This is a genomic window from Alcaligenes sp. SJTW-7 (assembly GCF_047716895.1).
In the GTDB taxonomy this organism is placed as follows: Bacteria; Pseudomonadota; Gammaproteobacteria; order Burkholderiales; family Burkholderiaceae_B; genus Alcaligenes; species Alcaligenes ammonioxydans.
The window spans coordinates 3,033,793-3,091,463 of record NZ_CP136682.1; the positions used below are offsets into that span (position 1 = coordinate 3,033,793).

The window sequence follows — 57,671 nt, forward strand, 5'->3', positions numbered from 1 at the left end:
GGCTCAGTTGCGACAGTGTGCCAGCAGCATCTCTCATCAGCTCGGTTGGCGTGACCCTTTGGACAGACCCTCTTTGTAAGCGCAGACACGCCTGCAAACATTTATACGGGGTGTCCGCACTTCAAGTTTGTTGGCTTTACATGCAAAATAAGCGTTTTATCCGCCCACCTCTTGTGGGTGACACCTCGAGTGCGATGCTGTGCTAGAACAAGAACTGAAATTTTTTGTACCCGAGAGTGCCCGTCCCGGTTTATTGGCCGCTTTTGACGCGGTACGAACGGGTAGCATTACCTTGAACGCCATCTACTTTGATACCCCCGAGCGCGAACTGGCGCTATCGGGTATCGCTCTGCGACTGCGCAAGGAAGGTGAGCAATGGGTTCAAACCGTCAAGCTGCCCGGTCCCGATACCCTGTCCCGAATTGAGATCAATCATCCTCGACCAGGTCCCGAACTGGACCTGAGCCTGTATCAGAACACCCCGGCACAGGCCGCCCTGGCCCGGCACTCCGGGCAGATTCAGGCCCGCTACCAGACGCGGATACAACGTGAGCTGGCCCGAATCAGGCAAGGACAGTCTGAACTGGAGCTGGCCTACGATGTGGGCCATATCGAATCCCAGGGCCTCAAGCTCTTGGTCAACGAACTGGAAATCGAGCTCATCAGCGGTGAAAGCCTTGCCATGTTCGAGCTCGGGCAGCGCTGGCTGTACAAGCACGGCCTGATCCTGGAAATGCGCAGCAAGTCTGAACGAGGCGATGCACTGGCCAGTCTGGTGGATCGGCGCCGAGCCAAATCCGAGAGCCTGGACTTGTCTCCCTCACAAGTGGCCGCTGCCTTGACGCGCAAGGCGTACGACCTGCCCAAACCCCATGTTGTCGACGCCAAGGACCTGGAGCAGTTCTACTGTCTGAGCGCCACCATGAGCCTGGAGCAGGTCATTCGTAATGCGGCCCTGCTGGCAGGCGTGGATGGCATCCGCCCGGACGTCGCCCGCCAGGCTGATTATCTGGCCTTGATGCGTGTGGGCCTGCGCCGTCTGCGCTCCTGCCGCAAGCTGTTCAAGATGTGGCTGTCGGCCAGTGAAGGCTATGCCAACACCCGGTTGACCCATTATTTCGGCTTGTTTGGCAAGGCACGCGATCATGATCTGGTGCATCTGGAGATCACTCCCTTGTTACTGAAAGCAGGCATGCCAGGCCCCGCTCCGCAGCCCCAACCTGCCCACCTGGAACACGACCCCGTTCAACTGGCCAGTGCCGCCGAATTCCAGTCTTTGCTGCTGAGTAATCTGCAAAGTCTGATCTGCGGCCCCACGCTGGAACTCAATGGCGTGCCGGAGCCGCAAAACCTGATCGAGGCACGCATCAGCCGCTGGTTTCAGACGATTCAGTTGCGCAGCCAGCGCTTTGCACAGATCAGCCAGGACAAACAGCATCGCCTGCGTAACCGAATCAAAAGCCTGCGTTATTGCCTGGAGTTTTTACCCAGCGCGGCCGACAAGCAAGGGTTGCACAAGGTCTTGCGCGAGTGTCAGGCCCTGATCGGAGCCGTAACGGATGTCGATGTTGCGCTGGACTGGTATGCACAACATGCTGCCAATCCCGAGCAGGCGCAGTTCGCACGTCAGTGGCTGACCCATGCTCGCCAGGGTCGTGCGGCCCATGCCCAGCATGCCCTCAATGCCTTGGATCAGCATCAGCCGCACACTGAGCTGCTGCGACGCTAAGGGCCCCGTGAGGGAAGAAACAATCCTGCAGCAGTAGCGTGCTGGGTAGCTACACGGTGAGCACGGGCGAATAGCGCAAAAAAAACCGGCGATTCCCTTAAAAGGATATCGCCGGTTTTTTTATCAGGCGTGGACTTAGGCGTTCATACCCAGCAAGGCCGAAGCAAACTCGCGCGCCACAAACGCTTGCAGATCCTGCATACCCTCGCCCACCCCGATCCAGTACACGGGAATGGGTCGAACGCCCTGAGCACAGGCGGCAACCGCCGCCAGCGTCCCGCCTTTGGCCGTGCCGTCCAGCTTGGTGACCACCAGGCCCGTCAGACCCAAGGCGGCATCAAAGGCACGAATCTGGGAGATCGCATTCTGTCCGGTATTGCCGTCCACAACCAGGAGTATTTCGTGTGGCGCCTGGCCGTCCGCCTTGCCGATGACGCGCTTGATCTTTTTGAGCTCTTCCATCAGGTGCAGTTGAGTCGGCAAGCGGCCCGCGGTATCCACCATGACCACCCCCATATCTCGGGCACGGCCCGCGTGTACCGCATCAAACGCCACGGCGGCGGGATCTCCCCCGTCCTGGGCAATCACACTGACGTTATTGCGCGCCCCCCATTCAATCAGTTGCTCACGCGCCGCCGCACGAAAGGTATCGCCCGCCGCCAGCAGGACTTTTGCGCCCTGCTCCTGAAAGGTGTGCGCCAGCTTGCCAATGGACGTGGTTTTACCCGCACCGTTAACACCGGCAATCATGACCACCAGGGGTTTGCCCGAACCGAGTGGAAAGGACTTCTCCAAGGGCTTCAAATGATCGGTCAGGATGTCACACAGAATTTGCTTGACCTGGGCTGCATCGCTGACTTTTTCCTTGCGTACACGCGCACGCAAGGCGGTAATCAGCTTTTCCGTTGCCTCCACGCCGGCATCGGCCATCAATAAGGCATCTTCCAGCTCCTCAAACAAGGTTTCATCAACCTTGGCACCGACAAACAGACTGCTCAGACTTTGACCGGTGCGCGACAAGCCCTGTTTCAACCGGGACATCCAGGAGGTTTTCACCACAGGGGCGGCGGCTTCTGGTTCTGGGGTCGGAGCTGGTTCAGGCTGTGGCGCGGGGGCCGGTGCGGGAACAGGAGCAATCTCTGGCTCTGGTTCTGGCTTTGGCTCCGGTTCAGGGATCGGTTGCACCTCGGGCTCAGGAGTCCGATCTGGCTCCGGCACAGGTTGCACCTCCGGCTCAGGGGTACGAACGGGTTCAGGTACAGGCTGTACTTGCGGTTCGTAGACACGCGCAGGCTCGGGTGTCGGAACACTGGCAGGGGTCGGTTGTGGCACCTCTGGCTGCGTGGGCGTAGACTGCGAGGCAGCGCGATGTTCAGCCTGACTGGCTGCCTGGCGATCCAAAGCCACAGCAGGCGGGACTGCCGGCGTTTGAACTGGCGTGCTTTGCTCCTGCGCTACCGCAGGGGATGCGTCTGCCGCGTCAGCCTCGGGCTGGGCAGGAGAAAGCGGCTCGGTCAGCTCCGTTTGAGTGACTTGTGGCTCTGGCTTGGCCTTCTTTCTTTTAAAAAAACTGAACATACGATTTACACTAGAAAATTCTGTTGAATGACCACATTATCCGATCAAAGCGCTAATGAGAAAACATGCTGTCCGTATTGTAGGTGGGGATTATCGCCGCACACCCATTTCAGTGGTCGACGCCCCCGGTTTGCGGCCCACTCCGGATCGTGTGCGCGAGACGCTATTTAACTGGCTCAACCACTTCTGGGGCGGACAATTCAGCGACAAAAACGTGCTGGACCTGTTCGCCGGCAGTGGCGCCCTGGGGTTTGAAGCCGCCTCGCGCGGTGTCGCCTTTGTGCAAATGGTGGAGCGTCACGGGCCGGCTGTGGCCAATTTACGCGCTTTGCGCACCAAGCTGAAAGCCGAACACGTCCGCATTCATGCCGGTGACGCCCTCCATATTCTGGAGCGCAGTCAGATGCGCTACGATCTGGTCTTTGTGGACCCGCCCTTTGCACGCGACTGGATGGAACGTATCTGGCCCTTGCTGCCCAATGTGCTGGCGCCGGACGCACTGGTTTACATTGAGTCCGAAACCCCTATACAAGCCCCGGCTCAATACGGGATACTACGACAGGATAAGGCAGGGCAGGTACATTATCATTTGCTGCGATTTGCTGCGATGCAAAAAACAGTCAATAATGCCGAATTTTCCGGGACGCCTGCGCCGCTCTCCCCGGACTCCGACCTGCCAACTTGAACCCCTTACGCGGATGCACCATGATCACAGCTGTTTACCCCGGCACCTTCGACCCCCTGACCCGAGGCCATGAAGACTTGGTCAGGCGAGCCGCCAACCTTTTCGATCACGTCGTGGTCGGTGTGGCCTCCAGCCAGAACAAACGCCCCTTCTTCACGGTAGAAGAGCGTGTGGAAATTGCCTCCGAAGTGCTCAGCCACTACCCGAACGTGGAAGTAAAAAGCTTTTCGGGCCTGCTCAAGGATTTTGTGCGTGAACAAAATGGTCGCGTCATCGTACGTGGACTGCGCGCCGTCTCCGACTTTGAATACGAATTTCAAATGGCGGGCATGAACCGCCACCTGCTGCCCGAAGTCGAGACCATGTTCATGACCCCTTCGGACCAATACCAGTTCATCTCCGGTACCATTGTGCGCGAAATTGCCATCTTGGGCGGCGACGTAGGTAAATTTGTGTTCCCGTCCGTAGAGCGTTGGCTGCAAACCAAAGCCAAAGAACGCAATCAGCAAGCGGTTTCGGCGACCTGAACTCGCCCTGCACAGCGGTCCGTACTACACTGTAGGGTGACCGACGGGTCAATTCCAAAGACCACGCTTATCAGGACACTGCGCTATGGCACTGCACATTACAGAAGAATGCATCAACTGCGACGTATGTGAGCCGCAGTGCCCCAATCTGGCCATTTACATGGGCGAGGAGATCTACGAGATCAATCCCAACCTATGTACCGAGTGTGTCGGCCACTTTGATGAACCGCAGTGCGTGGTGGTGTGTCCGGTCGAATGCATTGAGGTTCACCCTCAGCACCAGGAAAGCCAGGAAACCCTGCTCGCCCGCTACCATCGACTGCAAGCCGAGTCCACTTCCTGATGGAACAGCCATAAAAAAAACCTGCTTCTGGCAGGGTTTTTTTTGACTGAACGCCGCCACAGGGGGCATTTACGGGGAGGTAGCCAGACGCTTTAACAAACGTACTGGCTGGCCGATATAACGACTGAACCACTGCGCCGGCAAATCGCCCTCGTCGATCAATTGCACTGGCTGGCCGTTTTCCTGCCACATGGAAAACGAGTCAGGATCGTCTTCAATGACGTCTACCGCTATATCCAGACGCAACATGCCGGGAGCACGCAGCACCAACTGCCCAAAGCGCAGCTCCATGCTCAGTTCAGCGAGGACAGACAAGGCCTGCGCGCCCAGAACCTGCCCCTGTTCATCGCCCAGAACCCAACGCTCCTGGCATGCCAGCGCCTTGCTATCGCTGAGCGCTGGCCCCCCTTGCAAAAGACAGACCGTGTCCAGTGGCTGGCCCGCATTCAGGCTGGTGTCCTGACTCATTGCTTGAACCATTGCTTCATGGCCTCACCCAGAGTTGGGGGCACTTTGGCTGCCAACTCGTCCTGAATGGCCTGTTTGACCTCAGCCTTCACCTCTGTCGTGGTTTCTGCCTTGGCCTGCGAGGCCTGTTGACTCAACAAGTCCAGCAACCCGTCCTGCAAGGCTTTTTTAATCGTGTCGCTGGCGATGTCCTTCCACTGAATCTGGTAGGACAATGCAGCCCAAGGCCCGGAGATGTGAATGGGGATCGACACATTACGCAGATCCTGCAAAGACTTGCGTTCATCAGCGGACAGACTGTTAGGGTTGAGGCGTGCCTGCAACGTCACCTCAGCCTGCTGAGTCACTAAGTCCAGCTTGGACCCCTTGGCGGCCGTGACATTCAAGAGGGGGGTCACGGCCCGGAAATTGCGGAACGTGGCCTGCCCTTTCTTGATATCCAAGCTGCCTTGCAGGCGTTTTAACACCGTACGACGCAAGAGATCGGACTCGGGCAGCAACAAGGGAATCTGGCCGCTGAAGGCATTACGCACCGCCTCGTTGATATCCCGTACGCTTTGATCCAGATCGACACTACGCCAGCTGCCGTCGAGCAGATCCAGGCTCAGGCTCCCTTCCAGCGCATTCAGGCGCTCTTGCTGCGTGGCCCCCTGGGTCTTCAGATTCAGATCGACATTGCCTTTGCCGGCCAGATAATCATTGCCGAAAGCGTCCAGCAGCAGCGAGCCCAGTTGCATTTGCTGCAACTTCAGACCCAACTCCAGGCGTTTGCCCGGCTCTACCTTGGCCTTGGCCTGGAGCTGTCCTTCGTAGGCTTGCGCGGTGAACTGCGACAGATTAATCAGTTGTCCCTGATTCTTGACTTGAGCCTTGACCTGATCCATGACCATGCCCAGGCTGCGAAGCTTCTCAATTTCAACACGCAGATCGAAACTCATGGCATCCAGCCAGGCATAGGAAGCGGGTTGCGCATCCTCCTGTTCGGCCGCTACTGGCGGTTGGGCGGGGTCCGCGGGCTGTTCCTGCCCGGCTTCCTGCTCCTCGGCCTGTCCGGTCGCTGGCTCTGACTCATCAACCGCCTCCGCGGGGGGGACCACCTCTGGGGCGGTTAGCCAGAAAATCGAGCGCAGCTCATCCAGATCGAGCTTGTCTGCCTTTAGCACAGCGGCCAGCAAGGGGCCTTTGCCTTTATCCTGAACACTGATATCCAGCTTGCCTTGAGCCTGCTCGATGTTGCTGCTTAGCTGCGCCTGGTATTGCTGCTTGCCTTTGTTCAGATCCGCCTGTCCGCTCAACGGCATCTCGAAACGGCTGCCCGCATCGGCCTCGTCCTCGACGCGAATGCTAGCCTGAATTTCGGGCAGACGCAGCCATTCATTCGACGGCTGCCATTGCATGGGCGAACTGGCCTTTAGTTGAGCGACACGACTGCCTTGCTTGACCGCTCCATCGAGCTTGGCCTGCTCAAACAAAAGCGCCTGGCTGTTGCCGGACAAGCCCTGCAGCGTCAAGCCCAGGCCCCAGACCTTGGGACCGCTTACTTTCAGGCTGGCCACCACGGGTGCGCCTTCGGCCTGGGCAGGCGAGACCTGAATGCGGGGAACGTCCAAGGCCAGATCCAGGTTCTGATCCTCGTTTTTGCCGCGGATACGCAAGGCCAGTTTCTCGAACGACACCAGATCACTGTCGCTGTCGATCTGCATCTTGGGCGTGTTCAAGGACGCATTCAGATCGCTGACCGGATACGAGCCCAACCATTGGCCTTGCAGTTGAGTATCCAGATTGGTGGCGTTGAACTGACGCTGCCCAGCCTTGTACGCCACATTGCCTTTGAGTGTCAGGCTTTGCGCCCGCAACTCGTCCAGATCGCCTACAAAGCTCAGGTTCAGCTTCTGCGCTGCGTATGATTGCGAGGCGGGGTCCAAACTGAGCTGGCCCTGCCCCTCCAGCGACCCTTCGGCCACTGGATAGTCGCCCGACAGCCGGCTTTTGAAGGCCACATCAAAAGGCTGGCCGAACGTCATGCGCCCCGTATTTACTTCCAGCTGCAGCAAGCGACCAATCACATTGCTGCGCTTGCTGAAGTAGTGAATTTCGCCCCCTTTCAAGCTCAGACCCGCAATGTCGATCTGAAAATCCGTCTCGCTGCCCGAACGCTTGGCAATCAGCTCGGGCACTGGCGAGGACTCGGGGGACGGCTCAACAGATTTGTCCTGTGGAGCCTCGGCCGCCTGCGCAGCAGGCAATAAGGACACCCCAGCACGGGCAACGGGCAGTTGAGGACCGACGGGCGGCGCTTGCAACAGGTCATCAAAGTTGAATGCACCCTGCTCATCACGCACAATCCAGGCCTTAAAGCCCGTAACAGCGACGTGGTCCACAACCAGACGGTTGTTGATCAAAGGCCAGAGGGCGACCGCAAACCGGGCACTTTCAAAGGACGCGAAGGGATCTTCCGAATTACGGTCGGACAGGGACAGGCCCTGCACGGACAGGCCAATGCGGGGAAATAAAGAAAGTTCGATGTCACCGTCAATCTTAAGCGTACGCTGATACTTTTGCTGGACGATGTCGGCCAGCTTCTGTTTGTACGAATTGGGATTGAAGGTCAGCAGGAAAATTGCCCCGCCAACCACTGTGACAATAGCCAAAACGACGAGGCTGAATAAGCCCCGCTTAAACCATACTTTCATGTAAGCCTCTAGGACCTCGGGGAAGGATGCAACATGCCATCTGCCCGGATACGAAATGCTACCCTATGTCGGGGCATTGCGAAGTAACGAAAATAAGAAATATCCACCTGCTCTTTAAAAAGCGGTGTCGTCTGTCAGCAATCCCTTATTATTACCTTAAGAAATAAAGGCATAGTATTAATGTCTTCGCCCTTAGATGCATTTGCGCACATACAAGGGTTATGCTTGCTCTGTCTTATATAAGCCACTTGATAATCAATTCCAGAATAAGCCATGAAACTAGAGACTCTTGCCATTCATGCTGGCTACCAGCCAGACCCGACCACAAAAGCTGTTGCTGTCCCGATTTATCAGACCACTTCCTACGCTTTCGACAATACGCAACACGGCGCGGATCTGTTTGACCTGAAGGTTCCCGGCAATATCTACACCCGCATCATGAACCCGACCAATGCCGTGCTCGAAGAGCGTGTAGCGGCACTGGAAGGCGGGATTGCAGGTTTGGCAGTCGCCTCTGGCATGGCAGCCATCACGTATGCTATCCAAACGATTGCCGAGGCCGGCGACAACATTGTGTCCGTCAGTAAACTGTATGGTGGCACCTACAACCTGTTCGCACACTCCTTCCCGCGTCAGGGCATTACGGTCAAGTTTGCCCCGCCCAATGACATCGAAGCGCTGGAAGCCCTGATTGATGATCGCACCCGTGCCGTTTTCTGCGAAACCATCGGCAACCCGGCCGGCAATATCATCGATATCCGCGCCCTGGCCGATGCTGCGCACCGCCATGGCGTGCCACTGATTGTAGACAACACCGTCGCGTCTCCTGCACTGTGCCGCCCTATCGAACACGGCGCTGACATTGTGGTGCATTCGCTGACCAAATACATGGGTGGTCACGGCACCACCATCGCTGGCATGGTGGTGGATTCGGGCAAGTTTCCCTGGGCCGAACATAAAGACCGCTTTGCCATTCTCAATACCCCCGACCCTTCCTACCATGGCGTGGTCTACACCGAGGCCTTCGGTCCGGCTGCCTTCATTGGCCGTTGCCGCGTGGCTCCGCTGCGCAACACTGGCGCAGCCCTGGCTCCCTTGAGCGCCTTCCAGATTCTGCAAGGCATCGAAACGCTGCCTTTGCGGATGGAACGCCACACGGAAAATGCCCTGAAAGTGGCCGAGTACCTGAACAAGCACCCTCAAGTGTCCTGGGTCAAGTATGCAGGTCTGCCCGACCATCCCGACCACGAGCTAGCCAAGCGCTACATGGGCGGCAAACCCGCTGCCATTCTGTCCTTTGGCATCAAGGGCGGCATTGAAGCGGGCACTCGCTTTATCGACGCGCTGAATCTGGTGCTGCGCCTGGTCAATATTGGCGATGCCAAATCCCTGGCCTGCCACCCGGCCAGCACCACACACCGTCAGCTCAATGCGCAAGAACTGGCGGCAGTGGGAGTCAGCGAAGATATGGTGCGTCTGTCCATTGGTCTTGAGCACATCGACGACATTCTGGCCGATCTGGAACAAGCGCTGGCTGCTGCAGCACGCGGCTAAGACAAAAAAAATCGGTACTGGCCGTCGCGCTCATACCGATTTGTCTGGCTCACATCAAAAAGCCTGGAATCGGTACGACACCCATTCCAGGCTTTTTCATTTTTTTCCTTCCACGGCCCGCGGCGGGCCGCGCTCACGGCATCAATTCTCAGGGTTTGCGAAACAACTGCGTCAAGCCACCCAGCAAACTGCTGGCATCGGTAATATGGGATGGGTCAAACTGGCCATTGGGACTGGCCTGATTGATCAGGGAAGGCAACATGATTCTCAGGTTCTCCAACACGCTTTGCTGGGTCAAGCCCGACAAGTTCACCAACTGCGTAATCGCGGGCTGCCCCATCACTCCCAACAGGTCTTGCTGAGCAATGTCCTGGTTGCTGCCCTGCGAAATCCAGGATGACACCACTTCCCCAAAACCACCGGCGCGAAAACGCTCAATCAGACCACTCAGGCCCCCCGGATAGCTGCTGATTACTTGAATCAGGGCAGGCAAGAGCGCGCCCTGCTCCTTGGATTTGGCATCTGCCGACGACAAGGCCGACACAACAGAATTAAGCAAACTCATTATTTTTCTCCCCAATGCACGGCACCATGCGGGCCGGTGCTGATATCAGGCCTCATTATGCCGTGCTCACCCTGCAGGCGGGGCGGATTAATTGTCAAGGTGGGTCAATGGCCGCGTAACGCCCCAAGCCTATTGCCCTGGGCAACGCCTACGCTACACTGGTTTACCGATAGCCTGGCACGGTGTCTTGGCCAACAGACCGACTCAATGGAGATTCTGGAATGATGCAAGCTTCCTATACCATCCTGTCCGCTCAAGAAACTGCTCGCGCTTTGCCCTATCCAGAGCTGGTCGCCCAGCTTGGCATCGCCGTAGCCCAATCTGCCGCCGGCACTATCGTCGCCCCCGCCCGCCAGGTGCTTGACTATCCTCAAACCGGGCGAATGCTGTCCATGCCCGCGGTTTCGCACGATATAGGCGTGCACAAACTGGCCAATGTCATGCCGGACAATCCGCAGCAGGGCCGGGGCACCATCCAGGGTCTGGTCACTGTGTACGATGCCCACAATGGTCTGCCCCTCTTGATTCTGGATGCGCCCACCCTGTCCGAGCGTCGCACCGCCGCTGTGTCCATGCTGGGCATCCAGGCGCTCTGGCCCCAAGGGCCCGAACACATCACCCTGCTGGGTTACGGCCAACAGGCACGGGCTCATTGCGAGGCCATCATGACGCTTTACCCCAAAGCCGAGGTCACCCTGACAGGCCGCAGTCTGGAGCGTGCCCGCGCCGTCACCGCCTCTTTGCAGACCCGTTTCGGAGCAAGGGTCCAGGCAGCGGCAAGCGTGCCGGAAAAGACCGATGTGCTGATCAGTCTGACCTCCAGCCTGACACCGGTCTATCACGAACCAGCCCGACTTGAGCGCCTGTTGATCGGCGTAGGGGCCTTTACACCTGAAATGGCCGAGTTCGAAGCCCACACCGTCCTGGCCAGCCGCCTGTATGTAGACGATCTGACAGGCGCCCGAAAAGAAGCGGGAGACCTGCTTCAGGCTGACGTAAATTGGGATCAGGTTCAGGGCATACACCAGGTTTTGCGCAGCCCGGCGCCCAAAGACAAACCCGTGTTCTTCAAATCCGTCGGCTCCGCTGCCTGGGATTTGGCGGCCGCTCGTTGTGCCTTGCATCAGCGCCAGCAGATCTGAAACCCCAGGCCTCAATACTTAAGGGGCAAATCAACGGACCGGGCACACTAAATCGCGTCCAGAGTGTTACTCTGGCGCGTACAATCCCTTACAGTCACTTACCGATCTCTTTTTGCCGCTCTGCCATGACCTCTTCGCTCCCCCCTCTTGAAGACGATCCATTTCAAATCCAATCGAAGTTTGAAATCCTGCGTGTTTTACGGGCTATTGAAAAAGGCGGCCTGCTGTTGCACATGGAAGCCAACCACGGCAATGACCGGATTGTGACCACCATTTTGGATATCGATCTGGACAATAATGTGGTGGTGATCGACACCGCTAACAAAGAAGAAAAAACCCGAAATCTGCTGCAGTCCGAACACACCAGCTTTGAGACCTCTGTCGACAAGATCAAAGTAACCTTCCAGGGGCCCAAGCCCGAAGTGGTGACCTATGAAGGACAACCGGCCTTGGCCATCCCGATCCCCGAATCCATTCGCCGTTTGCAGCGACGCGAATTTTTCCGCGTGAGCGTACCGGTCAGCGAACCGGCCATGGTGATCCTGCGTCTGAATAACGAGGCAAAGAGTTTCATGCTGCACGATATCAGCGGCGGGGGCTTGTCGTTGGTCGACGAATCCCAAAGTCTGGCAGAGGTCATTGGTGCACATAAAACAGAGTCCCTGCTGGAGCTTCCTCAGGCAGGCTCTTTTGTCGTGGCGCTACAAGTGACACGAACCGAAACGCAACAACTGCCCAATGGCAAACAGATTCAACGCCTGGGCTGTACGTTTATTGACTTGTCTGCCTCCACGCAAATGGCCATCCAACACTATATTGGTCGCCTGGAGCGCCAGCAGATCGCCAAACAGCGCGGACACGGTTAATTCGAGTCAGGGGACATTCCCAGATCACTGGGAATGTCCACATCACGCAAGATCCCCTCATCCACCAAGGGCAGGAACAGGGTCTGACCCCTGTTGGCTTGCAACAAGCCACGCGCGCCTTGCTCATCGGGCAGTGTCAAAAGCGCCTGCTGCCAGGCCAGACCAAAGCCAATCGGATTGCCCGTCTGCGCGTTCACAACCGGACGTACTATCCCAGCGCCATCCTGCACGGCCTGAGCGACCGCCGCTACTGTACTGGGCCGTACCCAAGGCATATCCGCCAACAAGACGACATAGCCATAAGAAGGCCGACTCGCCTGTATCCCGGCTTTCAAACTGACCCCCATGCCGCGCGTCGCGTCTGGCGCCGGTACAAAAACGAGCGGTAAATCGCCCAGCTCACGCCGCAGAAGCGGCTCATGAACATCGCAGACCAGTAGCACTTCATCCAGCACGGACAGCGCAGTCTCACAGACACGGCGCACCACCGTTTTGCCATCATCCATCCGGGCCAGCAGTTTCAGGCACTGACCTGAGGGATCGAACCGACGACCCACACCGGCGGCCAGAATAATGCCCGTCACCCCCGAGACCCGCTGCTGTCCAACCATTCAATCTCCTTTACACTTCTGCGTTAGCCTACTGCGGCTCATTGTCTTTCACGATCAGCCTGAACAATACAAGTGATCGAGGCCAACAAGGCTCCCACAAACCGGGCTTCCAGTACATCGTTAAAAAAAACGGCAAATCCCTTGGTACTGTATCAAGGCCACAAGATCAAAGCATCGGACCCAGCAGGGAGATGGACTCAAAGAAACACCAAGAAGGATTAAGCCCGCAGGACGTCCTCCAAGAGCAGGTCGAGAACTGACTCTGAGAGAGCCAGCCGGGTAAGGCAAGCTCCCATTCAAACCTTAAGCACCCCAGCCCAGTCCCCGTTTAAAAGCACTGCCCGCCTATTTAAAACAATAAGTGTCCATTTAAAACAATCTGCTATATTTTCCCCGCACTGGCTCAACGTCATCTTCTCGTGCAAGGCTCTCCTTGCCAACCTGAATGCCTCAGGCTCAACAAACTGCTTCCTCCACTTCAGGGGCTCCTCCGTGCAGACACTATTTCGCGCCTTGAATACCCGACCCGCCATGACACCCAACAGGCTATGGGCAGCACTGACACTGGCTATTGCCCCCCTGTCCGCTCACGCTCTGGAAGACAGAACCGTGGAGAACGCTGCCGGGCGCAGCGTATTCATCGCCCGGTTTTTCGACATTGGCGACGGCTCCTTTGACAATGACAACACCTCATTCTGGAGCTGGGAAGGCCATCAGGCCTACAAAAACGAGATCGTCGACGGCCTGGGCTATTGGGCGGAAATAATTCAGCCTCAGGGCAACAAGCCCGCCACCATCGTGAACATCGGCACGGTCGACATGCCGGGCAACGCCTACGGTGGCTCCCCCGTGGCCCAAGGGGGGCACAGCGCTTTGACGCAAATGCAACAAAACATCTTTGGTCTGTCACCCTCAACCGGCACCCTGCCCTTGGGCGGCCACGGCTTTTTTGGACTGGGCCAGGATGACTACGCACTCAATCCCGCTCTGACCCAAACGCCTCTTAGCGGCAAAGACAGCGTCCTGCTGACGGCCATACACGAAATTGCCCACGGTCTGGGCGTGTTAAGCAGCGTTGAAGACAAAGGCAATCTAGACGAATTCAAGCCTTATTTTGAAAGTGATTTGAGCAGCTGGACACAACTGCTCCGGGACGACAACGGCAATCCGGCACGCGCAAACCAAAAAATTGTCTGCAGTGCTTGCAACAACACCTACGACCCCGATGCGTTTGATCTACGCCAGGACAAAGGCTATCTGACCGGGACTCACATCGAACAGGTGCTGGCCGGTGGCCTGCGCGGTGTCCCTGTCAAGATACTCGGTGAGGAGGGAGGCGTAGACGATAACTTCATGAGCCATATCGAACTTCGCAACAGCGTCATGAGCCACCAGAGCTACCGCAACTATTCGGGCTTCATGGAGGCTGAACTGGCCGTCATGCAGGATCTGGGGTACACCATCGACCGGACCAATTTCTTTGGGCGCTCCATCTACGGCGATGGCCTTGATCTGGTCAACACACAGGGCTTCTTTGAGCGCAATGCGGCGGGCACACAGTACCTGACTGGCCGCTACAACCTGTCGACGCTGGGTCTGGGCCTGCACATTTATGGCAGCAACAACCAGATCCGGCAAGCGGCAGACCTGCTGAGCGCAGGATCGGGTGGCGCAGGCATACGGGTTGATGGCGAAAACAACACCGTCATTATTGAGCCCGGCGTCAAAATCCACGCCAATGGCCTGAATGGACAAGGCATTCAGTTTGCCTACGGTCGCGGACACACACTGGTTCATCGCGGCGATATCCAGGCCAGCGGACCGCAAGGCGTCGGTCTGCGTTTTGATTTCGGCACCAATTCACTGGGCAACCATACCGAGCGACGGGGCTCCTACCTACGCAGCAGCGAGGGGGCCGATCTACCCCTGCTCCCTGAACTGAACGGCCCTCTGGTCCAACAAGCCGATATCAGCGGGAGGGTAGCCGGCCAAGAGGCCGCCATTCTGATTTCTGACAATGCCTACGTGGGACGGATCAACCTGATGCAGGGCGCCCAACTGGAAGGCGATATTATTTCGCGTTATGCGCAACGCGACGATACTCAGCAACTGCGCCTGACCACTGTGTCGTTTGGCCAGGCAGCGGACCGCGAAGGCCGCAGTATCAATCAGCCCGATGCGAGCTTTAACTTCAGCTACGCAGGCAATATCACTGGTAAAGACAATCTGACCCTGTCCTTTGACGGCGGAACCAGCCAGTTGGACGGAAACTTGCACGTGCACAGTGCCACCATTCACGAAGGCGCTACCTTCAAGGGCAATGCGAGCTTTGATCTGGCCAGCGGCAACACGCTGTTGAACGCCGGCACTCTGGCGCCTGGACACTCAACCGGACGCATCAGCGTCAAGGGAGACTTCCAGCAAACCGCAACAGGTCAACTGGAAACCGAGTTCGACAGCAACGGTGCCCACGACATACTGGCCATCAGCGGCAAGGCAGAGCTTGCCGGCACCTTGAGCCTGCAGCCCTTGGCCGACTGGTATCAAAACTCGTGGGCAGTTGACACTGCGTCGCTAGTGGAGGCGAACAGCTACAGCGGCAAGTTCGACACCCTTCAGATCCACGCGGTATCCCCCACCTTGTCCTTTAATGCCGACGCCCTGGGCAATGAGCGCTACCGCTTGTCAGCTCACCGAGCCGACTACGCCTACAGTCAGTACGGCCAGAACGACAACCAGCAACAAGCCGGGCAAGCTTTGTTCAAGCTGGCCTTAGCCGGTCCTGCATCCGCCCAGCCCCTGTTCAGGGAGCTGGACTTCTCGGCGAGGAACGGCTCCCTGATCCGCGATGCCCTGGACCAGGTTTCGCCAGCCAGCTACAGTGCAGCGATGGCCGCCTCCCTGACACACGAGCGCGAAATCATGCAAACCGCCCGCCAGGGTTTTAGCCAAAGCATGGCGCGCCCCGGCAAAGACTGGCAAGGTTACGCCTTGATATCGGGTTCAAGCGCCGATCAGAGCACACGGGGCTCATTGCTTGGCTACGATGCCAACAGCTATGGCCTGATCCTCGGGGCCGGACGCAGGCTGGAGTCAGCACCTGATCTCGCCGTGGGTGCTCAACTGGATATTTCGGATCTGTCGGTCAAACCCGATGCTCCTTATGGCGGCAAGAGTAAAGCCACTGCGTTCGGGCTTGCGGCGCATCTGCAGTATCGTCCTGCTGCCCGCCACGGTCTTTTTGCGTTCAGCGGGCTGCGTCTGGGCCTGGAGCACGCTGATATGCGTCGGCACATCAGCCTGGGCAACTACCAGGCAAGCCACTCGTCTGACTGGACAGGCCGTCAATTGTCGCTGGATGCGGGCACAGGCTACCTGTGGCCGATCAGTCCGTCTTTGTCGGTCGGCCCTGTGGTCAGCATGAACTATGCCTGGGCATCGCGGCCTTCTGTCGACGAATCGGGCAATGCAGCCACACGCCTCCAGCTGGAGAGCAAACGTGTTGACGCCTTGCGCTCCAGCCTTGGTCTGAGCGCTCTATGGAACCAAGATCTGGATGATGGCAGCAAACTGGCTGTAAATGTCGACCTCGGCTGGAACCACGAATGGTTGGACCGCGACCTGACTCAGGCTGCGCATTTTGCGATTGCCTCCTCGGACACCGCGTTTAACACCCGTAATCATGTGCTCCCTCGCGACACGATGAGCGTGCAAGCCGGGCTGAGCTGGCAGCGTGATGAGCGTCTGTCGATTGGCACAGGCATCCGCTCACAGTTCGGGGGTGGATATTCATCACTGCAGGGACAAGTCAACCTGCGCTGGGCGTTTTAAGTGTTGAGCCTGACAGGAGCTCGCGAGGGCCTGTGTCGTGAGAGACAACGAAGGAACGCACGTGCACGTGCAATGTGGGGGGAAACGAGCGGCGCACGTAGACGCGAGAGAGAAGAAAGGCAGGGGTATGTGGTGCCAGACGTATAAAGACATCGGGGGCACGAAAAACCTTGGGAGCCGGGGAAGGCGCTGACGCGCCTACCCGGTTCTAAACAAGGCGTTTTACAGCCCCATCAATTTCATGGCCTCTTCACGCGTCGCCACCGTGGCGTACTTCTGACGCATATCGAACAGGTTGGCCTCGTGCGGGCCAATTGCCCGATCACCCACGCAGTCCGACACCACCAGGGGGCGGAAACCCAGTTGCATTGCATCGACCACGCTGGAGCGCACGCAACCACTGGTCACCGCACCCGCCACCAGCAGTGTTTGCACGCCACGCTGGGTCAGCCACGCCGCCAGGGGCGTACCAAAAAACGCCGACGGCACGTTCTTGCGAACAATAAATTCACCCGGTGCAGGAGCCAGCTCCGGCACGATGTGGCTGTTGTGCGCATCTTCGGTCAGACCCAGCATGCCGGGGACTTTGATGCTGAAGATATTGTGATCAGCGCCATCGTCGGCATACACGATACGTGTGTGCGCCACCGGCCAGCCCTGCTCACGCGCCGTTGCCAGCAACTTCTGTGTGTTCGCGATCGCCTCAGGAATATTGCCGCCACCAAACACCGCCGGGTCAGCAAAACCATTCACCAGATCAATAATCAACAAGCCGTAGGGAGCTTGAGGCTCCAGCGTCGATCCAAACCCTTGTTGAGCGTACACCGCTCCTTCATTCGTACTCACCAACACCTCCATCCAGTACTTTGCCATCACGCACCACCGCCCGGCCATCCAGGCTGACCGTGCAATGGCGCAAAGGAATATCAATGTGGCAGGCCGTCGTGCGATTGCCGCCCGCCTCGTTGTTTGGGCCCAGAGAGAACAGGAAGTTGCCCTCGAACGCGCGGGCATCCATACCAATGGTGTTCTCGCGCGAGTACAGGCCCAGCGTAGACCAGTGACAACGCGGTTGCAGACCCCAGCCAATGTGGGAGATCGCGTAACCTTCGGGATCGTTGAAGGACTTCATATACTCGTCCAGCAGCTCGGCTTCGACTCCCCCTTCAATCTTGGTGGCGTAGCCGTTTTCCACGGTCAGAATGATCTGTTCGGTCGAGTACTTCTTCTGTGGCAACAGGATGTCACCCTTGTCGATCACGATGGTGCCGTTGGTACCCCGCTCATTGGGCCAGGTCAGCACAAAGCCGCTGGGCCAGTGATCCCACCGACCCGGCTCGTCCACAAAACCGTATTCACGAATCGCCGGGAACTCACCGAGCGGGCAACGCAGATTGGTACCGGCAGGAGAGGTAATGCTCATCTCCTTGGCGGCCTTGATCAAGGCCGCTGCCGCGGTCACGCGCGCACGATCGGCTTCGGTGGGCACCGTGCGAACCAGAATTTCAGGTGGCTCCACGGCCAGCAAAATCTTGGTACCCGACTTCAGAATGTCGATCTGCTCGGGCGAGAACAACAGGGTCATCAGGTCCAGCACCAGATCACTGGCCTTCAAGGCGGCGATCGCCGCCTCATTACCCGTCAAGGGCGTGGTACCCAAGTACGCCAGCGAGTCACGGCTCAAGGCTTTTTCCGCGTTGACCGGCAACAAGTCCAGGCGATTGACAATCGCTCCCATGGACTGGGCGGCAATCTGCGCGCACTGCAGGGTCTGCGGGTGCGTGGTCGAGCTGGTCAGCAAAGTCACCGTTTGACCCGCCTCCAGCTTGGACAGGCGCAGCACTTCTTGCCAGGCCTCGATGAGTTGATAATCACTAACTGCCATCTTGTCTCTCCTTGTGAGAGGCTCCGGCACTGAGGCGGAACCTCTGCATCACAACGGGCCGCCCATGCGGCCCTTTCAACATCACACCAGGCGCTGGCCCAGGAAATCACCGAAGGCTTCGTAAAAGCCTGCTTCGTTATCCCAAGGGATCATGTGACCGGCATTGGGCACGCGTACGTGCTGAACGCCCGGGGCCAACTGCTCAATCTCGGCTACATCTTCATCACGCACCACGTCTCCACGCTCGGCTGTCATCAACAAGGCGGGCACCGTCAAATGCGGGAAGTCCACGTGGATATCGTCGGTGTGGAAACCTTCAAAGCTGGCCAGAATCGCCGGCTCGTGGCAGGTGTGCAGCCACTGGGCGCGCAATTGCAATTGTTCTTCCGTCCAGGTCGGGCAAAAGGCACGCATGTCTTCTGCGGTACACCCTTTGCGGGCCATCGCCATGGAATCCACGTACCAGGGCAGCTTGGCCGGGTAGGCACGACGACCAGGGCCGGAGACGGGCGGGTCCACCATCACCAGACGGTTCAATCCATCGCTGTTCTTGTGAGCGGCACGCAAACCAATACGCGCGCCCATCGAATGACCGACCACGATGTAGTCCTTCAGGCCCAGGGCTTGAGCCAAGGCAATCAGGTCATCGGCCTGCGCATCCAGGCTGTAGTCCATGCCTTCGGCCGCTTCGCTCAAACCGCGGCCACGCACGTCCTGAATGTAGGTGTCAAAGTGCTTGCCGAACTGCTCGCCCACAAAACCCCAGGTCACCGCCGGGCTGGTAATGCCGGGAACAATGATGACCGCAGGACGCTGATCGCGCCCACCGACGGAACCACCGTAACGCAGGTAATGCTGACGAATGCCATTGGCGTGAACATGGCCGCCGTAAAGAAAGGTACTCATTAATCTGTCCTTGGATTGAAACCGTCAGGTCCAAAGCCCGGTACTGCTAAAAGGCCCTGAACCCGATCCCTGAAAATTGCTGCTGCCTACACCGTTTGGGGCGTAGCAGCCAGCGCGGCCCGGACCACATCCGGTGTAAAGGGCACCTGCCGAAAACGTCGGCCAGTTGCATCAAACAAAGCATTGGCAATCGCCGAGGCACAGGGCACGGAGGCAGACTCGCCCGACCCCATCGGCGGTTCAGACTGCCTGTCCATCAAAATCACCTCAATAGGCGGGATGCGCGGGAAATCGATAATCGGGTATGCCCCCCACTCCGCGCTGACCACCCCTTGCGCGTCAAAACGCACCTGTTCATACAGGCTGCGGCTCAAGGATTGAATGACATTGCCGTGAATCTGGTGACGCACTCCCGCAGGATTGACCATCTGGCCCGTGTCCTGACCGACGTAAATCTGCTGAACCTCGATCACTCCCGTATCCTGATGCACTCGCAGGTCCAGCAACCAGGCCGACCAGGCTGCGCCAAAACCGGGAAACTTGCTGTGTATATAACGGGCATACGCCAGGCCACGACCATACAGATAGCCCTGCGCATCGGGCTGCCCGCGCGAACCACGATGTCCAATCTGCCACTGGCCTTTGTCCGCGACTGCCTGCAGCAGCTCCTGGGCGCGCACATCCTGATCCAGATAGCGCAGGCGATAACTCAGCGGGTCTACACCCGCCTCCACCGCCAGCTCGTCCAGAAAGCAGTCATGCGCAAACGAATTGGGCATGGCCGACACGCCGCGCAACCAGGAGGCACGCACAATCGCGGGCATGTCCTGGCACACAATGCGCTGCTTGGGATAGCTGTAAGGCGGCACCGCCGTGCGATCGCCCATCTCCAGTTGCCGGGGCGCCGCCGACTCCCGACCGGTCAGCAACAAAGCCAGATTCGGCGCATCATTGGAGGGGTAATGGGTCACGAACTCGTAGTGACGCAGTTGCCCCTCAACATCCATGGATCCGACCACATCCATCAACTGAGCCGCACCTTTAGGCTCCCAACCGTGCTCCTGTTCACGCGTCAGTTGCACGCGTACCGGCGCCCCCACCGCCTGTGACAGCAAGAGGGCATCGGCACACACGTCGTCAGCGCAATTGCGACCATAACAACCCGCCGCTTCATGACGGATAATCTCCAGATCCGCCTCGTCCTCGCCCAGCAACTGGCTCAAGTGAACGCGCAACATATGCGGGTTCTGTGTGCCCGACCAGATCCGACTATGGCCTGGCTGATAGTGCGCCACTGCGCAAGAAGGGCCTATCGACGCATGCAACTGAAAAGGCCAGACATAAGTACGCTTCAAGCGTTTGCCTTCGGGCGGCAATGCATCAAAGTCCGGCCCTTTATCGACAAGCAAGCGCTCCGTCATGGGCTGACGACGAATCAACTGCTCCAGATTATTCATATCCTCCAAAGGAGGAATCGCTTTCCAGCGCACTTTCAATTCACGGGCGGCACGCATGGCGTGTTCTTCACGAGCCGCGACCACCCCAATAAAGTCGCCAATCACCACGACACGCACATCGTCGGCAATATGACGGATGGATTCCTCGTCCACGGATTCCAGGCTGCAACCGATGAAGTCGCCACTATCACGTCCGGTGTAAGGAGGGCGCACAACACGGCCATGCAACATGCCGGGTACACGCACATCGTGTACATAGACCCACTGCCCCGCGACCTTGCCCGGAATATCGACACGCGCCTGGGCGGTCCCGACAATGCGCAATTGCTCGGCCGGTTTGGTGGGAGTTTCCTTATCCAGATAAGCCCGCAGTTCCTGGCCTTCCAGCAATTGCCAGTACGTCAGGCTACGCCCGTCCGGAGCAATGACTGTGCCGTCATCCACACGCAATTGATCGGCGGGCAGCGTCCAGCGTTGCGCGGCTTGTGCCAGCAGCAATTGACGTGCCTGAGCCGCCGCCTTGCGCAGCGGTACAGCATGAATCTGAATGGACGCGCTGGCGATGGTGGGACCCTGGTTGGGCACTGCATCGGTATGCCCCAGCACCATTTGCACACGGGCCATGGACACATCCAGCTCATCTGCCACAATCTGGCTCAGTGCGGTCTGAATCCCCGTACCCAGATCCACATGTCCATGAAACGCGCGCACCCACCCCTGCTCGGACACCGCGACAAAAACATCGTCGTGCGCCTGCAAATATTCGGACACCACGCCGGGCTGACCGGGCGAAGGCTTGGGAGGCCGTACCGGTGCCGCTAAAATCAGCAAGGTGCCGCACGCCCTGAGCAAATCCTGCTGCTGGTGACGCGGCGCATCGTAAGACATCACTCTCTCCTGGCGGGGCTCTTTATAGAGGGTCTGGCACGGGACAGTCCGGGTTCGGCCCCTGACAATCCACCCGAGCGCTCGACAAACCTTCAATTACTAGCGTACACGCCCTAATAAAACAAACAAACCGCAACAGATCTTATTTTCCACAACTACTATAAAGATAAAATCAAGGGCCCAATAATCAGTGTAAACCCTATAATAAATGAGATTTTGCGGAATTTTTCATGACTTCCCACAAGGCCTTTGATTGATACCTCAAGGGAGTAGTAGAATCTATTTACTCAATAAATTAAAGTGTATACACTTAATTTAAGCATATCAATACCGAACTGATAAAAGCACCGCCCATCCTGTCCGACAACAAGGTGCGATCTACCCAAGGTGAAACCCATGAACCCTTGTACTCGCCCGCACACTTTGCGGGTCAATCAAGAGACCCACATCATCGAGGTGGAACCCGATACCCCGCTGCTTTATGTGCTGCGCAACGATCTGGAGCTCAACGGCCCCAAGTTTGGTTGCGGGCTGGGCGAGTGCGGCGCTTGCACCGTTCTGGTCGACGGCGTGGCCGCCCGCTCCTGTGTAGTGCCCGTCAGCCTGGTGGAGAATCGCCAGATCACCACGCTGGAAGGCCTGACCCACAACGGACAAGCCAATGATGTTCAGCAGGCATTCATTGATTGCCAGGCGGCACAATGCGGCTATTGCCTCAATGGAATGGTCATGACTGTCCAGGCTCTGCTGGACCGTAATCCGCAAGCCACGGAAGCACAGATTCGGGATGAACTGCGCTATAACCTGTGCCGTTGCGGCACCCATGTAGAGATCATGCAGGCCGCCCTGCGTGTTGCAAAGGCCCGGCAATGAGTCATTCAGTACAGGACTTTTCCCGAGCGCTGTGGCCCGAGCTGCCCAGTAACACCCGCTTGCTGCATGGCGTTGTTGTGCGCCCTCCTTACTGGTCCTACGAAAACGGCCAGTATCTGGGTGCGGAATTACAGACCGTCGACAAACAGGCCGCCCTGCACGTGCCCGGTGTCGTGGACTGTGTACATATCGGTAATTACCTGGGCGTGCTGGCTGTTCAAGCCGAGCAGGCCCAACAAGGCGCCGCCTTACTGGATGCTCGCTGGGTCACGCCCGTCGCGGCAAGCCAAGCCGCTCTGCCAGCGGATGACGCCCGCGCGTCCGCGCTTAGTCCCCCCGACCAAGGCTATGAGTGGCAGTCTGCCCTCGAGCACCCGCATACTGCCTGGGCCCGCGCTTGCTATCACAACAAGCAGCTTTTTGTTTGGGCGCACACCCGGCGCCCCGCGGCTCTGCTGATAGAACTGCAAGCCTTGAGCGGCCTGCCCAGTGAGCAGATCCATCTGCACGATACGGCCGACAATCAAGCCGATGCCTACGACTGCGCGATGGATGCAGCGCTCATGGCCTTTGGCCGCCCCCAGGCCGTGCAAGTTCGGGCCAGCCAAAGCGAAACCAGCATTCGCCTGAGCGTCTATCAAGGCGCCACCGAGCCAAACGATCTGACTGCCCACTTGCAGGCGTGCCGTTGGCAATTGAACACCTTGTCCGGTGTGCGTCCTTCCCTGGCCGCCATTCTTTGCGGCCAGCAAGGCTTGCCCAGCAGTGGCCTGGCAGTACAAAGCGACTACTTTTCCGCCCCCCTTCCTAATAGTGATGGCGCTGCCGCCAGCAGTGACCCCGACAGTCTGGCCCAGGCCACCGTCTTTGCCCAAGAGTCACAGTTCGATCAGGCCTGCCACCAGTTGGGACTGGATCCCTTGGAGGCACGACTGGAGCATGTCCGCAGCCCGCAAGGGCGCGAATTGCTGCAACGCGTTGCGCAACAGTCAGATTGGTCCGGACCCCTGCCGGCTCACCAGGGGCCGATACGCAAAGGTCGCGGGCTGGCCTACAGTCATACTGTGGAACACATCCCTGGACAGGCAGCCCGTGAGCAGTGGTCAGCGTGGGCTGTAGACGTGAGCGTCGACACCCGCCAGGGGACGTTAAGCATAGACAGGCTGACCGTTGGACATGACAGTACGGAACAGGACAACCCGGAACGAGTACCGGAATCGGCCCCTGCCCTGGCTGACAGATTGGGGCGGTGGGCGCAGCAACTGCTGAACCAGGATCTGGGCAAAAGCGGTGCTCATAGCGGCAAGCCCCCTGTCACGGAAGCGATAGATAAATCTGCCGGCAAACCTACCGTCCAACTGGTCAAACGAGAAGCGGCCGTCGGCCAGCCCTTGGCCTGGAATCAGGGCGTGGAGCTACCCGCTGCGGCCGCCATTGCCAATGCCATTTTCAATGCCAGTGGCATCCGCCTGACCAGTGCTCCTTTTAACGAACAGTCTCTGGCACTGGCTTATCAGGCCACCACCAGCGCCAGCAGTAAAAAACGCAAAGCCTGGTGGGGAGCCTTAGCCGCGGTGGCAACCGGCACCATCCTGAGCGCCCTGCCCTGGCGGCCCGCCATTGCTCCAGTAGGGCACGTGGATACATCCATCTTTTCGGAGCGCGCCATCGAGCGTGGGCGGCTGGTTGCCATTGCGGGCGACTGCATGGTCTGTCACACGGCTGAAGGCGGCAAGCCCAATGCGGGCGGCCTGGGTCTGGAGACCCCGTTTGGAACGATCTACACCACCAACATCACCCCAGACAAAGAAACCGGCATTGGGAGCTGGAGCTACAAAGCCTTTGAGCGCGCCATGCGCGAGGGCATCCATCAGGATGGCCGTCATCTATACCCGGCCTTTCCTTACACCGCCTTTGCCAAAATCAGCGACGAGGACATGCAGTCGCTCTACGCTTATTTGATGACGCAAGAGCCGGTCAAGGCCAAGCCACCCGAAACCAAACTGCCTTTTCCCATGAATATGCGGCCTTTGGTAGCGGGCTGGAATCTGCTGTTTCATCGAGATCCCAATGCGTATGTGCCCGACCCGACGCAAACCGTGCAATGGAACCGCGGGGCGTACCTGGTCAACAGCAGCGGACACTGTGCCGCCTGCCATAGTCCGCGCAATATGCTGGGCGCAGAAAAAAGCGGTGAAGCGAATTTCCTGGCCGGCAGTTTTGCGGACAACTGGGAGGCACCTGCGCTCAACAGCCTGTCCAAAGCCCCCATCCCCTGGACAGAACAGGAGCTGTACCAATACCTGCGCACCGGCTACTCCCCCCGTCATGGCGTGGCCGCCGGGCCCATGGGCCCGGTAGTCGCAGGACTGGCTGAGCTGCCTGAGTCGGACGTGCGTGCCATGGCCCATTACTTGAGCAGCCTGAACCCGGTCGCTCCTGAACAGGAACAAACCCATGCTGCGCAGGCTGCATTACTGGAGCAGAACAGCCGCAGCAATCAGGAAGTGATGGTGATGCCGGGCGAAAACCTGTTCAACGGCGCTTGTGCAGTTTGCCATGACCCGCGAGGTGGCCCGGTACTATTTGGCGCCCGTCCGTCTCTGGCCCTGAACAGCAATCTGCACAGTGAGCACCCCGACAATACGATTCAGGTACTGATGCACGGCATTACCCGTCCGGCGCAGCCCACCCTGGGTTCCATGCCCGGTTTCAAGAACAGCATGAATGATGAGCAGATGGAAGACCTGCTGAACTATATGCGGGCGCGTTTTGCACCGGACAAACCGGCCTGGACGGGATTAAAAGACAAGATTGCGACCATACGAGAACAGAAAGGTCACTTGTAGACAGGGCGTGTCCGTCGATTGTGTTCAGACACACGGCAGATGAAACAAAGGCGGCTTCAAGCTTTCACTTGGCCGCCTTTGTTTTGGGCTCATTGCCGTCAAACTGGATAAAACCAGGAACTCTCAAGGCAGGCTCTCGACCAGCACGCTGAAGGATTGATCGGGAGCTTGAGTTTACGTAGATATTTGGGTTTGGGTTTGGGTTTGGGTTTGGGTTTGGGTTTGGGTTTGGGTTTGGGTTTGGGTCAAAGCATGGGCCAACAATCGAAACTTGTGTTCCCAGCAAGCCTAAGCTCCAGCGCCAATCACAATCCTGGCTCAGTTCTAGGCCCAGCCCAAATCAGCATCAGGCCCCGAATCCAAACCAAGACCAAGACCAAGACCCCAGCCTAGCCCAGACTCAGCACCCATCAACCCGAAAAACCACCAGTCTCCAGAAACTTTTGTTCTTCCGCTGTCGTAGTACGCCCCAGAATCGAGTTGCGATGCGGAAAGCGGCCAAAGCGCTCCACCACATCCAGATGCTCTTGGGCATGATCCAGCCAGGGACGGCCAATTTCCTGATTCAGGCGCACGGCCTCTTGCTGATCGGCCAGATTCTCGGCATGGGAATACGGCAGGTAGCAAAACACACGACGCTCTGCCGGAATGTGTTTATCCAGCCCCTTGGCCACCATCTCCTTGGCAATCGCCAAACCCTTTTCGTCGGTCGCATACATGCGAGGAGTGTGCCGAAAGGCGTTGCGTGGGAACTGGTCCAGCAAGATCAGCAAGGCGTAGGCCCCTTCTGCGGTCTGCGCCCAATCGTCCAGCTCGCCCTTGGCCGCACGCTCATGCCAGTCCAAAAATCGTTCGCGAAACTCCTGATCGAAGTCATCGGACTTGCGAAACCATTTCTCTGGCCCTGATTCGACCCAGAAGGCTATCACTGCCTGAGGATGGGGACGTGCATCTGCCATGGTGTTCTCCTGGAAACGGTACGCCCTCCTAATCGGAGCGTGACCTTAAACAGACAGGTAAGTGCGCCGCACCTGCTCGTTGGCGCTTAATTCCTGCATCGTGCCACTGTACCGTATTTGCCCTTTTTCCAGCACATAAGCCCGATCCGAAACCAGTTCGGCAAAGTGCAGGTTCTGTTCGGACAACAAGATACTGACACCGGCCTGCTTGAGTTCCAGAATCATGTTCACCATCTGCTCCACAATCACAGGCGCCACCCCTTCAGAAGGTTCGTCCAGCAAGACCAGATACGGATTACCCATCAAGGTCCGAGCCACGGTCAGCATTTGCTGCTCACCCCCGCTCATTTGTCCGCCAGGCCTGTCTTGCATCTGGCCCAGATTGGGAAACAGGCTGTACAAACGTTCGGGCTGCCAGTGAGGAGCTGCCGAGCCATCCGGCCAGCGCCGAGCCGGCTGACGGCCCACCTCCAGGTTCTCCGTGACGCTCAGGTCAGTAAAAATACGTCGATCTTCGGGCACAAAACCCAAGCCGGCACGTGCAATTTCGAAAGGCTGCTTATCGTGGATGACTTGACCCATAAACTCGATATGGCCTTTGGCTCGCTCCATCAAACCCATGATGGACTTCAAGGTCGTGGACTTGCCCGCGCCGTTACGGCCCATCAGCGCAACAACTTCGCCCCGCTGCACGGTCAAGGCAAGGTCAAACAGAATATGCGCCGCGCCATACCAGGCATTCAGGCCCTCAATACGCAGCAGGGCTTGCCCGTTCGCCCCATTTTCGCCAGCCCGTTCAGAACCGGCCCACACAGCCTGCGTCATGCTGACTCCTTGCTCTCGAATGTTTTACCTGTACCAAAATACACTTCCTGCACCTTGGGATGCTGACGGATATAGTCTGCATCCCCTTGTGCCACCAGGCGCCCCCGAGCCAGCACAAGCATGCGGTCCGAGTGCTCGAACACCACGTCCATGCTGTGTTCGGTAAACAGCACGCCCATATTGCGTTCGATCACCAGTTTCTTGGTAAGACGCATCAGCTCATTGCGCTCTTTGGGCGCCATGCCGGCTGTGGGTTCGTCCATCAGCAAAAGACGCGGATCATTGGCCAGCGCAATCGCCAACTCCACCCGCTTCACATCCCCGTAAGCCAGCTCGCTGCAGGGCCGCTCGGCCTGGCTCAGCATGCCCACCTGATTTAACAAGTCCAACGCTCGCGCACGCTCGAACTGAGCCGCCCGACGCCAGAAAGAGAAGAGCTTTTTCTGATGCGCCAGCAAAGCCATCTGCACGTTCTCCACCACGGTCAGGGACGCAAAGGTGGCCGCGATCTGAAACGTGCGACCCACGCCCATGGCCGCGATCTTGCGGGGCGCCAGCCCCACCAGTTCCTGGTCGCCCAGTCGCACTGACCCGGCTGTGGGCGTCAACTGCCCCCCTACCATATTGAACGTCGTCGTCTTGCCTGCGCCATTGGGCCCGATCAAGGCCAGAAACTCGCCGGCCTGCACATCGAACTCGATACCGTCCACGGCCAGATTGCCGCCAAACGCTTTTTTCAGCCCCCGTACTTGCAACAAACTCATGACGATGCCTCCGATGCCACGGGACGATGCGCCCAGCGCTTGAAAAAGCCAGCAATGCCCTGCGGGAAAGCCAGAACCAGCAGCAAAATCACGCCACCGAACAAGGCCCGCCAATACTGCGTGACGCCCAGAAAGAAATCCTGCAACAAGGTAAACACCGCTGCGCCTACCACCGGGCCAACCAGCGTTTGCAAACCGCCCAGCAACACCATGACCAGGCCGTCCACCGACTTGTTCACCGCAATCACCTCGGGCGATACGCTGCCTTTGGAGAAGACGAACAAGGCGCCGGCCAGCCCTGCAAATGTGCCCGCAAGAATAAAGGTCAACCACTGCACCCGCTTGACAGGTATGCCGATCGCCTCGGCCCGCAAGGCCGAATCACGGCTGGCACGCATGGCATAGCCAAAGGGCGAGAACAAAATACGCCGCAGCAGGAAGGCGGCAACCGCCACCAACAACAAAGCGAAGTAATAGTAGCGATCACCCGACAACCACTCTGCCGGCCAGATGCCCACCACGCCGTTGGAGCCGCCCGTAAAACTGTCCCACTGATACACGATTGACCACACAATCTGCGCAAAGGCCAAGGTCAGCATAGCCAGATAGACCCCGGACAGCCGCACGCAGAACCAGCCAAAAACCAGCGCCCCCAGACCCGCAACGGCCGGAGCCAGGATCAGGGACCAGCCCATGGACAAGGCCGCGGCCTTGAAAAGCAGGGCCGCCGCATAGGCACCCAGCCCAAAGTAGGCGGCATGACCAAACGAGTTCATCCCACCTGGCCCCATCATGAAATGCAGGCTCAAGGAGAACAGGGACAAGACCAGAATATCCAGGGCCAGCACAGGCGCGTAGGGGAACCAGTCGCTCAGTAAGGGCAAGGCAGCCATCACGACCAGAACCAGCAACACCATGATCTGGAAGGCCGTGCTCCCGGCCCGCAAAGGAGCTTCAATCGGAGCCGAATTACGGCTGACCGCCTGGGCGCGACCAAACAAGCCCCAGGGCCGGAACACCAGCACCACGGCCATGAAAATAAACTCCACCACCAGCGTCAATTTGGGAAAGGCAAAATCCACGCCAAACATGGTGACTGTACCCAGAGCGATACACAGCGCCTTCAATTCAGCAACGATCAACGCCGCCACGTAAGCACCGGGGATGGAGCCCATGCCTCCGACCACCACAATCACAAAGGCGTCACCGATCACGCTCAAGTCCAGCAACAGATTGGCGGGCTGACGCGGCAACTGCACGGCTCCCCCCAAACCAGCCAGAAAAGCCCCCAGGGCAAAGACGCCGGTAAACAGCCAGGCCTGATTGACACCCAGCGCGCCCAGCATTTGCCTGTCATGCGTGGCAGCACGCACCAGCACGCCCCAGCGGGTACGGGTCAGCAACAACCACAGCAAGCCCAGCACCACCGGGCCGATCACAATCAGCACCAGGTCATAAACCGGAAAGAAGCGTCCTGCAATGGAAATGGAACCGGTCAGGCCCGGGGCCAGTGGCCCGAGCAGATCCTCCGGTCCCCATACGGCAAGAGTCGCATCATTGATGACCAGCACCAACGCAAAGGTAGCCAGCAACTGGAACAACTCGGGCGCTTTATAAATACGCCGCAACAGCACGATTTCCAGTAATGCCCCCAGGGCGCCCACCAGCAGCGCCGCCACAATCAGGCCGGCCCAGAAACCCAGGGCTGAACCGCCCAGAAATTGCACCGTGGAATACGCCAGGTAGATACCCAGCATATACAAGGAGCCATGTGCAAAGTTGACAATGCGTGTCACCCCAAAGATCAGGGATAAACCTGCCGCCACCAGAAACAAAGACGATGCCTCGGCCAGTCCGTTAAGGAACTGCACCCATAAACCCGATAAGGCCATTACTGCCTCGCGTCAGAAGTGGCGCGCCAGACGGCGCGCCGATCTACGAAATACTGCGTTCTTGGAATTATTGATTGGCCGCGGCAGGACGCCACTGGCTGACCTGCTCATCCGTAGGCTGTACATCTTTGCCATCGGCATAACGGATATGGGTCATGATGCCCTTGCCATCTTGCTTGGCCAGCACACCCACATACGCCCCTTGCGTGGACTGATGATCCTGCGTGCGGTAGGTAATGGGGCCAAAAGGCGTCATCACATCCAGACCACGGAAGGCCTTGATCATGGCCTCTGTGTCCGTAGAGCCGGCTTTTTCAATCCCGGCAGCAATCGACACAATGGTGCTGTAGCCAATAATGGTGCCCAGGCGCGGGTGCTCGTTGTATTTGTCCTGATAGGCTTTCAGGAACGCATTGTGCTCAGGGGTGTCGATGGCATACCAGGGGTAGCCTGTCACGATCCAGCCCTCGGGGGTTTCCTCGCCCAATGGGTCAAGGTATTCCGGCTCACCGGTCAACATGCTGACCACGGGCAGGGCCGGGCTGAAAAACTGACGCTGATTGCCCGCCCGTACCAAACGAGCCAGATCGGAGGCAAAAAGCACATTAAAGACGGCATCAGGCTTGGCCTCGGACAAGGCCTGCACCACAGCACCCGCATCCACTTTGCCCAGCGGCGTGGCCTGCTCGGCCACAAACTCGATATCGGGCTGGGCTTCTTTCATCAAGGTCTTGAAGGTGGCAACAGCCGACTGACCGTATTCGTAGTTGGGGTACACAATCGCCCAACGCTTCTTGTTCAGCTTGACCGCCTCGGGCACGAGCATGGCCACCTGCATGTAGGTGGAATTGCGCAGACGGAATGTGTAGCGGTTGCCATCGGCCCAGACGATCTTGTCCGTCAGGGGTTCACTGGCCAGGAAAAAGACTTTCTTGTGCTTGGCAAAGTCCGTAATGGCCAGACCGATATTGGACAGGAAAGTCCCGGTCAGCACATCCACCTTCTCACGCGAGATCAATTCCTCGGCAGCGCGTACTGCATCGCCGGGATTGGAATTGTCATCCTTGATGATCAACTGCAACTGCTTGCCGTGAATCCCCCCGGCCTGATTGATCTGCTCAACCGCCAGCTCCATCCCGTTTCGATACGGCCCCAAAAATGCAGGCTGGGACTTGTAGCTGTTCAGCTCCCCAATCTTGATCACGTCTTGGGCAACAGCGGCGCTCCCCAAGGTTTGCAACATCATCGTTCCTGCCAGTGCTACCCCTGCAAATGTCTTGTTCATTGTCTTCTCCGTGGGCTTGTGAGGCGAAACACGACTCAGCAACTTGTCTTGTTTTAGTGATTTAAAGTGTACACATGGTATTTTTGCGAGTAAATCGGCCAAGACCTAGGGATATACCCTTGAACACTTTAAACATAAAACACAACAAGCCACGCAGAAAGCCGATAAAGCAAGGAAACCGAGAAGAAAATGAGCAGAAAAAGCTGTTTGCCCCAGGCTCGAGAAATTGCCGATATACAGTGACTACACTCAATAAGCCCAAGGATTACAACACTAGCACCCCGCTTCGTTCCTGCACGCGCCGAATCATGGATTTCATAAACTGCTCCATCATATCCGGCAATGGGGCATTAATCGGCTAAAAAACCCGGGATGAGGGGGGCGACCCGACACGTCAGCCACGGTTTGGGCCCGATCTCATCCACTGCGTGTCTCATGCACATTTTGCCCCGCGGAAGGCAAATCATAGAGTTGGGGGGTACGGGTAGGATTGAAGTCCTGCCATTGGCCCTCGCTCCAGGTGCCATCCGCCCATTCGATGGCATAACCACCGCCCTGCTGCATCTGACGCACCAGCGCGGCCTCATCGGCCTGCCCCAGGCGCACCGCCAGCATGACTCCGGAGACTCGGTTCAAAGGTTCTCGGACAGGTTTGCGGCCTCCCAGTTTCACAATTCCCCCCACCATGGCACCCACATACGCCCCCAGCGCCAGAAAGGCAATCAGCACAAACTGTGGCCAGCCCGTCATGCCAAGCAACCACCAACCCACCGCTAAGCCGAGCACGGCCCCCACCACCCCGCCCACCATGGCTCCCAGCCCGCCGCCACGCGCCGCCTTGTCCAGGGTCCTGTCGCCTCCAATCGGGTATTGGGCATGCTGGCCTCCAGGCTTGAGATAGAAAATCTGCCTATCTCGCTCTTCCACACCCTGGGTTCGCAGCATTCCGGCCACTTGCTGGGCTTGCTCAAAAGTATCGAACTGCGCGGCGATAATGCGTTCCATGACTTGGCTCCCTCAGGAAAATAGACACCCGTGACCCAGCAACTTCTGTTCCTGTCCGTCTTCGGATACTGGGGAAATCCTCTATAAAGCTTCAACTGGAAATATCAATACCTAAAGAATTTTGACGTTATATTCTCAGAATATAAAAAAACGTGCGCCTGCAAGGCAGCTCATGAGGAGACCTGATGTTGACTTCCCCCCGTCGCTTCCCATCCCGGCTAGGCCTGGGTCTGCTGACCACCAGCCTGCTACTGGCCGCCTGCGCCACCACGCCTCCTGCGGATCGCAGTGTCACCATCAAACGCGATCACTACGGCACACCGCATATTTATGCGGACAGCACCTACGGCCTGTTTTATGGCTATGCCTATGCAGTGGCCACTGACCGTCTGTACCAGATGGAAATTGCCAAGCGCTCGGGCTGGGGAACGGTAGCCGAAGTGCTGGGACCGGACTTTCTGGAGCTGGACAAAGTCACCCACACAAATATCGACCCGGACTCCATCCGCCAGCAACTGGCCGCCCTGTCCAACGAGGATCGCGCCATGTTTGAAGGCTATGCCGCCGGGTTTACCCAGCGCGTGCGCGAGGTGAAAGCCCAGCCAGATACCTTGATGCCCAAGGAGTTTCTGGATAAGGGCTTTGAGCCGACCGAATGGCAGCCCGAAGACATTGCCATGGTTTGGGTGGGCCTGATTCTGAACCGCTTCTTTGCCGGGACGGCAGAAGTGGCCAATCTGAATCTGCTGGAAACCCTGAAGGCTGATCAGGGTGCGGAGCGTGGCGAACAACTGTACAAGCAATTGCGCTGGCTGAACGACCCCACCGCCCCCACCATCATTCCCCAGCCCGAGGTCAAGACCGCGCTGGCCGATCTGCCCAGGCATTTGCAAGCCCTGTCCTCGCAAGCGGCGCAAGACTATCTGCATAAGCAAGCCCTGGCCCTGGGTCCCACCGTGGCCGCTGGCACGCCTACGGCCAGCAATGCCTGGCTGCTGGGCCCCGCAAAGACGACTCATGGTCATGCCGTGCTGTACAACGGTCCTCAACAAGGCTGGTACACCCCGTCCATTACCTATAGCGTTGGCCTGCACGGAGCCGGTTACGATCTGACAGGCAGCACTGCCGTTGCCCTGCCCGCTATCCTGTTCGGTACCAATGGCCAAATTGCCTGGGGCTCTACCGTCGGTTCGCTCGACACCAACGACGTCTACCAATTGCGCTTGAAAGAAGGCGACCCGCACCGTTACTGGTACAACAACGCCTGGCGTCCCATGGAGCACAAGCAGGTGCGTATCAAAGTGCGCGGGCAAGACGATGTGATGCTGGATGTATACCGTGCGGCTCAAGGCTATGTCAGCAGTTGGGACCAGAAAAACAACACCGCCTACGCCAACCGCCGCAGCTGGGAGGGTCGGGAAATTGAAACCCTGCTGGGCTGGGCTCATGCGGCCAAAGCCAGGAACTGGGAAGAGTTCATGGCCCAGGCTGCCCGCGTCAGCGCCTCCATTACCTGGTTCTATGCGGATACCAAAAACAATATCGGTGCCGCCGCACTGGGTCTTTTACCCCAGCGCCCGGCCAGGCAGGCCATTCAGTTCCCTGCCGCCGGCGATGGCAGCATGGAATGGCAGGGCTTTCTGAGCTTTGACCACAACCCCAAAATCCTGAATCCGCAGCAAGCTTATATTGCCAGCTGGAACAACAAGGCCTATAGCGCCTTGCTGGCAGACAACTCCAACTTTTCCTATGTGGACCGCGTGCAGGAATTGCTGGCTCCTTTGCAAGCCAAACAACGCCTGAGCGACGAAGAGATCTGGGGTATCGATTCCCTGGGCGCTCGCTCTGACCTGAATGCGCGTTACTTTGTGCCCTTCATTCAGGAGGCGGCCCAACTACCCCACGCCAGTGCCTTGGCTCGTCAAGCTGCCGAACAATTGAAAGGCTGGGATTACAAGCTGCACGTGAGCAACGATGGCAAGCACTACGAAGGCAGTGCCCCGGCCATCATGCAAGCCTGGATGCATGCCGCGGTGCCCGTCTTTCTGCAAGGTCGTTTGCCTGACAGCATCTACAAGACCTACACGCAAAACCTGTATCCCGCCATGGATGACCCGCGCAGCGCGCAGCCAGCCGCTGCGGCCAAACTGATCTGGAATGCGATCCAGGGCCCGGCTGCCGGTGTCCCGCAAACAATTGATTTTCTCCAGGGCCGCCCTGCCCCGGAGCTGGTCCTGGAAGCGTTGGAGAAGGCCGTCGTCCATTTGCAAAAGTTGCAAGGCGCACAGCCCGCACAATGGCGTGCCCCGGCAGTTTCCATGTTGTTTGCAGCTCGCAACGCGATCGGGGTGCCGTGGTCTGACCCAGCCTATGAGCATCGTGTGACGCCGTATCTGAACACCGGCAGCGCTCACTTCCAGTACGTAATGGACCCAAGCGGGGTGCGTATGTGCTCGATCATGCCGCCAGGACAAAGCGGCTTTATCAACCCCAAAGGGCAAGCCGATCCGCATTACTCGGATCAGCTGGACATGTTTGCCTCGTTCAAGTGCAAGCGCGATGCCATCAGCGCATCAGACATAGACAGCGCCAGTGAAACCACCCAGACCTTGCACTACTAACACGGCCATGAAAAACGGGACCTGAACCACATCAGGTCCGCTTGTCTTATGAGAAGACGGTAGGGATCGATTCCTGGGTCACCACCTGATTGCGTCCCGCCCGCTTGGCCTGATACAAAAGCTGGTCAGCCCGCATTAAGGCCTCTTCAATGGCCTGCCCAGGCTGACACGGCGCCAAGCCTAGGCTGGCCGTAATCTGAAAAGGCTCACGGTCGTGGTTATAAAAGGTTTGTGCCTGGACCTGCTGCAAAAGAATATGGGCAAAGCTCAAGGCTTGCGCGTCGCTGCGGCCAGCCAGAATCAAGACAAACTCTTCGCCACCATACCGGGCCGCCAGATCATGGGCTCCCAAATGCGCCTTGAACAAAGCCGCAGTGCGCGTCAGGACATCATCCCCTACCGAATGGCCGTGCGTATCGTTGATCTGTTTGAAATGATCCAGGTCCACCATCAATACATGCAAACGCTCCTGTACCGGGCCCTGCCCCAGTTGGCGGCTAACCGCCCCCCGGTTCAGCAAGCCGGTCAAGGTATCGTGCGTGGCTTGTCGATACAGCCGCAATAACAAGCCAAGGTGAAAGTAATTGGCGGTCAGGCCCACCACCAGCAAGGCGCTCAAGAGCCAGAGGTCCTGCAAGCCTTTCGCGCTGAGCCAGGTCCCCGAGCTGACGCTGGCCAGAATCTGCAGGGCAATCAGGGCGCCCCCCACCAAAGCGGATTCAAGCAGCGTAAACGGAAAAATACTTAACGTGGCCACCAGCAAAAAAGGGATAAAGCCATACCCCAGCACGACATAATGCGCGGCCCCTGACAGAGTCAACAACATATATGCATAAAAGGAAGCTGGCAAAATAAACACCAGGCCACTCAATACATAAATACGGGTAATGCGTTGATGGCCGTGGAAGGCCAGCCAGACACACGCGATCAGGCCCGCCAGGCTCAGGATACGGACTGCCATCAGGTGAGCAGGCCAACTGGGCAAAACCAGCCAGTCCATCAAGGTCCACAGCGGGGTGAGCAACGCGAACAGCAAACCGACCAGAACTACCCGGCTGCGCAAATACTCCATACGGGCATGAATGAAGTCACGAGAATGATACTTCCCGCTCAGTGTGTCGCGCACCGAGCTAATACTGATTGCTTGCAAGTTTTTCCAGCCTTTCAGAACTGTTCCCATCAATCAATTCGCCAAGAAGAAACAAAGTAACATAACGGCAATTTTTAGTTACACGGATATAAAAAACAAGCTGTCAATTCTTTCAGGGTCGGCCAGCGCCGACCCCTTTTACATTCACGCTGCTTGCGCCTGTTGACTCATCCAGCTAATCACTTCTTCCAACATCGGTTCGCCCGAATCCTGCGGGCGCCACAACAGGCCCAACTGACCGTGCAAACGCTGATCACTCCAATCCAGTTCCAGGATGCACAGTTCCGGGTAGACCGGCACCATGCTGCGCGTCATCGGGACTAGAAAATCACTGCCTACCGCCACACGTGCATTGGTATGTGCGTAAGCCGATTCAATGGCACAAGTGGGATAAGTCAGACCCTTGGCATCCAGACTCAACTCGAAACTGCGTCGCATAGGGCTATTCCGAGGAGGCAGTATCCAGGGATAGTCCAGCGTTTGCTCCCAGGTAATCTCCTTTTGCTGGGCCAGCGGATGCTCGCGCCAGGCGGCCACGCCCAACGGCACCATGCCTAGCGGCAAATAGGCCATTGCCGGATTGCGCCCGGCCTCATCCACCCGGCCAATCACCAGATCCAGCTCACCCTGTTCCAGATTGCGGCTCAAGACATCCAGGGTGCCCTCCTGAATGCGAATATGGCACTGGGGATCACGCTGGTGCAAATACACCAATAACTGTGGCAAATAAACTGCGGCCACCATCGGTGAAATACCCAGCGTGAACTGCTGACGAAAACCCTGCCGGTATTGTTCCAGCGTGGCATTCATGCGATCGAGGCGATTGAGCACACCCTGCGCCTGGGAAACCAATGCCAAGGCAGCGGGCAACGGTTCAATACCCCGCGCATGGCGCTCAAATAAGGGCATGCCTATATTGTCCTCAAAATCCTTGAGCCATTTGGACAAGGCAGGCTGAGTCATATTGGATTGCCGGGCGACATCGCTCATGCTTTTTTGTTCACACAAACGAATTAAAACCTGCAAATGCTTCAAGCGAATGCGTTCACTCCAGCTCATGACTTACCTATATGAAAGGGGTATAGATACCTGCCAGTTATTCAATTTAACATTATGGCCACAGCTTCCATAATGGGTATACCCAAAGCTACAAAATAGGCAATGCATGTCTCAATCCGTACCCAATTTTTTACTGATCATCGCCGATCAACTCCGCGCGGACCATTTGGCTTGTTATGGCAATAAAGAAATAAAAACACCCAATTTGGATGCATTGGCAGCCCGCGGCTGGCGTGCTGACCGATTTTACGTCGCCACCCCCATTTGCATGCCCAATCGTGCTTCGCTGATGACGGGCCGCATGCCTTCCTTGCATGGGGCCCGTCACAACGGCGTTCCCCTGCCGCTGGAATCCAATACCTTCGTCGATGTATTGCGCCAGGCCGGCTGGGGCACCGCGTTGGTGGGCAAGGCACATCTGCAAAATATAACGGATACTCCGCCCTTGTACCCACGCCCGGAAGATCCCCCTACCCGGGGCGAGGCACGCGCACCTTTAGCGACCAACGATTACGGACAGGAATGCGGGCAATGGTGGCGTGATCGCGCCGATCACGGTGTGCAACTGCCGTTTTACGGCTACGAGCACGTAGATCTGGCTATCGATCACGGCGATCAGGTCTGGGGCGACTATGGACGCTGGCTGCAAAACGAACACCCTGACATCGCCGCCCTATCTGGCCCTGAAAACGCCATCCCGACCCCGGACTATGCGTTAAGCCGCATTGGACAGGCCTGGCGCACCCGCGTGCCAGAAGAGTACAGCACCACGGCCTGGATTGGGGAGCGCACCCGCGCCATGCTGGATCACTATGCACAGGAACAGCAACCTTTCTTCATTCAGTGCTCCTTTCCCGACCCACATCATCCCTTCACCCCCCATGGCCAGTACTGGGATATGTACAAGCCGGAAGACGTCAGCCTGCCCGACTCCTTCCACCTGGGCTCGCACCCCTTGCCGGCCCACCTGCAACTGCTTCATCAATTGCGCGATGAAGGCAAGGCAGTCAAACATACCCCTACGCTGTTTGCCTGCACCGAGCGCGAGGCCCGGGAGGCCATCGCCCTGAATTATGGCTCCATCACTCATATTGATGCCGAGATCGGTCGCATTCTGGACCATCTGGAGCATACGGGACAGGCGGACAACACCATCGTCATGTTCATGAGCGATCATGGTGACTTCATGGGCGATCATCAGTTATTGCTCAAGGGCCCCTTGCACTACCAAAGCATTATTCGCAGTCCCTTTATCTGGTTTGATCCCCGAGCTGCGCAAACGCAAGGCACCAGTGCAGCGGTCTGCTCTACCATTGATATCGCGCCTACCGTGCTGGAGCGTGCAAACCAGTTACCTTACAACGGCATTCAGGGCCGCTCCTTGCTGAAACTCATGCACAATGACGCCCAGACCTGGCGCAGCGGCGTGCTGATCGAAGAGGAAAACCAGCGCAAACTGTTTAATACCCCGATCCGCACCAAACTGCGTTCACTTGTGACGCCACAGCATCGCATCAGCTTGTATGAGGGTGGACAGATCGGCGAGCTGTATGACCTGCACGCCGATCCGCTGGAACAACATAATTTGTGGAATGAACCCGATGCGCAAGCCTTGAAAACCAGGCTTTTGTGTCAATTGATCGATACCATGATGGCTCACAGTGAAACCAGTCCCTTGCCTTTGGCGATAGCGTGAGCTGACTACTCTTAACCATCCTTATCTGGAGACATCTATGCCCACCCTTTCCTTGCTGCGCAACGTAAGCATTTGTGCGCTGATCCTACCTTTGGCTACACCCGTCCAAAGTGCCGAGGTGGCCACCATTGTGGTCAGCTCCGTAGCAGGCGGTCCGCTGGATGTCCTGGGTCGCATGTTGGCCCGCGAGGCCAGCGAAACGACGGGCCAGACAATTGTGGTGGAGAACCGTGCCGGTGCGGCCGGCACCATCGCGGCCGAAGCGGTAGGGCGAGCCAAACCGGATGGCAATACCTTGCTGTTGACGCTCGATACGGTGGCCACGGCCAACCCGCACATTTACGTCAACAGCAAGTTCAAGATTGACGAGTCTCTGGAACTGGTTTCCTTGCTGGGCACTTTTGACCAGGTTCTGGTGGTACCCAGCAAAACCGGCATCAAGTCTCCGGCAGAGTTCCTGGAGCGCGCCCGCGAGAAACCGATGAATTATGGCTCCGCAGGCATGGGGTCGCCCGGTCATTTGATGATGTCTGCCCTGACACAGGACAGCGGCATCAAGCTCGATCACATTCCCTATCGCAGCAATAGCGCGGTGGTCAACGATATGTATGGCGAGCGCCTGGACAGCGGTTTTCTGACGATTGCCGGTGTTTTAGGCCCCATCAAGGAAGGCCTGTTGACGCCCCTGGCAACCTCTGGCGGCAAGCGCAATCCTTTGCTGCCCGAGGTCCCGACCTTGGCCGAAGCCAAATTGCCAGGTTTGGAAAACTTTGACGAGAGCTTCTCGTACCTGGTTTTCACCACCAAGGGTTCGCCCCCAGAGAAGGTCAAGGCCTGGAACGCGCTGCTGAGCGATATCGTCAAGCGTCCTTCTACCGCAGAAACCTTGCGGATGCTGGATATTCAGGCGTACGACTCGTCCAAGGTGTCTGCGGCCCAGTGGGTGCAGCAACGCAGCGCTCGCTGGGAGCAGATCGTGCGCGACAACAATATTCGCTCTGATCAGTAATCATTGAGCTTAGGGCCCCTGATTTCAGGGGCCCTTTTTTATGGGCAGACTAGTGCAAAGACATGACTGAGGGCCTGCTTGCTTCGTTGCCTTGTCTTGAGGTGAAAACACAAGGGATGGTCACGATGCCGCTCATCATCGCTTCCGTCTACACAGCACCACACCACGTTTGAATGGCCTGGGCATGAGCCCTTGGAGGCCGGGTGCGACGTGGCGCCCGACCCAGCACGCTGACCAGGGCAACCATGCGCGGCGTGGGCAAGCGCCCTGCCAAGACACGCCAAGCCCCGGATCAAGCAGCACTCCATCAGTCCAAACTAATCCCAGCCTTAGTGACGATGTCATGCCAGTAATCCGCCTCCGCAGGCAATCCCTTGCGAAACTCCTCGGCAGACACCTTGGACAGCAGATAGCCCTGATCCAATAGCTTTTGACGAATCTCGGGATTTGCCAGCACGTTCTCCAAGGCAGTTTCAATCTTGCCCACAATGTCCGTATCCGTCCCTGCCGGAACAGCCAGGGCCCACCAGTTGCTGATCACCACATCTTTGTAGCCCAGCTCGTCCAAAGTCGGCACATCGGGTAAGACCGGGAGACGCTCTGGCAAGGCCACCGCCAAGGCCTTCAGACGCCCTTCTGGCAAAAAGGCGGCGCCCAGTCCATAGCTGCTGACAAACATCTGCACCTCATTGCTCAGCAAAGCCTGAATACCCGGTGCCGAACCCCGGTAATGAATGCCCAGCATGTCGCCCTCCATCACCTCGGACAGCTTCCAGGCCGACAACTCGGGGGTGGTTCCCGCTCCTGGTGTTCCATAATTCACCTGGCCTTTGCGCTGCTGAACATACTCCCGGAACTCGGCCATGTTGTTGACCGGCAATTGCCCATTCACATAAACCAGCGCCGCCGCATCGGCCACCTTATTGATCACATACAGATCCTTGAAAGGGTCGTAACCCATGTTCTTGTACAAGAACTGATTGATCACAAAGTTATTGGTCGCCGAAAACAACAAGGTGTAGCCGTCCGGCTTGGAGCGGGCCACCATTTGCGTGCCGATATTACCGCCCGCCCCGGTTTTGTAATCCGTAATCACCGTCTGCCCCAACTCGCGGGAGAGTTCGGGCTGCAAAATACGAAAAATAATATCCCCCGCCGCGCCCGGAGGGTAAGGAATCACCACCCGCACAGGGTGATCGGGATAATCCGCCCAGGCCGGCGCCGCCGCCCCCATGCAAAGCGTGGCCATCAGGCCCAAAACTGTTTGTTTGATTACCTGCATTTTGTCTCCCCCGCGTGCCTTTTACAGGTCTATACGCATCAAGTCTGTTGCCAGTCGCAAATCGCCTTTATAGCTCTTGCGAATATCCCGAGCCACCTCGTCCAGACGCTCCGGGCCCATCAGATCAACCGGCAGGTGATTCGCGGCCGCACGTTTAATCACTGGACTGGTAGAGTCGTAATGCCCGAAATGCGTGGCCACTAAACTCTTCACATTGGCACGGCGTGCAATTTCCCCCAATTGCAACGGACTGGTATGGGCAAAGGTGCCCACCCCGGACTCGGCACGATGTTTCAGGAAGGACTCGGGGAAGGTGCATTCGTGAATCAGCAAATCGGCATCCTGCGCCAAACGGATCATGGATTCGCACGGCGCGGTATCGCCACTGAATGCCACCACCTTGCCTTCGGCTTCCATACGAATGCCAAAACAGTCCGTAATTTCGCTGGGGATATGGTCAACCACGTCAATGTAGATCTTGACGTCCTCATCTTCATACATCAGACCTGGCTCCACCTCGAACACCTCTGGGCGCACAGCCTCGATGTTCTTCTGACGAGCCGGGTAAGCCGCACGGGCCTGGATATCCACGCGAAACGCGCCGTTCTCGAAAGAATGATCCACAAAATCCTGGGTGCCTTTCGGGCCGAAGACCTTGAGCTTGCCTTCGCGGTTAAAAACCCAGCTGGACAGCACAAAAAAGGGCAGTCCGCAAACATGGTCATAGTGCAAATGGCTTAAAAATACCCAAGGCACATCCGCCGGATTGATATTGGCCTTGACCATCTGGCGCGTGGAGCCTTCGCCGCAATCGAACAAATAGTTCTTGCCGTTTTCCAGGGTCACCAAAATGGACGACTGGGCACGGTCGGGATCTGGCAGCGCAGCGCCGGTGCCAAGCATGGTTATCTTCACGTCAAACTCCTTCAAACTGATAAAAATATCCGGCACCTGAACCGTGCCTATTCCATAAAGTCATAAAGTTCTATTTTTAGTACTTTATAGGAAAAGTGTACACTCCGCCCTCACGACGAATAACTTGGTGTTTTTACCTAGAAGGCGGACAGACGCGCGCCACGCCTGGATTAAGGAGCGTAAAGTCCGGGGGTCAACTCAGTCTGAATGCTGAGATACTTGGCCGGGTAAAAGACCTGCGCGGCATAGACCAGTTGATTGTCACGATTCACAATCAAACGAATGACCCGCACTACGGGCATGCCTATGTCCATATGCAAATGACGAGCCAGATCCGCATCGGCTACCCGGACCGTCAAGGTCTGACGAACCGTATGGATCTGCTCACGCGCCAGACGGTTGAGCACCAAAAGCACCGGCTCCTGGCTCAAATCAGGCTGCAAGGTCTGAGCCAAGGAATCGAGCACATAGACCGTATTGAGACTATAGGCCACCCCGTCGGTATAGTTAACGCGGCTGGTCCACCAATAATCATCAGGCAGGGACTGGCCAGTAATCTCGATAGGCAAGGGCCCCCGGCCCTGGCCCAGCTCCACCATCACCGAATCCAGACGCGTCAGATGCTCAATCAGGGCCTGCCAGTTGGTTGGCAACATCAGCCAATGATCCTGCGCAACGTCGCCAATCACAAAGGTGCCCTTGCCTCGCGTGCGTTCGATCAGGCCTTCTTGCTCCAGCTCGTCCAGCGCGGCACGGACCGTGGCACGAGAAACGCCATATTCCTCCATCAGCTCTTCCAGCGTGGGAATGCGGGTTCCCACAGGCCACTCCCCCCGTTCCAGGCGCGCCCGCAAGGTATATTTCACTTTCAGAGAAAGAGGCAATTTGGACTGCTTGCGCAGTGAAGAGCGTGTAGGGTCCACCATACAAATAGGCATGCCAGCCCAAGAAAATAATCAGCCCACATCATAGCCTGCGATGTGCGGGGTCGCCGATAGGGCAAAAAAGGTTTAATGCAGGACAGCCAAGGCGTTTATTTTTGCAAAATTTCGTAAACGAAAATTAAACGGATCGGATACATTATCCCAATCATTGCTTAACTCTTGATACGAGCCCGAGCCCATGGATGTTCTGCCCTCCTCTGCCTCGCACTTGGCCCAAATTTACCTACTCGGCACCTACCGATTACGGGTTCAAGGACAATGTCGCGCCAATATTATCAATTACGATAAAGCGCGGATTCTGCTGTCCATGCTCGCATTGGCGCAGGGCAAACCCATCAGCCGCAGCCGTCTTGCGGAAACAATCTGGCACGAAGACCCCATCAGCGTCGGGCGTGCCCGTTTGCGTCATGCACTGCATGCCTTGCGCCGGGCCTTTGAAGGGTGCGATCAGGTCTTGCACATTACCAATGACACCTTGGCACTGGACCCCTGTCACGCCCAGGTAGACGTACTGAGTCTGCTGCAACACCCCAGCCAGCCAGCCTTAAGCGATCTGGAACGCCTGAACCTGTATCAGGGTCCTTTGCTGGGACAGGTCAAACTGCATCATGGCGAGCAATTGCAAGACTGGCTGCAAGAGACGCAACAAACCATTCGCCAAACCCTGTCGCACTGCCGCGACCGGTATATCGAGTCCGGGCTGGACACGCTGCCCCCCGCGCAAGCGATCAGTTATCTCAAACGCTGGCTGCTGATCTGGCCCGAAGAAGAAAAACTGCATCAAGCGCTGATCCGCCTGCTCAAGCAAGAAGGCCAACACGAAGCCGCGTTGCAAGCGTATGAGCAGTGCTCGGTCTTGCTGGCCGATCGCCTGGGGTGCGAACCCAGCGCCCAGACACGCAGTCTGGTCGATCTGCCCGCGCGCTCGGCCCCCCATGCCAAAGCCTTGTCCACCACCGTCCAATTGCGCCTGCGTCCCTTGGCCGCGGTCGGCTTTTGCCTGCGCTTTGAACCCGGCCATCGTCATGCCCGTGAAAAAGGCGGTCAACTGCTCGAGCAAAGCCGCCAGACCCTGCTCCAGTTGATCGAGGATCATGGCGGCTGGGCCAGTGAGGCGGGCCCCAGTCAAGTGCTGGCCTATTTTGGCTACCCGGACCTACTGGAGTCGCCCATCACCCAGGCGGCGACTTTGGCACGGGTTGCGGCCACCGTGCGCATGGATGAACATATCAAGCTGAGCATCGCCATTCATGCAGACCTTGTCATGGACGATCAAAGCCCCTGTCCAGACCCGTGGGGACAATTGGCCCAGGTGGTCTTGCCCTTGAGCTGGGAGGCGGCCCCCGGGGCGCCGCGCGTCACCTTTCAAGCCGCATTGCGACTGGACCCCAAAGATGTACAAGGCCCGGTGGGCCGCCACAATGAAGCGCTCTGGCTCAACCTGAGCCCCTCAGACATTGACGCTGTACGGCTGACCAGCCGTGTCTACGGCCGCTCTCAAGAGTTCGATCATCTGGTGCAGGCCTGGTCGTATATAGGCCCCAACCGGTCCCTGCATCACATTGCCATCCATGGCCGAGCCCATATTGGTAAAAGCCTGCTGGTCCAGTCTCTGGCAGATTATGTACAAAAAACCGCCCATCACTGCATCGTCCTCCATTGCCGCGAAGATAAGCGCCGTGTCGCCTGGCACCCCATCCGTCTTTGGCTGCACGAGCAAATTGCCAATTACATCACCGCACAAACCGGTAAACAGCGCGACCCCTTTTCCATTCAAACCCTGCAAGAAGCGCTTGAACTGAGTCCCAAGCAAGCGCAATCCCTGCATGAGTGGCTAAACAGCGGGCCAAACGAACAGGACTTGAACGAGCCCTCTACGGCGCATACCGACCTTCTTTTCAATCTGCTCAGCGGCCCAGGCAGCGCCCCGCGCCGTCGCCTGCTGATTATCGAAAACGTGCAATGGGCCGACCCGCCCACCCAGCGTCTGATCCGACTGCTCTCGCATACCACGCCCCGTCATCCAACCTTGCTGCTGACCACCAGCCGCAAACCGGGCCACGGCATGGAACGCGCCGAACACCTGAATCTACGGGCACTGGACCGCTCCAGCATCAACAGTCTTCTGAGCGGGCAGCGCGGGCAGCGTCTGGCGCGCGACAAACGCAGCCGGCTGGTCAAGCTCAGTGCCGGCAACCCGGGCCATGCCAATGAACTGCTGCGCTGCCATGAGCTCAATTGCGAATGCAGCCACGCGCTGCGCCTGACTGACCTGATCTGCACGCAATACCACAGCCTGTTGCCCGCGACGCGACACATCCTGACCAGCATTGCCCTGCATGAGCAGGCTATTTGCATCAACGAGCTTGGCCTGATGCTGCGTCTGGACAATACGGCCCTGAGCAGCGGTCTGGATACACTGGCCACGCTGGACCTGATTGATTTAGACGGCAAACACGTATCCTGCCTGCCGCTGATCGCCCAGGCGCTGGAGCGTGTGGCCATGCAGGAGGAGTTGCGTCAGGCTCACTATGCCATTGCCCAACACGGCATACGCCGTCGCCAGGCACCTGCCCATATTGCCCTGCACCTGTGCGAGGCGGAAAGCCCTGAAGCGGCCTTCTGGTGGCAGCGTGCGGCCCGCGAGGCCCTGGCACAAAGCGATCTGCGTCAGGCCAGTCAGTATTTGCAGCGTTCACTCAACCGCAGTGAGCTGATTGAAGACCTGCAGGTGCGTCAAACCCTGCAATTTGAATGTCGCATGTTGCAAGGCGCGATTGAATCGTCCCTGTACGGCCCGGCCTCGGCCTCGACCGCCATGGCCTATGAATTGGGTCATGAGCTTCAGGACGAGCAGGATTCCGACCAGGTCATGATCAGCCTGTGGACGGCCTGGTCGGCATTGCATGCACAAGGCAACTTTGAGCAGGCTTTGCACAAAGCACGCCAACTGCTGGCGCTGGCCAATGAAACCAACCATGACCAGAACCGCAGCTGGGCCTTGTACGCGATCGGTCAACACGAACTGTGGAAAGGAAACATCAACAATGCCATTCAGACGCTGAATCTGAGCCTGGCCGTCTTTGATGATTTGAAAGAGCAAAACAGCCGACGCGCGATTGCCGAGCATTTTCCCCAATCGATTACCTTCGGAACCTTGAGTGTGGCCCTGGCCCTGAAGGGCGATCAGGATGCCTCTCAACAGCACGCTCGCCTGGCCTTGCAAAGCCTGCGTTCAGACACCATTTTTTCGCTACGCGCCATCACCCATTTGTTCGTGATGCAGGCCTACTACCTGATGGAGCAACTGGAAGACTGCCTGCAAGTGGCCGAACTGTCCTTGCACGAGCTTCAGAAGTCACACAATCCCGAGCCCTGGTCGGCGCTGAGCCGCTCGTTCCTGTACTACTGCCAGGTCATGTTGTACGGACGGGAAAGCAGCATGCAGTTCCTGCTCGATTGTGTGCAAATTGCCCAATACGGCCTGCCCATCAGCACTGATGGACTGATGAGCCGGATTGCCCGCGCCATGATTCGCCTGGGACGCAGCAATGAAGCCATGCCCTGGCTGGACAAGGCTGCCGCTCAGGGGCTGCGCTATGACACGGGCAGCATGGGGGCCGAGTTGCATTGTGTGCGTGGCGACGCCTGGATGGCGTTGGGGGAAAACGCACAGGCCTTGCAGGAATGGAATCTGGCTGAACAGCAGATGGAAAAACACGGCCTGTATCGCTACGCCGACTGGATTCGGGACCGTCGGCAAGCCGTTCAAAAGCTCAAGGTCTAGCCCCACCTTGCCGGTGCGCTTGCCAGCAGCAGCCTTGCGCCGTTTAAACAGGATAGCGGAGCTCGCACTGGCAGGAAAACGGCTTACAGCAGCCACTCAATCGGCAGGACGGACAACACACCCACGCCCGCGCGCCGCCAGATGCTGGCATCGGGTTCGGACGTGAACCGGCGCTGGGTGCCGTCTTCATTGAGCTGAATCCACACCAACTCACCCTTGTCGTCCAGTTCCACCCGATAACTGCGGTAAGGCAGCACTTGTTCAAAACTTCTGGACAGGGCCTGCGCCATTTCAGGGCTTTCAATGATGAAACCCAGCTCAGTATTCAAATTGACCGAGCGCGGGTCGAAATTAAAGGAGCCCACAAACAGACGTTTGCCATCAACGGCAAAGGTTTTGGCATGCAAGGCTGAGCCAGAGCTGCCAAAGGGGCCCGAGCCATGACGGGTCGGCTTGTCCATCGTGGGACGCAACTCGAACAACTGCACACCCGCTTCCAGCAAGGCTCTACGCCGCTTCGCGTAACCGGCGTGCACAGCCGTGACGTCCGTGGCGGCCAGCGAGTTGGTCAGAACACGAATCTGCATCCCTGGCCGCTGCATCAGCCCTTCAAACGCCCGCACCCCCGCAGCGGTAGGGACAAAATACGAGGACACCAGATCCACCTGATGAGCGGGTTTGCCCAACAGCTCATCCATTTGCCAAACCAGCAGTTTTTCCGGACTGACCGGCCCGAGGGCCTTGGCCGGATCATCGCTAATCATGGTGGTACGCGCCCACTGAAAATCCAGCTGGCCTTGCACCAAAGCGCTGACCAGATTCGATTCACGTAATATTTGCTGGTACTTTTTGGCGCGGGGCTGTACTTCGGCATCCTGCAACTGCTCCTGAAACGCCGCAAGGGTTTGAGAGCTTTCAGTCTTTACGAGCCGATCGATGGGATACGCAGACTGGCTGGCCCAGTAAAGATCAAAGTCCTTGGAGACCTCCTGCACCACCGCCCCAATCGCCATCACATCCAAATCTGCAAACAGAATGTCCTGCGTGGCGCCAAAATACTCATCACCCACGTTGCGGCCGCCAATAATGGTGACCTGATTGTCCACGGTGAACGATTTGTTGTGCATGCGCCGGTTCAGACGCGAGAAGTCAGTCAGGAAGCCCAGGGGCTTGGGCCAGCGCAACACAAAGGGATTGAACAGGCGCACCTCGATATTGGGGTGGGCATTTATGGCCGCCAGCGTGTCGTCCAGGCCCGTAATGCCATTGTCATCAATCAACAGGCGCACCCGCACACCCCGCTCGGCCGCCTGCATCAACATGCCCAGCATCAAGGTGCCGGTCGTATCGCCGCGCCAGATGTAATACTGCACATCCAGCGTTTTTTGAGCCGCAAACGCCAGCAGGGCACGGGCGGCATACGCATCGTGCGGGTCGAACAACGGATAAATACCCGATAAACCGGGATGCTGCTGTGCCTGAGGGTCCACCGCCCGGCCGATCGCAGTGTCACGAGCCTGCTCCAGAGGCAGCGCTTCGCTGTGGCTGCGTCCTTCCAGAGAGGGCAAGGCACAGCCTGTCAAAGCAGCCAGCAAGGCTCCCCCCGCAATCAGGGTACGCCAGACGCTGGACGCAGCCTGCCCCCGCAAGCGGGGTAACGTTGGCTTTTTGACGGGGTCGATTTTCATGAAGGCATCTCTGTGAACATGGGCATCGTTCCACATAGTAGCACCGCCCTGGCGCCCCAACCGCCAGCCCGTGTCACAATCACCACTTGCAGCCCGTGACAGGGCGGACAACAATAAAGCATCCGCCTATTCTTTAAGCCTGAAACAAGTAGCATGCCCACCGCCCAATCTTCTGCCTTACTGCCCCGCCACCTTGCCATTATGTTGCTGTTAATGCTGGGCAGCTCCTTTGCCGCCAACCATATTGCGGCCAAAGTGGCACTGGACCATGGCACCGGACTGATCATTTCTGTTATTTTGCGCTCGGCTGCCGCCACCCTGGCGCTGAGCGTGCTGCTGATCTGGCGCAAGCAGGCCCTGTACGTGCCACGCCCCTACCTGGGCTGGCAGCTGCTGCTGGGCGCACTGATCACTGTGCAATGCATGTTGATCTATTCCTCCATTGCCCGCATCCCCGTCGCCCTGGCATTGCTGGTGGCCAATATGTACCCGATATTGCTGGCTTTGCTTACCTGGGTACTGGGCGGACACCGTCCCACTCGCAAGACAGCCATCATCATGGTGGCCATTCTGGCAGGCCTGCTGCTGGCGCTGGACACGCCCAGTCTGATCAAAGGCGCCACCGTTGATGCCCAGTGGATTCTGGGCGTGGTGTGCAGTTTGCTAACCGCACTGGCCTTTGCCATTGGCCTGTGGATTACCGAGAACAAACTGGCACCGCTGCCCGGTCTGGTGCGCAGCTTTTGTACGATTAGCCAGACGCTGGTTTGCCTGATTGCACTCAGCCCCCTGGGCCTGCTGCCCGGCGGCTCTTCCCTGCCCCACGATGCGGTAGGCTGGATAGCCCTGTCGTTGGTCTGTGTCCTGTACACCACGGGTTTTGTAACGCTGTTTGTGCTGGCACCCCGCCTGGACATGACCCGCAATGCGCCCTTCATGAATATGGAGCCGGTCGCCTCCCTGATTCTCGGCTGGCTGATCCTTAAGCAGACCCTGAACTCCACCCAACTGCTGGGCGGAGCCATCGTGCTCAGCGGTATTGTCGCCCTGGCCTACCGGCGCACGCCCCGCACGTAAGAATCAGGCGCTGGACAAAAGTCGCTGCCAGACACGCGGCAACACCGCTAGCAGGTCCTCCGGAATCAGCCCAGGACCGAATTCCAGTGCCGCTTGTGAGTGCAGCCAGACTGCGGCCCCCGCCGCTTCAAAAGCTGGCATGCCTTGCGTCAGCAAACCACACACCAGCCCGGCCAGCACATCTCCGCTGCCGCCGGTAGCCAGCCAGGGCGGTGCACAGGCATTGATCAAGGCCCGACCGTCGGGGGCGGCAATAATCGTATCCGCGCCTTTGAGCACCACCACGGCCCCGCATTGGGTGGCCGCCAGCCGCGCCGCTTCCAGACGATCAGGCGCCACGTCAAAGACACGGGCAAACTCGCCTGAATGGGGCGTGAGCACACATTGTTCGTGCAACGCCGCCCATAACTGCTGCGGCTGTTGGGCAAAGCTGCTGATGGCATCGGCATCCAGCACACAAGGACGCTGGGTTGCCAGCAGGGCCAGTGTCAGACGACGGGTTTGTTCTCCCAGGCCCGCTCCCGGCCCCACCAGCCAGGCTCGGATGCGTTGATCGGTGGTCAAGGCGTCATCCCAAGGCGCCACCATGATGCTGTCCATCGCACTGGCATACACCGGCCAGACTGAAGAGGGGACCGCCATGCTGACCAGCCCTGCTCCTGCCCGCTGCGCTGCGCGGGCCGCCAGTCGGCTGGCACCCGTCATGCGTTCGCCCCCCACCACCAGCGCGTGTCCGCGTGTGTACTTGTGACTTTGTGCATTGAGCTGGGGAAGATCGGCCTGCCACAGGGCTGGCTCATTCAACCAGGTATCGGGCTCGGGCAAGGACGGGCCCGGCATGCCAATATCGGCCAGTTCCAACTGACCACACAAAGCCCGGCCCGGATACAAAACGTGACCGGGCTTGTAACGCACAAAACTGACCGTCACCGTCGCGGGAGCGGCCACTCCCTTCACTTGTCCACTGGCACCATCCAGCCCGGAAGGGATATCGATGGCGCAGACGGGCACTTTGGAGTCGGCCAGAGACTGAATCAGCCCTGCCGTCTCACCTTGCACATCCCGATCCAGACCCGCACCCAGCAAGCCATCCACGACGACGGAAAAGCGCCGGAAATCCGGGCACTGACTCTCCCAACGGCCCTGCCATTGGGATTGCGCCCAGGCTGACGTTCCTTGCCGTCGGGATGGGTCTACCAGGCTAAAGACTGAAACCTGTCTTCCCTGCTCACGCAAAATCTGCGCGGCCACCAAGGCATCTGCACCGTTATTCCCCGGCCCACATAGAAACAGCACCGCACCTTGCGGCCAATGGCGCTGCACGGTGCGCGCCACCGCGCCCGCGGCCGCCCGGATCAGTTGCTCGACCGACACTCCAAAACCCGGGGCCGCCCTATCCATGCGGGCGCACTGAGCAGGACTGTACAAGGCCTGTTTTCCTGGGGGCGCGCTCAGGGGCAAAAAACCATATTGGGACACAAAAGGCATAGCGGGCTCACAAAAACAGAAATCAAATCCATTCCTGAGGGCATAGGCGACTGTTGGTCAGCAAGGTTCCAGCACCATGATTCCCAGGTCCGGGGCGGGCCATCTACAAAAAAAAGAACGGGTCACCGCCCGCTCTCTTATCTTAGTGCCAATTGTCCGAATACAACACGCTGGCAGCGCCACCTTCTTAAGCGGAAGTCTGCTCCTGCCTGTCTTTGACAGAAGCTACCGACAGCTCCCGTGGCACCTGCACCCCGTTTTTAACAGCGATGATTTCCGCCATGATGCTGACCGCAATCTCTGCCGGCGTTTTGCTGCCTATATACAAACCAATCGGACCTTTGAGCTTATCGATTTCCTGAGGCGTCAGGTCAAAGTGTTCGGCCAGACGTTCACGACGGCTCTGATTATTGCGCCGCGATCCAATGGCCCCCACGTAAAAAGCACTGCTCTTGAGGGCTTCCAGCAACGCCATATCGTCCAGCTTGGGATCATGCGTCAGGGCCACAATAGCGGTTCTTCGATCCGGCACGCAGGCAATCACTTCGTCGTCGGGCATGCCGCGCACTACCCGTGCTCCGGCCACACTCCATCCCTGAATATGTTCGCTACGCGGATCGCACACTGTCACGTCAAAACCATTGAACAAGGCAATGGTGGCCACGTACTCGGACAACTGTCCGCCGCCGATCAGCAAGAGCCGGTAAGACGGCCCGAACGTCACGGACAAGCGATCTTCGCTTACATGCAAGGCCGCCGGCACACGGGCAGCACTGCTCCAGGCGCGGCCCGTGTGCAAATCCACGTGCCGCTGCACCAAATGGCGCTGCTCCAGCAAGGTCAGCACCTGCGCCAATGCCTGCGGACAAGGGTTGAACTCGACCAGCAGACGGATTGTGCCACCACACGGCAAGCCAAAGCGGTGTGCTTCATCAGCACTGATGCCATAGGTCAGCAGTTGGGGACGGTCCTCATCCTGCCAGCGCTTATCCGCCCCGGCAGTCTCATGGTAAGCGCGGATCAGATCGTCCTCGATACAGCCACCCGAGACCGACCCGACCACCGCCCCTCCTTTTTCCAGAGCCATGATGGAGCCCTCCGGACGGGGGGACGAGCCCCAGGTCTGCACGACGGTGACCAATATCGCGTCCCGTCCCTGTGCGCGCCATTGCTGTAACTGGCGCAAAACCCTGACATCCAGGCTCTCCATACGTGTCTCCTGTCTTTCCCGTGTTTACTTGAATACCGGCATGCCGCCACCCGAATCATCAAAGGGATTCAGGTCGGAGCCGTATTCATCCTGCATTTCAATCGTGACCGTACTCGGATCAACTTTGGCGCCGGTTCCCTTGTAGTGCGTGACCATGCCCGGAAACAGAAGCACCACGGCAATCATCACAATCTGGATACCAATAAAGGGTACGGAGCCCCAGTAAATGTCGCCTGTGGCCACACCCGGGATCTTCTTTTTCGTCACTTTGTCGATGTAATCATCCTTAGGGGCCACCGAGCGCAAATAAAATAGTGAGAAGCCAAATGGTGGATGCATAAAGGATGTTTGCATATTAACGGCTAAGAGCACGCCAAACCAGATCAGATCAATACCCATCTTGTCGGCAACCGGCCCCAGCAAAGGCACGATAATGAACGCCAGCTCGAAAAAGTCCAGGAAAAAGGCCAGCACAAACACCAGTACGCTGACCAGTACCAGAAAGCCGTACTCACCGCCGGGCAGATCAATCAGCAGATGCTCCACCCACAGGTCGCCGTCCACACCCCGGAAGGTCAACGAGAAGATCGTGGAGCCGATCAGAATGAACATGACAAAGCAGGACAGCTTGGCCGTGGTATCCATGGCTTGCTTGAGCAGATCAACACTCAGACGCCGACGACTGACAGCCATCAGAATCGCACCGACCGCTCCCATGGCCCCACCTTCCGTAGGGGTGGCAATGCCCAGAAAAATCGTGCCCAGAACCAGGAAAATCAGTCCCAGGGGAGGAATCATGACAAAGACCACCCGTTCGGCCAGGGTCGACAACAAGCCCAGCTTGAGCCACTTGTTGATCAGGGCCAGCACAAAGGCCACGCCGCCCACCAACAGGATGCAGATAATGACTTTTTCGTCGACTGGCCCGTTCGGGTCTACCCAGTACTCGTCCAGCAGATAGCCGGCCACCAGCGCGATCAACAGCAGCACACACAAAGAGCGTGCGCCGGAACGACCATTGGCCTGGGAGTAAGTGCGGTGCTCTGCCGGAATCGGGGGCACGTCTTTGGGACGCAACACGGCCAGAATCAGAATGTAGAGCAGGTACGAGCCGGTCAACACTAGGCCGGGTACCATTGCGCCACGGTACATATCGCCTACCGAACGTCCCAACTGGTCAGCCAGCACGATCAGCACCAACGAGGGGGGAATAATCTGCGACAAGGTGCCCGAAGCCGCGATCACTCCCGTTGCCAACCTGCGGCTATAACCGTAGCGCAGCATGATAGGCAAGGAGATCAGGCCCATGGAAATCACCGAGGCCGACACCACCCCCGTGGTTGCCGCCAGCATGGCGCCCACAAACACCACCGCAATAGCCAGGCCACCGGGCATGGAGCCAAACAACTGGCCAATCGTATCGAGCAGGTCTTCAGCCATGCCCGAACGCTCCAGAATCAACCCCATGAAGGTGAAAAAGGGAATGGCCAGCAACGTGTCGTTGGCCATGATGCCGAATACGCGCAGCGGCAGTGCCTGAAACAAGGACCAGTTAAACAGGCCCAACTCCACACCAATCAGGCCAAATACCATGCCGTTGGCGGCCAGCGCGAAGGCAACTGGAAAGCCCAGCAGCAGAAAAATAATCAGTGACACGAACATCACTGGCGCCATATTGGCGACAAATAAATCCATCATGATCGGTTTCAGCCTTTGTGTTGTTGCGCTAACTTGGCCTGGGCTTGCCGTGCAATGTCTTCAGCGAGCAATTCCTCAGGCGTTTTTTCCAGCAACTTCTTGTTGGGATTGGGGCAGGCCCCGCGCAAGAAGCCGATGCACTTGATCAGGTGCGAGATTCCCTGCAAGGAAATCAGGGCAAAACCGATGGGAATGATGAGTTTGGCAGGCCAACGGATCAGCCCTCCCGAGTTGGAGGAGACTTCCTGGCTCAGGTAAGAGTCCATGAACACCGGCCAGGACAAGGCCATAATGGCAAGGCAGGCGGGCAGCATGAACAACACCACGCACACGGCCTCAATCACAATTTGCGTGCGCTCGGACAGGCGCGAAGCCAGCACGTCCACCCGCACATGCTCATTGCGCAAGAAGGTATAACCGCCAGTCAGCAGAAAAAGGGCACCAAACAGATACCACTGCACCTCCAGCCAAGCATTGGAGCTGGTATCGAAGAATTTACGTGCGAAAGCGTTATAGGAGCTGATCACGACAACCAGCAGAACCACCCACATGACCACCCGGCCACAGAGCTGATTCAGGCTGTCAATCGCCCTTGATAGTTTGAGTAGAAATTGCATCAATCCCCCAGATTTTCTGCGTTGACGTTAGTTGGAATCTCATTGGACAGGAAACGGGCTGCAGGCTTGTGCGGGGCGCGATCCGCCATCCCTCTGGCGCCGCCTGCTGGCGGCCCCGGTCAGGGGGCGCACGCGCCCCCCGAAGCGATGCGCTCTGTCATCTCCTCAGTCCCGTTTTATTAATCGTTTTGCCTTGTCCAGCGCCTAGGCGCGTCGGAAAAGCCCCTTGAAGCGGTCCCACAAAATGCTGAAAAACATTTTGACCGGATTGAACTCGGCCACCACTGGCTCCTGCCCTTCAGCCAAGGGGTTTTCCAGACGCAGGTTCACGTTTTTGCCGAACTCCGCAATCATGCGACGCACGAAATCCTGTACCAGCCCGGAACGCGAGAACTGCGCCAGCGGCCCTTGCAACGAATACACCAGCTCCACGTGCACGCGGCTGCGCTCTTGACCGTCTGGCTGAACCTGATAGCTGACGTCACCGCGCGCGCGCGATTGACTCAAGGAGTCCACCCCTTCGCCCCGCAACACGGCGGCACGACGCTCGTTGTCTTCTTCCAGCGTGGCATTGCCCTTGAACGCAGCCGACATGGGGCCAAACTTGATCGCGATTTTTCCTTGTACCGTGGCCCCTTCCTGAGACTCGATGATCGCCCCCGGCAGACAAGCCGCCACTTTGGGCAGATCCTTCATGAAAGCCCAAACCTGATCGGCCGGGAAACGGGCATCAAAACCACCTTGAATGGCTTGCCCCTTGCCCTTGTCGGCATTACCGGGCGCAGCCGCAGCCACCGGAGCGGGCATCTGCGCTTCTTCCTGGACAGCGTCAAACGTCGTAAAGCTGTTCTGGTCCCAGTCTTGCGGCACGTTCTGCACGACAGCCGCGCGCAAGGCTTCCACCTGGGCATCGGGCTGATCGCGCAAGGCCTGCAGCACGGACAAAATGGCGGCCGTAATGCCTTGATAGCCAGTGCAGCGGCAAATATTGCCGGACAGCTCAATACGCACACGGGCTTCGTCCGCGTCGGGCAAACGCAGCACAATGTCGCGGCTGGTGGCCAGCATGCCAGGCGTACAGAAGCCGCATTGCAAGGCGTGTTTTTCCGAAAAAGCCGTACGCAGACGGCTCATGATCGGATCGTCGTCGTAGCCTTCTACGGTGGTGACTTCGTGTCCATCACAAGCACCGGCAAACGTAATGCAGGAGCGCACTGGACGGCCATCCACCAGCACCGTACATGCGCCGCACACACCGTGTTCACAGCTCAGATTGGTGCCGGTCAAACGACTTTTTTCACGTATGAAATCACCCAGATGGGTGCGTGGCTCGGCCTCGTGCTTTTGCTGGCGACCGTTAACTTGAATCGAAATTTCTGCCATGTCTTAACCTTTCACGCCCAGCGCCTGCTTCAGGCTGCGCTCTACGACCGTACGGAACAGCACCTGATGGGCCTCATCCCGTTGTGCCAGATACGGCTGCAAGGCCGCTGCAATCGTGTCCCCGTCCAGAACGGCCGCTCCTTGTGCCGCCACCTTGACAGCCAGTTCGGGCACGGAGCGCGGCGCGCCTTCCATTGCCCCCATCACCACTTTGGCGATGCGCGTGGCCGGATCGAAGTAACAGGCACAACTGGCATCGGCAAACTCGCCCACTTTACGGGTGAACTTGTAATAGCCCCAGCGAGCCGAACCTGATACCTCGGGCACATCCACGGACTCGATGAACTCACCGGCCTCCAGCACCGTGGTATAGGCGGCCAGCATGAATTCACTCATGGGCACGCTGCGGCTACCGTGGGGACCACGCACATTAATGCGTGCGCCCAAGGCGGTACAGGTCAGCACCCAATCGGCAGCTGGGTCTGCATGCGCGAGACTGCCGCCCAGGGTGCCACGATTGCGCACGCCCCGGTACGCGATACGACCGGCCACTTTCTGCATCATGTGACCGCGCAGCAGCTCGTGGACCCCGTCCTCAATCTCGGCATGCGTGACGGCGGCACCAATACGCACCCATCCCTGTGCAGCCTGTACCTGACGCAGCTCCGGCACAGCCGACACATCCAGAACACGGCCGGGACGCACCAAACGCAGATTCAACATAGGGCCCAGAGACTGGCTGCCCCCCATCAGGCGCAGCGCCGACGGGTCGCTGCCATAGGCTTGCTGGATCTGTTTCAGGCTGCGGGCCTGTTCGTATTCAAACTTGGCGGCCTTCATGCCTGCACCTCCGACACGGGCTGTTTGTATTGCTGAGTGGCGCACGGGGCGGCGGCGCGAATGGCGCTCAGCAGCCGATGCGGTGTCACAGGCGTATGCGAGACCTGTGCCCCCGTCGAGCGCAATGCATTATTGATGGCGGACATGATGGCGGCCGGCGGCGCAATCGCCCCACCCTCTCCCATGCCCTTGGCACCGAACTCGGTATTGGGCGAGGGGCTTTCCATGTGTTCGATATGGATATTGGGCACTTCGCAGGCACCTGGCATGACATAGTCGGCCAAGGTCGATGCCAATGGCTGCCCGAACTCGTCGTAAGGCATCTCTTCATACAAAGCGGTGCCGATCCCCTGGGCAATCCCGCCAATCGTTTGCCCTTCCACAATCATGGGGTTGATCATCACGCCACAGTCTTCGACCACCACATACTTGAGCACCTCCACCCCGCCCGTGCGCGGATCAACCGCCACCACCACGGCATTGCTGGCATAGGTAAAACTGCCGGTATCGACCTTGGGCTTGTAACCCACGGACAGTTCCAGACCCTGCGGGTCCACATCCTCTGGCAAATACTGCGGGTTGATGTACCAAGCATCAGCCACTTGAGCGATGCTGACCTGACGACCCTGGGCGCTGAACGTGTCGCCCTGATGCTGCAGACTGTCCTCATCGGCATTGAGCATATGGGCGGCAATCTTGCGCACACGCGGCAGCAATGCCTTACAGGCTTTCGAGACTGCGCCGCCCGACATCACCAGCGAGCGCGAGGCGTAAGTGCCGGTGGAAAACGGCGTGCGGCCGGTATCCCCATGCACCACTTTGATGCGTTCTACGGCAATGCCCAGGATTTCGCTGGCGATTTGAGCAAAAGAGGTTTCCATACCCTGGCCATGCGAATGCACTCCCACGCGCACCTCCAAACCACCATCCGGCGTCATGCGGACAAAGGCCTGGTCGAAACCGGGAATGACTGCTGTCCCCCAGCTGGCAAACACAGAGGTGCCGTGCGCGGACTGTTCGGTGTAGG

44 protein-coding genes (2 of these 44 only partly in view) are annotated in these 57,671 nt (G+C 58.1%); 16 read left to right on the forward strand and 28 right to left on the reverse strand.

Translation table 11 applies throughout. The features are described 5' to 3' along the window. Window positions 1-79 carry the 3' portion of an IclR family transcriptional regulator gene (locus tag RSQ48_RS13785; RefSeq protein WP_003802374.1) on the forward strand. It extends 749 nt beyond the left edge of the window, so only the last 79 of its 828 coding nucleotides appear in the window; its start codon lies beyond the left edge, outside the window; its stop codon occupies window positions 77-79. A gap of 120 nt (window positions 80-199) precedes the next feature. Beyond that, window positions 200-1,729: a CHAD domain-containing protein gene (locus tag RSQ48_RS13790; RefSeq protein ID WP_415301897.1), complete on the forward strand. Its 1,530-nt coding sequence runs from the start codon at window positions 200-202 to the stop codon at window positions 1,727-1,729. 135 nt (window positions 1,730-1,864) lie between these two features. Here RSQ48_RS13790 and ftsY read toward each other — a convergent pair whose 3' ends face one another. After that, window positions 1,865-2,947, reverse strand: a complete 1,083-nt coding sequence (gene ftsY, locus RSQ48_RS13795) for a signal recognition particle-docking protein FtsY (RefSeq protein WP_415302358.1) — start codon at window positions 2,945-2,947, stop codon at window positions 1,865-1,867. 415 nt (window positions 2,948-3,362) lie between these two features. On the opposite strand from ftsY, the gene rsmD reads away from it, so the two are divergent. The 3 genes from rsmD to RSQ48_RS13810 all read left to right on the forward strand — a co-directional run bounded on the left by rsmD (window position 3,363) and on the right by RSQ48_RS13810 (window position 4,862). After that, window positions 3,363-3,992: a 16S rRNA (guanine(966)-N(2))-methyltransferase RsmD gene (gene rsmD / locus RSQ48_RS13800; RefSeq protein ID WP_003802377.1), complete on the forward strand. Its 630-nt coding sequence runs from the start codon at window positions 3,363-3,365 to the stop codon at window positions 3,990-3,992. Between the two features lie 20 nt (window positions 3,993-4,012). Continuing rightward, window positions 4,013-4,519: a pantetheine-phosphate adenylyltransferase gene (gene coaD / locus RSQ48_RS13805; protein WP_003802378.1), complete on the forward strand. Its 507-nt coding sequence runs from the start codon at window positions 4,013-4,015 to the stop codon at window positions 4,517-4,519. Window positions 4,520-4,604: 85 nt separating this feature from the next. Then, window positions 4,605-4,862, forward strand: coding sequence for a YfhL family 4Fe-4S dicluster ferredoxin (locus RSQ48_RS13810; protein WP_003802379.1), 258 nt, complete (start codon window positions 4,605-4,607; stop codon window positions 4,860-4,862). Window positions 4,863-4,931: 69 nt separating this feature from the next. On the opposite strand, the gene RSQ48_RS13815 is transcribed toward RSQ48_RS13810, so the two are convergent. Both RSQ48_RS13815 and RSQ48_RS13820 read right to left on the reverse strand, forming a co-directional pair. Beyond that, on the reverse strand, window positions 4,932-5,330 hold the full coding sequence (locus tag RSQ48_RS13815) for an MOSC N-terminal beta barrel domain-containing protein (protein WP_059318299.1): 399 nt from the start codon (window positions 5,328-5,330) through the stop codon (window positions 4,932-4,934). Then, window positions 5,327-8,023, reverse strand: coding sequence for an AsmA family protein (locus tag RSQ48_RS13820; protein WP_415301898.1), 2,697 nt, complete (start codon window positions 8,021-8,023; stop codon window positions 5,327-5,329). The genes RSQ48_RS13815 and RSQ48_RS13820 overlap by 4 nt, the downstream gene beginning before the upstream one ends. Before the next feature lie 273 nt (window positions 8,024-8,296). Between RSQ48_RS13820 and RSQ48_RS13825 the strand changes: the two genes are divergently transcribed. Beyond that, window positions 8,297-9,577: a bifunctional O-acetylhomoserine aminocarboxypropyltransferase/cysteine synthase gene (locus RSQ48_RS13825; protein ID WP_003802382.1), complete on the forward strand. Its 1,281-nt coding sequence runs from the start codon at window positions 8,297-8,299 to the stop codon at window positions 9,575-9,577. Window positions 9,578-9,725: 148 nt separating this feature from the next. On the opposite strand, the gene RSQ48_RS13830 is transcribed toward RSQ48_RS13825, so the two are convergent. Next, window positions 9,726-10,142, reverse strand: a complete 417-nt coding sequence (locus RSQ48_RS13830) for a YidB family protein (protein WP_003802383.1) — start codon at window positions 10,140-10,142, stop codon at window positions 9,726-9,728. 221 nt (window positions 10,143-10,363) lie between these two features. Here RSQ48_RS13830 and RSQ48_RS13835 point away from each other — a divergent pair, with 221 nt between their 5' ends. Continuing rightward, entirely contained in the window at window positions 10,364-11,284 is a 921-nt protein-coding gene (locus RSQ48_RS13835) for a delta(1)-pyrroline-2-carboxylate reductase family protein (protein ID WP_219235072.1), read from the forward strand. A gap of 125 nt (window positions 11,285-11,409) precedes the next feature. Next, a complete protein-coding gene (locus tag RSQ48_RS13840; RefSeq protein ID WP_003802386.1) occupies window positions 11,410-12,150 on the forward strand; it encodes a flagellar brake protein in 741 nt (246 codons plus the stop codon). Here RSQ48_RS13840 and RSQ48_RS13845 read toward each other — a convergent pair. After that, window positions 12,147-12,761, reverse strand: coding sequence for a nucleotidyltransferase family protein (locus RSQ48_RS13845; RefSeq protein ID WP_415301899.1), 615 nt, complete (start codon window positions 12,759-12,761; stop codon window positions 12,147-12,149). The two genes, RSQ48_RS13840 and RSQ48_RS13845, sit on opposite strands and share 4 nt — an antisense overlap. A gap of 492 nt (window positions 12,762-13,253) precedes the next feature. Between RSQ48_RS13845 and RSQ48_RS13850 the strand changes: the two genes are divergently transcribed. After that, a complete protein-coding gene (locus RSQ48_RS13850) occupies window positions 13,254-16,592 on the forward strand; it encodes an autotransporter domain-containing protein (protein WP_415301900.1) in 3,339 nt (1,112 codons plus the stop codon). Between the two features lie 222 nt (window positions 16,593-16,814). Here the strand turns inward: RSQ48_RS13850 and RSQ48_RS13855 are convergent, their stop codons facing one another. The 4 genes from RSQ48_RS13855 to RSQ48_RS13870 form a co-directional block, all read right to left on the reverse strand. Then, window positions 16,815-17,417 carry an N-carbamoylsarcosine amidohydrolase gene (locus RSQ48_RS13855; RefSeq protein WP_407927749.1) on the reverse strand — a complete coding sequence of 201 codons (603 nt, stop codon included), beginning with the start codon at window positions 17,415-17,417 and terminating at the stop codon, window positions 16,815-16,817. 7 nt (window positions 17,418-17,424) lie between these two features. Next, window positions 17,425-18,477 (reverse strand): 2,5-dihydroxypyridine 5,6-dioxygenase, encoded by a 1,053-nt coding sequence (locus RSQ48_RS13860; protein WP_240209613.1) that lies wholly within the window; start codon window positions 18,475-18,477, stop codon window positions 17,425-17,427. 81 nt (window positions 18,478-18,558) lie between these two features. Further along, complete coding sequence (locus RSQ48_RS13865) at window positions 18,559-19,383, reverse strand: alpha/beta fold hydrolase (protein ID WP_059318875.1); 825 nt, start codon at window positions 19,381-19,383, stop codon at window positions 18,559-18,561. A gap of 86 nt (window positions 19,384-19,469) precedes the next feature. Next, window positions 19,470-21,728 carry a xanthine dehydrogenase family protein molybdopterin-binding subunit gene (locus RSQ48_RS13870; RefSeq protein ID WP_003802268.1) on the reverse strand — a complete coding sequence of 753 codons (2,259 nt, stop codon included), beginning with the start codon at window positions 21,726-21,728 and terminating at the stop codon, window positions 19,470-19,472. 396 nt (window positions 21,729-22,124) lie between these two features. Here RSQ48_RS13870 and RSQ48_RS13875 point away from each other — a divergent pair, with 396 nt between their 5' ends. Both RSQ48_RS13875 and RSQ48_RS13880 read left to right on the forward strand, forming a co-directional pair. Beyond that, window positions 22,125-22,601, forward strand: coding sequence for a (2Fe-2S)-binding protein (locus tag RSQ48_RS13875; protein ID WP_003802266.1), 477 nt, complete (start codon window positions 22,125-22,127; stop codon window positions 22,599-22,601). Next, the gene (locus RSQ48_RS13880) at window positions 22,598-25,450 is read left to right on the forward strand and encodes a c-type cytochrome (protein ID WP_415301901.1); all 2,853 of its coding nucleotides are present in this window, start codon (window positions 22,598-22,600) and stop codon (window positions 25,448-25,450) included. Before RSQ48_RS13875 ends, RSQ48_RS13880 begins: the two co-directional genes overlap by 4 nt. A 410-nt stretch (window positions 25,451-25,860) precedes the next feature. Here the strand turns inward: RSQ48_RS13880 and RSQ48_RS13885 are convergent, their stop codons facing one another. The 6 genes from RSQ48_RS13885 to RSQ48_RS13910 all read right to left on the reverse strand — a co-directional run bounded on the left by RSQ48_RS13885 (window position 25,861) and on the right by RSQ48_RS13910 (window position 32,180). Then, window positions 25,861-26,409, reverse strand: coding sequence for a DUF924 family protein (locus RSQ48_RS13885; RefSeq protein WP_003802262.1), 549 nt, complete (start codon window positions 26,407-26,409; stop codon window positions 25,861-25,863). Window positions 26,410-26,454: 45 nt separating this feature from the next. Beyond that, window positions 26,455-27,234 carry an ABC transporter ATP-binding protein gene (locus tag RSQ48_RS13890; RefSeq protein WP_003802260.1) on the reverse strand — a complete coding sequence of 260 codons (780 nt, stop codon included), beginning with the start codon at window positions 27,232-27,234 and terminating at the stop codon, window positions 26,455-26,457. Next, a complete protein-coding gene (locus tag RSQ48_RS13895; protein ID WP_131070872.1) occupies window positions 27,231-27,998 on the reverse strand; it encodes an ABC transporter ATP-binding protein in 768 nt (255 codons plus the stop codon). The genes RSQ48_RS13890 and RSQ48_RS13895 overlap by 4 nt, the downstream gene beginning before the upstream one ends. Then, the gene (locus RSQ48_RS13900; protein WP_059318872.1) at window positions 27,995-29,890 is read right to left on the reverse strand and encodes an ABC transporter permease; all 1,896 of its coding nucleotides are present in this window, start codon (window positions 29,888-29,890) and stop codon (window positions 27,995-27,997) included. Before RSQ48_RS13900 ends, RSQ48_RS13895 begins: the two co-directional genes overlap by 4 nt. 67 nt (window positions 29,891-29,957) lie before the next feature. Then, window positions 29,958-31,133, reverse strand: coding sequence for an ABC transporter substrate-binding protein (locus tag RSQ48_RS13905; protein ID WP_100214854.1), 1,176 nt, complete (start codon window positions 31,131-31,133; stop codon window positions 29,958-29,960). Between the two features lie 459 nt (window positions 31,134-31,592). After that, window positions 31,593-32,180: a hypothetical protein gene (locus RSQ48_RS13910; protein WP_415301902.1), complete on the reverse strand. Its 588-nt coding sequence runs from the start codon at window positions 32,178-32,180 to the stop codon at window positions 31,593-31,595. Between the two features lie 185 nt (window positions 32,181-32,365). Between RSQ48_RS13910 and RSQ48_RS13915 the strand changes: the two genes are divergently transcribed. Further along, the gene (locus RSQ48_RS13915; RefSeq protein WP_415301903.1) at window positions 32,366-34,801 is read left to right on the forward strand and encodes a penicillin acylase family protein; all 2,436 of its coding nucleotides are present in this window, start codon (window positions 32,366-32,368) and stop codon (window positions 34,799-34,801) included. 46 nt (window positions 34,802-34,847) lie between these two features. Here the strand turns inward: RSQ48_RS13915 and RSQ48_RS13920 are convergent, their stop codons facing one another. Then, window positions 34,848-35,981 carry a GGDEF domain-containing protein gene (locus tag RSQ48_RS13920; RefSeq protein WP_131070874.1) on the reverse strand — a complete coding sequence of 378 codons (1,134 nt, stop codon included), beginning with the start codon at window positions 35,979-35,981 and terminating at the stop codon, window positions 34,848-34,850. A 114-nt stretch (window positions 35,982-36,095) separates the two neighbouring features. Next, entirely contained in the window at window positions 36,096-37,010 is a 915-nt protein-coding gene (locus tag RSQ48_RS13925) for a LysR family transcriptional regulator (RefSeq protein WP_003802247.1), read from the reverse strand. Between the two features lie 106 nt (window positions 37,011-37,116). On the opposite strand from RSQ48_RS13925, the gene RSQ48_RS13930 reads away from it, so the two are divergent. Next, on the forward strand, window positions 37,117-38,706 hold the full coding sequence (locus RSQ48_RS13930; RefSeq protein WP_415301904.1) for a sulfatase: 1,590 nt from the start codon (window positions 37,117-37,119) through the stop codon (window positions 38,704-38,706). Between the two features lie 37 nt (window positions 38,707-38,743). Continuing rightward, window positions 38,744-39,715: a Bug family tripartite tricarboxylate transporter substrate binding protein gene (locus RSQ48_RS13935; protein ID WP_003802244.1), complete on the forward strand. Its 972-nt coding sequence runs from the start codon at window positions 38,744-38,746 to the stop codon at window positions 39,713-39,715. A gap of 307 nt (window positions 39,716-40,022) precedes the next feature. On the opposite strand, the gene RSQ48_RS13940 is transcribed toward RSQ48_RS13935, so the two are convergent. From RSQ48_RS13940 to RSQ48_RS13950, 3 genes are all read right to left on the reverse strand, one after another. After that, window positions 40,023-40,997, reverse strand: a complete 975-nt coding sequence (locus tag RSQ48_RS13940) for a Bug family tripartite tricarboxylate transporter substrate binding protein (RefSeq protein WP_003802242.1) — start codon at window positions 40,995-40,997, stop codon at window positions 40,023-40,025. A 21-nt stretch (window positions 40,998-41,018) separates the two neighbouring features. Then, window positions 41,019-41,912: an MBL fold metallo-hydrolase gene (locus tag RSQ48_RS13945; protein WP_039943477.1), complete on the reverse strand. Its 894-nt coding sequence runs from the start codon at window positions 41,910-41,912 to the stop codon at window positions 41,019-41,021. Window positions 41,913-42,082: 170 nt separating this feature from the next. Continuing rightward, on the reverse strand, window positions 42,083-42,838 hold the full coding sequence (locus RSQ48_RS13950; RefSeq protein ID WP_336580158.1) for a GntR family transcriptional regulator: 756 nt from the start codon (window positions 42,836-42,838) through the stop codon (window positions 42,083-42,085). A 196-nt stretch (window positions 42,839-43,034) separates the two neighbouring features. On the opposite strand from RSQ48_RS13950, the gene RSQ48_RS13955 reads away from it, so the two are divergent. Beyond that, window positions 43,035-46,643 (forward strand): BTAD domain-containing putative transcriptional regulator, encoded by a 3,609-nt coding sequence (locus RSQ48_RS13955; RefSeq protein WP_336580159.1) that lies wholly within the window; start codon window positions 43,035-43,037, stop codon window positions 46,641-46,643. A gap of 83 nt (window positions 46,644-46,726) precedes the next feature. Here the strand turns inward: RSQ48_RS13955 and RSQ48_RS13960 are convergent, their stop codons facing one another. Then, window positions 46,727-48,331: a phospholipase D family protein gene (locus RSQ48_RS13960; RefSeq protein WP_336580160.1), complete on the reverse strand. Its 1,605-nt coding sequence runs from the start codon at window positions 48,329-48,331 to the stop codon at window positions 46,727-46,729. 153 nt (window positions 48,332-48,484) lie between these two features. Here RSQ48_RS13960 and RSQ48_RS13965 point away from each other — a divergent pair, with 153 nt between their 5' ends. Continuing rightward, window positions 48,485-49,408: an EamA family transporter gene (locus RSQ48_RS13965; protein ID WP_059318868.1), complete on the forward strand. Its 924-nt coding sequence runs from the start codon at window positions 48,485-48,487 to the stop codon at window positions 49,406-49,408. 3 nt (window positions 49,409-49,411) lie between these two features. On the opposite strand, the gene RSQ48_RS13970 is transcribed toward RSQ48_RS13965, so the two are convergent. The 7 genes from RSQ48_RS13970 to RSQ48_RS14000 form a co-directional block, all read right to left on the reverse strand. Then, complete coding sequence (locus RSQ48_RS13970) at window positions 49,412-50,896, reverse strand: NAD(P)H-hydrate dehydratase (RefSeq protein WP_415301905.1); 1,485 nt, start codon at window positions 50,894-50,896, stop codon at window positions 49,412-49,414. Window positions 50,897-51,083: 187 nt separating this feature from the next. After that, window positions 51,084-52,106, reverse strand: coding sequence for an XdhC family protein (locus RSQ48_RS13975; RefSeq protein WP_415301906.1), 1,023 nt, complete (start codon window positions 52,104-52,106; stop codon window positions 51,084-51,086). A 24-nt stretch (window positions 52,107-52,130) separates the two neighbouring features. Next, window positions 52,131-53,801, reverse strand: coding sequence for a TRAP transporter large permease (locus RSQ48_RS13980; protein WP_039943474.1), 1,671 nt, complete (start codon window positions 53,799-53,801; stop codon window positions 52,131-52,133). 11 nt (window positions 53,802-53,812) lie between these two features. Further along, the gene (locus RSQ48_RS13985) at window positions 53,813-54,421 is read right to left on the reverse strand and encodes a TRAP transporter small permease subunit (protein ID WP_039943468.1); all 609 of its coding nucleotides are present in this window, start codon (window positions 54,419-54,421) and stop codon (window positions 53,813-53,815) included. A 204-nt stretch (window positions 54,422-54,625) separates the two neighbouring features. Next, complete coding sequence (locus tag RSQ48_RS13990) at window positions 54,626-55,804, reverse strand: xanthine dehydrogenase family Fe-S subunit (RefSeq protein WP_003802220.1); 1,179 nt, start codon at window positions 55,802-55,804, stop codon at window positions 54,626-54,628. A gap of 3 nt (window positions 55,805-55,807) precedes the next feature. Continuing rightward, complete coding sequence (locus tag RSQ48_RS13995) at window positions 55,808-56,644, reverse strand: FAD binding domain-containing protein (protein WP_059318866.1); 837 nt, start codon at window positions 56,642-56,644, stop codon at window positions 55,808-55,810. Continuing rightward, window positions 56,641-57,671, reverse strand: partial view of a xanthine dehydrogenase family protein molybdopterin-binding subunit gene (locus tag RSQ48_RS14000; RefSeq protein ID WP_003802217.1) — the final stretch only. The gene runs 1,372 nt beyond the window's last position; only the last 1,031 of its 2,403 coding nucleotides appear in the window; its start codon lies beyond the right edge, outside the window; the stop codon is at window positions 56,641-56,643. The genes RSQ48_RS13995 and RSQ48_RS14000 overlap by 4 nt, the downstream gene beginning before the upstream one ends.

Coding starts and splice junctions, on each gene's coding strand:
- rsmD (WP_003802377.1), top strand. CDS start 3,363: ATGAGAAAACATGCTGTCCGTATTGTAGGTGGGGATTATCGCCGCACA.
- coaD (WP_003802378.1), top strand. CDS start 4,013: ATGATCACAGCTGTTTACCCCGGCACCTTCGACCCCCTGACCCGAGGC.
- RSQ48_RS13810 (WP_003802379.1), top strand. CDS start 4,605: ATGGCACTGCACATTACAGAAGAATGCATCAACTGCGACGTATGTGAG.
- RSQ48_RS13815 (WP_059318299.1), bottom strand. CDS start 5,330: ATGAGTCAGGACACCAGCCTGAATGCGGGCCAGCCACTGGACACGGTC.
- RSQ48_RS13820 (WP_415301898.1), bottom strand. CDS start 8,023: ATGAAAGTATGGTTTAAGCGGGGCTTATTCAGCCTCGTCGTTTTGGCT.
- RSQ48_RS13825 (WP_003802382.1), top strand. CDS start 8,297: ATGAAACTAGAGACTCTTGCCATTCATGCTGGCTACCAGCCAGACCCG.
- RSQ48_RS13830 (WP_003802383.1), bottom strand. CDS start 10,142: ATGAGTTTGCTTAATTCTGTTGTGTCGGCCTTGTCGTCGGCAGATGCC.
- RSQ48_RS13835 (WP_219235072.1), top strand. CDS start 10,364: ATGATGCAAGCTTCCTATACCATCCTGTCCGCTCAAGAAACTGCTCGC.
- RSQ48_RS13840 (WP_003802386.1), top strand. CDS start 11,410: ATGACCTCTTCGCTCCCCCCTCTTGAAGACGATCCATTTCAAATCCAA.
- RSQ48_RS13845 (WP_415301899.1), bottom strand. CDS start 12,761: ATGGTTGGACAGCAGCGGGTCTCGGGGGTGACGGGCATTATTCTGGCC.
- RSQ48_RS13860 (WP_240209613.1), bottom strand. CDS start 18,477: ATGGCAGTTAGTGATTATCAACTCATCGAGGCCTGGCAAGAAGTGCTG.
- RSQ48_RS13865 (WP_059318875.1), bottom strand. CDS start 19,383: ATGAGTACCTTTCTTTACGGCGGCCATGTTCACGCCAATGGCATTCGT.
- RSQ48_RS13870 (WP_003802268.1), bottom strand. CDS start 21,728: ATGTCTTACGATGCGCCGCGTCACCAGCAGCAGGATTTGCTCAGGGCG.
- RSQ48_RS13875 (WP_003802266.1), top strand. CDS start 22,125: ATGAACCCTTGTACTCGCCCGCACACTTTGCGGGTCAATCAAGAGACC.
- RSQ48_RS13880 (WP_415301901.1), top strand. CDS start 22,598: ATGAGTCATTCAGTACAGGACTTTTCCCGAGCGCTGTGGCCCGAGCTG.
- RSQ48_RS13885 (WP_003802262.1), bottom strand. CDS start 26,409: ATGGCAGATGCACGTCCCCATCCTCAGGCAGTGATAGCCTTCTGGGTC.
- RSQ48_RS13890 (WP_003802260.1), bottom strand. CDS start 27,234: ATGACGCAGGCTGTGTGGGCCGGTTCTGAACGGGCTGGCGAAAATGGG.
- RSQ48_RS13895 (WP_131070872.1), bottom strand. CDS start 27,998: ATGAGTTTGTTGCAAGTACGGGGGCTGAAAAAAGCGTTTGGCGGCAAT.
- RSQ48_RS13900 (WP_059318872.1), bottom strand. CDS start 29,890: ATGGCCTTATCGGGTTTATGGGTGCAGTTCCTTAACGGACTGGCCGAG.
- RSQ48_RS13905 (WP_100214854.1), bottom strand. CDS start 31,133: ATGTTGCAAACCTTGGGGAGCGCCGCTGTTGCCCAAGACGTGATCAAG.
- RSQ48_RS13910 (WP_415301902.1), bottom strand. CDS start 32,180: ATGGAACGCATTATCGCCGCGCAGTTCGATACTTTTGAGCAAGCCCAG.
- RSQ48_RS13915 (WP_415301903.1), top strand. CDS start 32,366: ATGTTGACTTCCCCCCGTCGCTTCCCATCCCGGCTAGGCCTGGGTCTG.
- RSQ48_RS13920 (WP_131070874.1), bottom strand. CDS start 35,981: ATGGGAACAGTTCTGAAAGGCTGGAAAAACTTGCAAGCAATCAGTATT.
- RSQ48_RS13925 (WP_003802247.1), bottom strand. CDS start 37,010: ATGAGCTGGAGTGAACGCATTCGCTTGAAGCATTTGCAGGTTTTAATT.
- RSQ48_RS13930 (WP_415301904.1), top strand. CDS start 37,117: ATGTCTCAATCCGTACCCAATTTTTTACTGATCATCGCCGATCAACTC.
- RSQ48_RS13935 (WP_003802244.1), top strand. CDS start 38,744: ATGCCCACCCTTTCCTTGCTGCGCAACGTAAGCATTTGTGCGCTGATC.
- RSQ48_RS13940 (WP_003802242.1), bottom strand. CDS start 40,997: ATGCAGGTAATCAAACAAACAGTTTTGGGCCTGATGGCCACGCTTTGC.
- RSQ48_RS13950 (WP_336580158.1), bottom strand. CDS start 42,838: ATGGTGGACCCTACACGCTCTTCACTGCGCAAGCAGTCCAAATTGCCT.
- RSQ48_RS13955 (WP_336580159.1), top strand. CDS start 43,035: ATGGATGTTCTGCCCTCCTCTGCCTCGCACTTGGCCCAAATTTACCTA.
- RSQ48_RS13960 (WP_336580160.1), bottom strand. CDS start 48,331: ATGAAAATCGACCCCGTCAAAAAGCCAACGTTACCCCGCTTGCGGGGG.
- RSQ48_RS13965 (WP_059318868.1), top strand. CDS start 48,485: ATGCCCACCGCCCAATCTTCTGCCTTACTGCCCCGCCACCTTGCCATT.
- RSQ48_RS13970 (WP_415301905.1), bottom strand. CDS start 50,896: ATGCCTTTTGTGTCCCAATATGGTTTTTTGCCCCTGAGCGCGCCCCCA.
- RSQ48_RS13975 (WP_415301906.1), bottom strand. CDS start 52,106: ATGGAGAGCCTGGATGTCAGGGTTTTGCGCCAGTTACAGCAATGGCGC.
- RSQ48_RS13980 (WP_039943474.1), bottom strand. CDS start 53,801: ATGGATTTATTTGTCGCCAATATGGCGCCAGTGATGTTCGTGTCACTG.
- RSQ48_RS13985 (WP_039943468.1), bottom strand. CDS start 54,421: ATGCAATTTCTACTCAAACTATCAAGGGCGATTGACAGCCTGAATCAG.
- RSQ48_RS13990 (WP_003802220.1), bottom strand. CDS start 55,804: ATGGCAGAAATTTCGATTCAAGTTAACGGTCGCCAGCAAAAGCACGAG.
- RSQ48_RS13995 (WP_059318866.1), bottom strand. CDS start 56,644: ATGAAGGCCGCCAAGTTTGAATACGAACAGGCCCGCAGCCTGAAACAG.